We start from the raw sequence: 57671 nt of genomic DNA on the forward strand, positions 1-57671 counted from the left end.
CCGTGTGTGATCACCTTTCTTGAATTCAATAACGTCAGCAATTGATGTACCTTCACCACTTAACTCTGCGACAACTGCTGCGCCAACTAGATGGTGGAGGTGCATATCATTCTCTAAATACTTCGAAACATCTTCACCAGAGTAATTATTTAGGTAAGTTATGACTTTTTCCTTATGTTTTTCTAGATATTGATCAGCTTTAGCCCACTTCCCTTTATGTCCTTTATGCTTCATGAGGTCTTCTTTATTGACACCTAAGTTTTCCATCGTTGTTTCCCATGAGTTCGTTTCCTTGTAATCTGTTAATACTTCTTCGACTGATTTGTCGGCAGCTTTAGCGATATGCATCGCCTTCATGATTTCTTCTTTAGAGTAGCCTTCATCCGTCAATGCTTCGAATTTTTCTTTGTCGATATTTTTATGAAGAGCTTTACCGATTGTTCTTTTGGCATGGCGTTCTGGATCTAATCCAAATTGCTCAGCAGTTTCTTTCCAAGATTCTGAGCTTTTGTAATGAGCTAAGACGTCATCGATTTTTGTGTCAGTCGCATTTGCAATATGGGAGGCTTTAAGAATCTCTTTCTTCGAATAACCTTCATCTTGTAATGCTTGGAACTCATCCTTCATTAAATGCTTCTTGAAGTGGTGCCCCATTTTACCTTCTTCTTTTTGTTCAATCGCCATTGTAGGTGTTTCATCTGAAGTCGAAGCACCTACAAACTGAGGAAGCATCATCCCCATAGTTGCAAGGCCCAACGTCCCAATCCAAATCGCTTTTTTCTTAATCATGTAAAATTCACTCCTTCCATGTGTTAGTTATAGCTTATCCAGAGAGTATGAACAAATTATGAACGAACCATGATGAAACGATTAATAATTTAGGAATTCTTACAAATTCTCCAAAACCTTCAATATAACCGTTAAGATTAAAGAAAGAATAGACCAGATCAAAGGTGGTGGCAGGATGAACATTTTAGTAATTGAAGATAATGACAGTGTTTGTTCCATGCTTGAGATGTTTTTTGAGAAGGAAGGATTCAAAGGCGAATTCATACAAGACGGTTCAGAAGGATATGCGAGATATAAACAAAAGGAATGGGACTTGATTATCCTAGATTGGATGCTTCCGAGTATGGATGGCGTAAATATTTGTAAAAAGATAAGAACAGAGAGTAAGGTTCCTATTATTATGTTAACGGCAAAAGATAGTGAATCCGATCAAGTGCTAGGACTAGAACTTGGTGCAGATGATTATGTGACGAAACCCTTTAGTCCATTGACATTGATGGCAAGGATTAAAGCAGTAGCCCGCCGTTATCAGTTGAAGACGAGTCCTGATGATGACCATACGCTTTCGACTAATCTTTTGAAAATTAACATCCAATCGAGAGAAGTTTTCCTTAGCGGAGAAGCTGTTAAAGACCTCACTCCGAAAGAATTTGATCTGCTTCACTATTTTGCTCAACACCCTCGTCAAGTTTTATCAAGAGAGCAGCTTTTGGAAAGGGTATGGGGTTATCAATTTTATGGAGATGAAAGGACCGTAGATGTTCATGTGAAACGATTGAGAAAAAAAGTGGGTTTTCAAGAACGCTCATTGATCCACACTGTATGGGGCGTAGGATATAAATTTGATGAAACGGTAACGGCTAATGAAAGTTAAGTATTTTCATCAGCTCTTAGGGAGTCATATTAGTATATTAATCTTGTCCTTTCTATTGTTGAGCCTTCTATTTACGCGGGTCGTCGAAGGTTATGTGTTTCAAAACAAAGTGGATGAGTTGAAAAGTTACGGAAATCAAATATTGAATGAAAAATCCGCTTTTGAAAGGAAGCCAGGTTCGAAACCGACATTAGCGCACTACATTCAATTATTGCGAGCAAGAGATATCGATTTTGTAACTTTTGACAAGGAAGGTACGATTACATCTCCAATGAGAGGCATTTCAGGATTAAGACTTTCGGGTCCTGAGTGGGAGAAATTATCTAATGGAGAGACAATTTCTGTAAAGCAAGATGTAAAGCGTTTTGATCAAGAGGTTACACTCGTTGCTTTTCCAAAAATGAATGGGGATCAGCTATTAGGAGGCGTTATGTTAATATCACCTATTAGTGGTACGAGGGAGTTCATCCAACAGTTGAACAAATTCCTCATCTTCACGATGCTAGCTTCATTAGTGATCGCCTCCTTATTAAGCTGGTTTTTATCCAAATATCATGGTCGAAGAATTCTAAGGTTAAGAAATGCAGCATCCCAAATTGCATCTGGAAACTATGCTGTTCAACTGCCTTACAAGGATACGGATGAGATCGGTGAATTGACGAAAGATTTTAACGCAATGACGAAACAGTTGAAAGCATCAGCTGAAGAAATCGATCGGTTAGAAGCGAGGCGGAGAAAATTCATTAGCGATGTATCCCATGAAATGCGTACGCCATTGACGACAATCAGGGGAATAATTGAAGGAATACGAAATGACATGATTCCAGCACATGATAAAGAGAAATCAATGAATCTGGTTGAAAAAGAAACAAAACGGCTTATACGTCTCGTGAATGAAAACCTAGATTATGAGAAAATCCGATCCAATCAAATCAAGCTGGAAAAAGAGAACATATCGGTAATTGAACTATTTGAAGTCATTAAAGAGCAGCTGTCTCTACAAGCGGAAGAAAAGGAAAATAAAATTATAATCTCTGCTTCTGACAATCTGAGAGTAAATGCTGATTACGATCGACTCGTTCAAATTCTTCTCAATATTACTCAGAACAGTTTGCAGTTTACAACGAACGGACGTATTGAATTAAGAGGAGTAGATGGAAACGAAGAAACGGTTATCGAGATTGAGGATAACGGAATCGGGATTGATCCAGAAGATATCGAATCCATTTGGGATCGTTTTTATAAAGCAGATCTGTCTCGTAAAAATAACCCACTTGGGGAATTTGGACTTGGGTTATCTATCGTCAAACAACTCGTCGAATTTCATAAAGGGACGATTGAAGTTGAAAGCTCCAAAGGAAAAGGAACGAAATTTACGATTCGCCTTCCGAAAAAAGAATAGTGTAACAAGCCTCGGGCTGTCTGGATTAAGATCCAGGCAGCCCTCTTTGTATGTGGTACTGTCGGTGGTTCGGTCCGCGGTAGTGCGGAAAAGCAGAAACGGCGGATAGAAAGAGGGGCTTACTGTCCGCGGTAGATCGGAAAATCAGAAACGGCGGATAGAAAGAGGGGCTTACTGTCCGCGGTAGTGCGGAAAAGCAGAAACGGCGGATAGAAAGAGGGGCTTACTGTCCGCGGTAGAGTGGAAAAGCAGAAATGGCGGATAGAAAGAGAGGTTTACTGTCCGCGGTAGAGCGGAAAAGCAGAAACGGCGGATAGAAAGAGGTGTTTACTGTCCGCGGTAGAGTGGAAAAGCAGAAATGGCGGATAGAGAGAGGGGCTTACTGTCCGCGATAGTTCAGTGAGTCGAGAGAAGGGGGAAGTGGTTCGAATCCAGTGAGAAGTGGTTCGAATCCAGAGAGAAGTGCCCGCAAGGAGAAACAGACAAAGGACAAAGGATGGCTGTATATTGTAATTTGCATTGAACTTATACAAATGCACTTTACATTTGGAAAATTGTGGAGTAAAATAATGATTGATTAATCAATCAACTTTCATGAGGTGAGTAAAGTGACAAATAAACGTGAAGCTGCAAAGCAGGTTAAACGCAAAAGAATATTAGATGAATCCATTAAACTGTTTTCAACAAACGGATATACAGAAACAACGATACAAATGGTCGCAAATGCTGCGGGAATTAGTTTCGGTAGTGTGTTTACCTATTTTGAAACAAAAGAAACATTATTAGAAGCAACAGTAATGGAACCTTTAGAAGAAGTACGGGAGCAATTAATGATTATTAACTATGAAACGGAAGATGTGACCGAAGAACTAAAAAATTTAATCCAGAGAAATATCCGCTTGTTTTCAACGAGCAAAATTTATTTGCAATTAGTCCAACAAATCATTAGTAGACCTGACCGGCATCCAAAGCTATTGATGTCGCTTGATGCGTTTTTTACTGATTTTGTAAACCATCTAATACCGCTCATAGAGAAAGGTCAAAAAGAAGGAAAGCTGAAAATTCAAGACCCGGAATTAGTTGCAACTGCTTATTTTAGTTTTCTTAATGGCATTCGATTAACGATGGGATTGGAAGAGGATCATATTTGGTGGGAAAAATTTATTGACTCAGCCTATCTTTTATTCGGACCGATTGATTAGAGAGGGGTATTAAGTGATGAAATTCAAAGAGTTCCATCCGAATGTTCAAATTAGGATTGTTGTACAATTTCTGTCCGTTTTAGCTTCAACATCAATCATACCTTTTTTAGCGATTTATTTTGCGAAAACAATTGGAGAAACGTTAACAGGATTCTTTTATATACTTGTCATCTTATCAGGCGTCATAGGAGGCTTAATCGGTGGGCATTTGTCAGATAAGCTTGGAAGAAAGAAGTTAATGGTCCTCTCAGAATCAGTTGTACTGATTACCTACATGGCGATAACGCTCGTGAATTCACCTTGGATTATAAGTCCTTATACGACTATTACTCTATTTATGATCAACATGTTTTTTAGTGGAATCTTCCTACCTGCAGCTCAAGCTATGATGATTGATGTAAGTACACCTCAAAACCGAAAATACATATATGGCTTTTCTTATTGGGCGAACAATTTAGCTATGGCAATCGGTGGAATCGTTGGAGCGTTTTTATTTGCCTCCCATAAATTTGAACTTTTTATCTTCATCTCATCAGTCACATTCGTTTCATTGATGGCGACCATCCTTTTCATCCAAGAATCATACACACCTCCAAGTCATTCATCTAAAGAACCTCATCTTAGTAAAAAAACAACTATTTTTCATACATACACAGAAGTTTTTAAAGATAGAATTTTCCTCCTATATATTACTGCGAGTATATTAATCTTATCTATCGAGATGCATTTAACGAATTATATAGGCATTCGATTAGAACAGAATGTTGATCTCCAAACGCTATTCTCATTCCAAGAATGGAGTTTAGAAGTAGATGGCATTAGATTACTAGGTTTTCTCAAAACAGAGAACACATTATTCGTCGCCTTTTTAGCGGGGGCAGTCACTCTATTTATTAAGCGATTGAAGGATCGATGGAGTTATCAATGGGGCGCATTCCTTTTTGTATCTGGATTTACGGTACTAAGCTTCAGTTTGAATCCGTGGATCCTGTTTATTGCGATTGGTATAGCCTCTATCGGTGAGCTCATGTACATACCGGTCAAACAAGCCTATTTAGCAAACTTAGCACCCGATCATGCAAGGAGCTCATACATGGCAATTGATGGGTTTTCTTATTACTTTGCATCTATCGTCGGCGCATTGTTTATTACGTTAGGTACATTACTAAGTGCTCCGATCATGTCATTCATTATTTTTACTTCAGGACTACTAGGTATCTTTTGTTTTTCTAGGGTTATGACAAATATAGAAAGAAGGGAAGAAGGAATGAAAGAGAAGAAAGCGATGTAGAGAGGATAGAGAGGAACGAATTCAAAAAAGGACTCACAAAAGTCATATCGACTTGATCAGTCCTTTTACATGTTGCGGAAAGGTACGTATGGATTACCGATATATTGAATGTTGAGTGTTCCGTCTTCATATGTTGTAGGTCCAACGTTTCCGACAATGGTGATGGGATTGGAATGAGTATTAGAATTCGCATGTTCAAATATTGTGTTTTGCAGCACTATGACAAGTAACAAGAACAATATCAGTACAATGAGTATGGATGATTCCTTCATACAGATTCCCCCAAGAAATGTCTCTTGTCATTAAATATATGGGAACATTAGAGATTATGTGTGTTAAATTACTGACTTAATTCAATTATTTTGTTGCCATCAGATAAACGTAAATCGACATAATAACTCACTCCGCTATATGGATATACATTACTGTTCATTTTACTTACGTCGATATCCGCTTTAATATGATAGATTTTGCTTTCGTTTGGTCCTACTATTATCTTGAAAGGTCCACCTGCATTCATTAAGGAATCTCCTCTTGCTCCATGATATCTCCAATCCAAAAATTCAATTGATAGTTGAATGTGATCATTACTGTAATTCCTAAGTGGAATAAAGCACTCCCCGTGTAACAAACTATTATCCTCGTCTAATTGATACTCACATCTACTATACTCTTTTCCGTATGTAATTGCGTAAACGCCTGATGCAAAAGTATATTGGTACCCTTTCAGCAACATAGGAGGGATCGTAAATATAATGAGAATCGTCAGGAAGACACTCCTTAATTGATACTTTTGTAAAGAGTGAAAGAGACAGATGATTCCAGCGAGAAAAATCCCTAATAAGAGAAAGGAATGAAGGTTGAACCCGGATTGATTTTCGCTATTTGTCCATACCGATAACCCTAGTGCCTCAGCAATTTGTTCCCCTAACGGCTTTCCAGTAGGGTACGAAAAGCTTAAAAACAAACAAATGGATAACAAAACGATTGCACTGATGAAGAATCTTTTACTTCTGATCATGCTTAAATCCCCCTTAAAACCTCATGTACATTATATATGGGAATACGTGGAAAACCAATCCTTTTTAGACAGGATGTCTTGCAATTCATTCTCTTATGGTAAAGTAAAAGCAGAATGTTAGGCGAGGGGACGATCCATATGCTTCAAAAAGATTTTCAAATAAAAAATCAAATATTGGAAGCGATTATAGATAATGCATTTGAATGGGTAGTTGTCGTGGATCCTCAAGGTATCATTCGCTTCATGAATAAAACGTACTGCGAATTTCTTGAGGTTGATTCGAAAGAAGTAATCGGTAAGCACGTGACAGAAGTAATTGAGAATACGAGAATGCACATTGTTGCAGAAACAGGTGAAGAGGAAATTGCTGACCTGCAGTTTATTAAAGGAAACTATATGATTGCGAATCGTATACCGATCTTCGATGAGGGAGAGGTTGTGGCTGCGCTCGGTACCGTAATATTTCGAGATACAGAACAATGGAAGAAAATGAACAGTCATGTAAAGAGTTTGTTTTCTGAGCTTGAATTTTACCGGAATGAATGGACTGCTAATAATGGTGCGAAATACTCTCTTAATGATCTAGTTGGTACCTCGGAAGCCATTACAGAGCTTAAGCGTATGGTGAAAAAGATTTCTAGTGGAGATATCTCTGTTCTAATTCGTGGTGAAAGCGGCACAGGAAAAGAGTTGTTCGCTCATAGCATTCATCAGTTAAGCGAACGTAGTAATGCCCCGTTTGTTAAGCTAAACTGTGCGGCCATTCCTGATAACTTACTTGAGTCAGAGTTATTTGGCTATGTAGAAGGGGCTTTTACCGGTGCAAAAAAAGGCGGGAAAGTCGGAAAGTTTACCCTCGCAAATGGCGGAACACTGTTTCTTGATGAACTTGGGGACATGCCACTCCAAATGCAAGCCAAGTTATTAAGGGTTTTACAGGAAAAGGAGATCGAGAGAGTCGGTGCAAATGAGACTGAGAAAGTCAATGTACGGGTAATTGTCGCAACGAATCGACCACTAGAAAAAATGGTACAAGAAAAATTATTCAGAGAAGACCTTTTTTATAGAATTAACGGGTTCCAGCTACACATACCACCTTTACGAGAACGAAAGGAAGATATACAGCCGTTAATTGATCACTTTCTAGATAAAGTGACAAGGAGGACAGGGAAACGTATCCAAGGAATTTCTGAGGATGCGATGCGAATGTTACTTGATCATAATTGGCCAGGAAACATTCGAGAACTTGAAAATGTCGTTGAGGCAGCCGTCCATCTTTCTTATATGGAAACCATTGAACCAGAGGCATTACCAGATTATCTCATAGAACGGAATGAGACTCATGTTGGCTCTCAATCTTTGAAGGATCTCGTTGAGAATACGGAACGCAATGCGATTAAGAAAGCGCTAGATCAGCATCATGGTAATAAAATCGCAGCAGCCAAAGCTTTAGGGATTGGGAAATCAAGTCTGTATGAGAAACTAAACAAATATAAATTGATTTAAATTCATTCCAGATTTCCGGAAAACCGTCCGGGATTCTGGAATTTTTAATGATGACAAGCAATACATCAAGAAAACCATACACGTATTCCGACTTTTCGGAAAAATAAAAAGTTTTGATTATTGTAACAACCCATACGTTCAATAAATAGAAGTTGGCATGATACTTGCATTTATTAATTGTTGGAAAATCAATTTTTTGAAAGCGATTCCAAGTGAATGGGGTTAAGAGAAGGAGGAGCATATATGTTAAGTATGATTGGGTTAATTGGTGGACTCATATTATTGATCGTCTTAACGATGAGAGGCATGAACCTGTTAATCGTTGGACCATTATGTGCGTTGTTCGTTGCTGTATTAAGTGGTATTCCGCTTTTTCCACAGCTAGCTGGAGAAGGTGAAGCCAATTTAGTTGGGAACTACATGTCTGGATTTTCAAGCTTCGTAGCAGCATGGTTCCTTATGTTCTTATTAGGGGCTATCTTCGGAAAAGTAATGGAGGATAGCGGAGCTGCAGACAGTGTTTCAAAATGGGTTGTCGAAAAGCTCGGCATGAAACAAGCTGTACTAGCAATTGTTCTTGCATGTGCATTTTTAACGTATGGTGGGGTGAGCTTGTTCGTCGTAGCCTTTTCCGTTTACCCTATGGCGCTCAGCTTATTTAAGCAAGCGAATTTACCTCGTCGGTTTATCCCTGCTACATTGGCATTCGGTTCTGTTACTTTTACGATGACATCAGCAGGTTCACCGGAAATTCAAAACTGGATTCCTATTGAATATTTAGGAACGAGTCCATATGCAGGATGGGAAGTCAGCTTAATCGTTGCGCTCTTTATGGCCGGATTTGGCTATTGGTGGTTACGTAAAATGATTTCTAAAGCGGTTGCCAAAGGTGAGATATTCGAAGCACGGGAAGATGATCCGGAAGTTGCTGAAAAGGAGCTACCTCATCCAGTGGCAGGTATGATTCCGTTGCTCGTTGTTTTAGCCATTTCATTTATTTTCCACGATTCACTTGAACAGTCCGCATTAATCGTTGCGTTGACTGGAGGAATCATTGCAACCTACATTTTAAACAAAAAATATTTTACGGATTTCTGGGAAGCAATGTCTGGCGGAACACTTGGAGCCTTAATTGCAATTGGTAATACCGCTGCTGTAGTTGGGTTCGGTGGCGTCGCGAAAGGCGTACCGGCATTTGATATGGCGGTTAGTGCAATGACAAACATTCCAGGAAGTCCATTAATTGGAGGCGCAATTGCAGTCAGTGTCATAGCGGGTATGACAGGATCAGCATCAGGTGGTCAGGCAATAGCGTTACCTATTTTAGCACCACATTACGTAGATATGGGTGTGAATCCAGAAGCATTACACAGAACAGTGGCCATCTCTTCTGGTGCACTCGATTCTTTACCACACAATGGATACGTCGTTACGACAGTACGTGCGATTTGTGGAGAAACACACCAAGCAGCCTATGGCGCAGTAGGGGCATTGACGGTTATTGTTCCGTTGCTCGGGCTTGCATTAGCCGTAATCTTATTCAGCTTTGGAATTGGGATTTAATGTGTAAGGAGGATACATCATGGTTCAAAATAGAGTTGTTTATATAACAGGTGCAGCAAGTGGAATTGGATACGAAATTGCACAATCATTTGCTGAAGAGGGAGCGAAAGTCGTATTAACAGATATGAATGAGGAAGGGGTATTGAAAGCTTCCAAAGAACTTGTTGATGCTGGATATGAAGCACTTGGATTAAAATGCGATGTTACCAAAGAGGATGAAGTGAAGGTGACAATCGAACAAACCGTTTCGCATTTCGGCAGCTTGGACATTTTGATTAATAACGCTGGACTTCAGCACATATCTGCAGTTGAGGAATTTCCTACAGAGAAATTTGAGTTACTAACGAAGGTTATGCTCGTTGCTCCATTTATCGCTACTAAACATGCTTTACCGTATATGAAAAAGCAAAAGTTTGGGCGGATTTTTAATATGTCGTCGATTAACGGGCTGGTCGGGTTTGCTGGGAAAGCAGCGTATAATAGTGCGAAGCATGGAGTCATAGGATTGACGAAGGTCACTGCGCTTGAAGCAGCTGAATACGGCGTAACTGTCAATGCAATATGTCCGGGATATATTGACACACCCCTCGTTCAAAACCAACTCGAAGATCTAGCAGAAAATCGTGGGGTTACGAAAGAGCAAGTAATGGAAGAAGTCATCTACCCACTCGTACCACAAAAACGATTGCTATCTGTAAAAGAAATTGCAGATTACACGCTATTTCTAGCAAGCGAAAAGGCGAATGGGGTTACAGGACAAGCCGTCGTGATCGATGGAGGATATACAGCTCAATAATATGAAAGGGGACACTTCGAGAACGAAGTGTCTCTTTTTTTAAATGAACTTTGTAGGCGTATTTTATTATTTTCCCCAAGTCGAGGCAAAAGTTCCCCAATTCGAAGGGAAAGTTCCACAAGACGAGAGGAAAGTTCCACAAGTCGAGGCGAATGTTCCACAAGACATGAGAAAAGTTCCCCAAGTGAGAGAAAAAGCTCTAAAAAAGAAGCTAAAACTACCCGCTCTCTTTCAATCAAACCTACCTAATTTTGATAAAAATAAAAAGAAAAAATCCAATAATGAAAAAATGCCCTAGAACAAAGTCATTCAATGTCCTTAGGGCATCTTACTTTTACTAATCAATAATCATGTCGTTTTGCAATTTCAGTATTTGTGCCATGACGCGCTGAATCTCTTCTCGCTGTTGAGGTGTTGCGCTAGCTGATACCTTTTGCAGGTCGATGTATGTTTGCTGGAGCTGTTGTTGTGCACTAGAGTAGGCGGTTTCATCAACTTGTGGTTCTTGTTTGTTATACAGATCATTTTGTTCAGTTGCAAGATCGATTACTTGATGTGCTCGGTTCAGGAACATTTGTAATGATTCGTGTTCTGTCATATCAATGGTTTCCTCCTTATGAAGTCGTACATATAGTGTGGTAAAGTGTACTGAAATTTATGTGCCAAAAGCGTATAGTCATTCGCATAATTTTCTAGACCTCCATATTTGTCCCTATCATGGTTTTTTGTACATACATACAGTAATAGTGAATAGAAGAAAAGGAGGCTGAAAACATGAGCGATGGACACAAGAAAAAAGGCGGTAAAGGCTTTACTCTTATCGTTGTTCTATTCATCCTGTTAATTATCGTAGGAGCTTCTTATGCAGGTGGCGGCGCAGGATATGGCGGTTATGGCGGCGGATGTGGCTGTGACGGTTACGGATATGGCGGCGGTTACGGCTGGTAATCATTAATGGTTAGACAGATGGTGGTTCTCCGCCATCTGTTTTGCATTTATTCGTTAGAAGGCTAAGGTCTTACGCATGAAGCGTGCCCGCTGGTCATTTATGCTATAATATAACCATTTCAAAATCGGAATAAGGAGGCTATCCATGGACCTTGAAAAGGTAGAACGCTTAGGTGAATGGATTTTGGAGTCGACCCATACAGTTGTTTTCACAGGGGCAGGTATGTCAACGGAAAGTGGGATTCCCGATTTCCGGTCAAAAGAAGGCTGGTGGAATAAAATTGATCCTATGACAGTTTCTACGATAGACGCATTAGAAAATGAGTATGATTTGTTCCAAGCCTTTTACAGTTTAAGGTTAGGTGATCTGAAAACGTGTAGACCACATAAAGGTCATACCATCCTAGCTGATTTAGAACAACAGAAGCTTATTTCAGCTGTCATTACTCAAAATGTAGATGGTTTTCATCAAAATGCGGGAAATGAAAATGTTTATGAGTTACATGGTTCGTTACGGTCGATCTTTTGTTCAAAGTGTGGTCATGCTTCAAATGAAGATGCTTTCGTCCACACCAAACCGTGTATCAAATGTAAGGGTCACCTAAGACCTGACATAATTTTATTTGGTGAGCTATTGCCTCAGGAGGTATGGGGGGATGCAATGAAAGAAATTGAACAGTCAGATTTAGTGATTGTAATAGGATCAAGTCTCCAAGTTGCCCCTGCAAATGAGTTACCTTTTCTAACTTCAGGCAGGAAAGTCGTTATAAATAATGAAAGTACACTGTTACATAATCAATTCGATCTTCAAATAGAGGGGAATGCAGGAGACATCTTGCAAAACGTACACAAATACATATTGGAGGTAGGAAAATGACAGTTGTAAAAATACCTAAAGAAGAACGGGAACAATTGATACAGGGCATACAAGGTTATTTTTTGGATGAAAGAGAAGAAGAAATCGGTGAATTAGCAGCTGGATTTATGTTGGACTTTTTTCTCAAAGAAGCAGGTCCTTATTTATATAATCAAGGTGTAATGGATGCGAAGAAACTACTTCAACAGAAAGTATTGAATATGGAAGAAGACTTAGACGCATTACGGAGACCAATTAATCTTCATGAACGATACTAAAAAAATAGGTGATCAAAATGAGTTCGAAATCACAAATACAAGATAAAAATATGAAAAGCAGTCTTGTTTTTGTATACGGGACACTTCGTAAAGGTGAGTCAAATCATCACTTATTAGCTGGGACGAATTGTGTGAATGAGCGTGCTTGGATTAATGGAACGCTATACGATACGGGTCAAGGTTATCCCGCGCTATCTTTAACACCATTTGGCTCTGTTTATGGTGAAGTTTATGAAGTAGATGACAAACTAATAAGTAAACTAGATCAACTAGAAGGATATCAATTTGGGAGAGAGCGTAACTTGTATGAAAGAGAAATGAAAAAGATCATGACAAACGATGGCCTCGTTGAGACATACATTTATACCGTTGATCACAATCCTTCCTTATGTATAAAGCGAATTGAATGTGGAGATTGGGTAAATCGATCTTAGCGCTCTTCCATGATTCTAGATTTTGAATATATGTCTATTCTACGATTCCATTTCATAATTTGTGTTTCTCTTTCCATACCAATACGCTTTGCAACTGCAATAGAGGGCTTGTTATTTGGGTCAATGAGTGAGATCATCTTTGGGAATTCACATGTATGAAACCCATGTTGTAAGCATGCACGCGCGGCTTCAGTAGCAAAGCCCTTTCCCCAGTGATCTCTAATAAATGAATAGCCAATCTCCATAAGGATTTCATCATTCACCTTTTGAGGCACAATGCCACACTGCCCGAGAAAATGGCCATCTTCAGCGGATACTACGGCCCATAACCCCACCTTATATACGTGATAATTTCGATGGTTCCAAGCTATCCAATCTTGGGCCTCTTGGATGGACTTTGTACGCTCGTAATATTTCATTGCGATTGGGTCAGAGAAAATTTCCATAAGATGGTCTCGATCTGACTCCCTCAATGGCCTGAGTCTCAAACGATCTGTCACTAGTGAAATCACCCCTCCCATCTCTCCCTTCATACATTCATATTAACAAACTTTAATGTAAGTATATGAAAGATCATCCTCCTTCATCCAATCATTATCCCTTCTACTATTCAAGCTTAAAAACTCATTTTAGAAAAGAAAAAGCACTCATTTTCGGATAGTTTCTTCCATAAGTTATAGTATGGACCAGGACAAGGAGGGAATTGATTGAAGAACGAAGAGAAGAGGTTGCGAGATGTTCAAGCACTTGCCTATCATGTTACAGATGCCATTCACTTAAATCCTATGAGACGAAGTGAACAGGATTTAAAGACAGCTGTTGATCAGTTATCGAGAGCAGTAGGCATACTCTCTGATTCGAGTCGATGTATTTCATTAGATGAGGTTGAAGAGAAAGTGAACAAAGCTTATCAACTAATCGTGAAACGTAATCATTCAAATAAGAAGATGAAGATTAAATAATTAAGGCAGTCAGAAAAGGCGTGATGGACCACTCTTCATGCCTTTTTTCATTTACATGAAAGGCAAAAAAATTGGGACTAGCTATAATTAGCTAGTCCCGATGTAAGGGGAGGTAGGATAATGTTTTCAGGGGATCCACATTCTCATATGGAACCTCCTATTACTATAGACGAAATCATTTCAAAAAGGTTGCAGGGTTTTGGCAAAAAAGATCGAAATATCATATAGATCATAATGAGAACTTATGTTCTTTATTTGAGAATGAAAGGGATGATGTGATGAAGGATGCGTTAATCGTTATTGATGTACAGGAAGCTGTAATGGAAAACAGTTATCAAGAAAAAGAAACTATTGAACAGATTAATGAGTTGATTCTTCGTGCTCGGTCAAACCAAATTCCAATTATCTATGTTCAACATGAATATCCGATCGGTCCTATGAAACGTGGGGAACCAAATTGGCAGCTACATGAACACCTAGAAAAACCACTTGAATCAGATATCATCATCAATAAAACATTGCCAAATGCTTTTTCAGACACTTCATTGAAAGAAGTATTGAACCAAATGGATATTCGTCACGTTTATATTTGCGGGGCACAGACGGACTTTTGTGTTGACTCAACGTGTCGAGGTGCATTTGACAACCATTACGATGTCACATTAATTACGGATGCCCATACAACGACTGACAAAAGTCATATGACATCGGAACAAATTATTAATCACGTCCACCAAACGCTTGAGAACTTTTGGAGTCCAAAAGCAACACTAACATTACAGAAATCTGATGAGGTTAAGTGGATGGTCACACAAACTGAAGGAGGAATAAAATGAAGATTACAAAGAGCCCAATCAACCGAGTAGGAACACCGTTTATTCACGTGAAGGATTTACAAAAGACATCAACTTGGTATGCAGGTCTACTCGGAAAAGAAGTACCATCCGTAAATCCCGAACACCCTGTTCATTATTTTGAATTGGAAGGGGGAGGAGGCTTACTTCTGGATGATGACCGTAATAATGCACCTGGAACAGAAGCCTCAATCATGCTCCATACTGATAACATTGATGAAGCTTACGGATTCGTAAAAGAAAAAGGTGGAGAAATTGTACGTGAAATTGAGAGACATCCCGATGTTTCCTTTTTCAACTTTAAGGATCCAGACGGTAATGTACTCATGATTTGTGAACAACATGAGAACAGTAATAGAAGTTAAATGATTTATTGGGAATTGCTGACTTCAAGCAATTCCCTTTTTATATAGAAATATGATAGTATACGAACAGAATACATAGAAAGCAGGGATTTCCAATTAATAAGAAGCTAATCATGATTTTCGCAAGTGCCATTTTAGCGGGTATCCTTCTAATCGTTCTTATTTCTTTATTAATCAAAACGCCTGAAGAGGAAGCGAATGATTTTGTTGAAAGGTTAAAAAGTGGGACGGTCAACGAAAATGCTTTAAACGAGCAACAACTAACTGAACTGAACGCTTTTATCCAATTCCCAAATGACAAAGATCTAGACCAAACTAGGATGGTGATTTACTCAGCAGAAGATGTTGATAATGGTTACCAAGTTCGCGTTCGTTTCCAAGCATATGAATATAAAGATGAAGGATCTAAAGTCATAGAATCATACGACGGGGATTTATATATAATCATGCAAAAAGTTGGCTTTCGAAGCTGGAATATTATCGATGTTAAAATAAATGCTTATAAGTAGAGAGGGTGATGGCGGTGTTTATTTTTCCAATTGAAGATAACTTGTCTCTTAAATTATTAGAAAAAAAGGACATACCAGAGCTGTTTGCCCTTGTAGACCAATCCCGAAAGTATTTAAGGGAGTGGTTACCTTGGGTTGATAGCATGGAGAAAGAGGAAGATTACGAACCTGTCATTGAATTGTGGAGAAAGCAATTCTGTGACGAGAACGGTTTTCAAGCCGGTATACTGTATCAAGACAAATTGGTTGGGATGATCGGTTATCATTACATAGATTATGCTAGTAAGAAAACATCAATCGGTTATTGGCTTTCTGAGCATAACCAAGGTAAAGGAATTATGACGAAAGCAACTCAGACATTAGTAGATTATGCGTTCAATGTATTGCATTTGAATCGAATTGAAATCCAATGTGGGACAGGAAATAGAAAGAGTGCAGCTATTCCAGAACGATTAGGTTTTGTAAAAGAAGGAACCATTCGCGATGCTGAGTATTTGTATGATCACTTTCATGACTGCTATCTATATAGTTTGCTGAAAAGAGAATATGAAATAATGTAAAGAAGCTGACCGTTGGGTCAGCTTCTTTTATTTGAAAAATCCTAAGTCCTGATAAACATAGGGTGTATCTGGTTTCTTGATTTTATCAACCTCTTTCACTTCAATTAAAGGAATGCGGTTTTCCTCATAAGTTGTATGGGATATTGTTCCTGTCACTTTCACCCAACTATCGTCATCTATTTGATCTAAATCGCTTCCTGTAGCCATCATACCGATTACTGAGGTATCTGCTGAACAGCAGCTCATTAGGAAGCGAGCTACGACGAGCTGATTTTGCTCCATGCCATTTTCTCGATAGACGAAACCTTTAACTTCAATCTCTTTACCTTCGAACCGATCTAAGAAAATCGTGATGGAATCCACGAGGTCGGCATAATTGTCGTCAGTGATCTTGATCCTTTCCTTGTCCTCATACTTATCAGCGATTTCTAAATAATATTCATCGTAATCGAAATCCGACTCGGTATCTGGTGAGTCATCTGAATATTTCTCATCAAGCTCCTCCATATACTTTTCCGGATCTTCCAAATACGCATCTGCATTAGGGGTATCACTATCAGATTGAGTTTTTTCAAGAGGCTTGTCTGATTTTGAAGCAGAGGCCTTCATTCCGACCGTACCTGTAAGTGAAACACCTTTCTTCTCGGCCATAGCACTATCCAATACTTTATCTGGGAAGACAAAGCCTGTTAGTAATGGCAATAGAAATAAAAAATACACAGAAAATCGCATGAACGGTTTGCTCGTATCTGCATGATCATGACCACATAAACAATGTTCCTCTGAATCCTCGGATCTGAACATTTGGACGACTCCCAAAACAAAGAACGTACCTGCTGCAAAATAAATGAACTTCATCATTTGTGGGGCGATATAATATTGGATTTTCCCACTGTAGATGAATGAACATAAAAGAAATGCAAATCCAAACAGAATGATCGCTCGCAAATTGATATAAAATTGATTATTCAAAAGCTCAACCTCCGATCAATAGTTGAAAAATGAGAATAGCGATGAACACCGAACCAGTTATGACACCCATGAGCACGAGTACGAATTTCTTTTTGAAATAGGCAAGAAGCATCAAAGTGTTCTTGATATCAAGCATCGGTCCATACACGAGGAATGCGACGATCGATGCTGTACTGAAAGTTGATTGGAACGTTACGGCTACAAATGCATCTGCTTCAGAACAGAGTGAAACAAGATACGCGAATGCCATCATCACTAAGGTTGATGACCATACATCTGAACCGATCGCTGTAATGACATCACGGCTGACAAAAGCCTGGAATGAACTGGCCAACAAGGCTCCTAGCAAAAGAAATTTTCCTGTGTCGAAAAATTCATCCGTCATATGATACATCGTCAATTTCCACTTAGAAGTCGTTTGCTCGTGACTGTGAGTATGACTATGTTCATGGTCATGGTTTGTTCTTTTCAACATATCACCGTTTTTGAAGATAGCGTAGACGATTGCTCCTATTAATATTGCCAAAATGAAGCCCAAGCCCATTCTTGCAAACACGACCGTCAAATCTGAACGAAATGCATAATAGGTTGATAGAAATACGATCGGATTCAAGATTGGTGCACCGACAAGAAAGACGACACCGATATGTAGCGGCATCCCTTTTTTGATCAATCTACGAACGACTGGTATGATGGCACACTCACAAACTGGAAAAAGTGCAGCCATGATTGCAGCTGGAAGTAAAGCGATATATCCCTTTTTTGGTGTGAACCGCCTGATCGTCTCTTCTGAAACGAAAGATTGGATCAGAGCGGATACGAACACGCCTAATAATAGAAAAGGAAAGGCTTCCAGCACGATGCTCAAGAAAATGGTATTCAAGTCTACTAGTGTCGTAGGGAGAGCAGATGGTAGAGTTGAACCTTTAATATCTTCGAGAAAGAAAAACCCAAATAAGAATAAAAAGAACAAAAGAAATAGAATCATATTTTCACGCAAATTTTGTTGGGACACTTTATTTCACATCACTTGTATTTTAATGGCTTAAAGCTTTTTTTAAAGTAGATTGGTTTCGTTCCATCAAAGTAAAATAATCTTCCTTGTTCTCGATGTCTTCTTCTGTCAGAACCGATAGATTGTGAAGATAGAGTATATCCAGATTAAGGTGTTTTTTGATCGTTTCAGCAGGTTTTGTGCTGACATTTTGTTCAAATAAGATATATTGAATGTTGTACTCACGTGTCTCTTCAATAATTTCCTTCATTTGTTGCTGTGTTGGTTCATTGGTCGGAGACAGACCAGAGACACTAATTTGCTCAATACCGTATCGGTGCTCCCAATACCCATAAGCCGCATGTGATACTAATATTTCTTTTCTTTCCGCCTGCTCTACCATTTGTTGATAAGATCGATCAAGCTCTTCAAGTTTTTTCTTTAAATCAAGGAAGTTGCGCTCGAAATCATCCTTCGCTTCAGGTTTAGCTTGAATCAGTTCGGACTTGATATGGTCGGCCAGATCAATTGCTAAAATCGGGTCGAGCCAGACATGAGGGTCCACATCTCCATGATCGTCATGCTTTTCTTCAGCTTGTTGCGTTTCTTCCTCATCGTGGTCGTTGTGTTCATGGCCATGATTGGATTGGAAAACTTCAAAAGTTACACCTTCAGATGCTTCAATGAGTTCAACCTCACCGTCTTTCAACGTTTTAGCTGCAGATTCTGCAAATCCTTCCAAACCAGCTCCCATATATATGAAAAGATCGCTATCCGCTAGTTTGATCATCGTCTTTGGTGTAGGTTCGAAAGTATGAGCATCTGCTCCAGGTGGCAGGATACTTTCCACTTCAACGTGGGTGCCTCCGATTTTTTTAGTGAAATCTGCTAACGGATAAAGCGTGGTCATGACCTCCAATTTTTTAGTGGACTCATTAGCGTCCGTTGTTGAAGCATATTTATTTTGGCCGCAAGCTGCGACTAATAACAAACTTGAAAAAATAAATAGCATTTTTTTATACATTTTTTATCCCCCTAAAGAATCAATGCATAAATCAGTATATCGTAACGATTACGATTTGTGAATAGGAATAATTACGATTTAATAAATACAATAAACCATAAAAATGACTTTTAATTCATACAATTTTAGGGAATGGAATAGATATGACAACAAAAACGTGGAGGAGAAATGATGACAAAAACAGAAATTGCATTACGTTTTGTACGGTTCAGTCAATGGGTTCAGAGCCTTGATGCATTAAGTGATGATGAGTGGTTTCTCCCGGTTAGCCCCGGTAAATGGTCGGTTGCAGAAATCATTGCGCACCTTACTTATTGGGACCGTTATTTCCTTAAAGAAAGGTATCCGAAAATGAAGGCTGAAGCACGACTACCGAGGTCTATTGATGTAGATGTTATGAATCAGAAAGCATCCTTATATGCGAAGAGCGGCGTGAAGAAAGAAGAACTAATTAAAGAATTTCTCGAGACTAGAGATCTTATTGTGAAAGCAATCAACGCAAGGTCTGAAGAAGAAATGGACGTTATTTTCTACAACAGAGGGCATAAAGAAACATTGAGAGAATACTTAGTTAACCTTTGTGAGCATGACAGGCATCATAAGCATCAAATTGACGCTTCCCTCAACAATAAATTCGAAGTAGAAGGAATGAATTAAACAACATTTTTTAAAGTATGTGGTGATTGCCACATGCTTTTTTTATTGTCTCTTTTTCATGTTCATTAACGGATGTGAATGCGAGCGAAATACCTATAGTAGTGGAAAAGTCGAGATTTTTTATACACTCAAAAGCACAATCGACGCTCTTCCTATGGATAATATATACATTGTAATGTTAGACAATTCCGACTACACTTAGTGTAAGCGTTTTAATTCGGAACATATATTCCGTATATCGGAACGAAACATTATGGTAAGACTGAGGTGGATTTATGAAAGAAACAAATACAACTGTCATTAAGGCAATGGCGATCCTGGAACTATTTAAAGCGCACCGCTCATTATCTTTGAAAAAAGTGATCCATTTGACTGGTTCGCCTAAAACAACAGTTTACAGAATGATCCTTTCATTAGAAGAATCAGGCTTTCTTCGAAAAAATCAACATGGTGAATATGAACTTGGATTCGCCTTCTTAGAATTTGGACAATTAGTGAAATCTCGCTTAGATATACGGCAAGTAGCTCTTCCTGTCATGATGAAGTTGAAAGAAGAATTAGGTGAAGCAGTAAACTTAATTGTACGTGAAGGAAATGAAGCTATTTACGTCGAGAAGATTGAAACCGATAAGCCTGTAAGGGTCTATACCGGAATAGGTCGAACAGCCCCTTTATATGCAGGCGCATGTCCAAGAATTCTACTAGCTCACATGTCACAAGACGATCAAGAAAAATATTTGAATCAAGTTAATTTGAACCCAATAGCTTCAGGGACGATTACAGATAAGGTTAAATTGATTGAGGTTCTACAAGAATCAAAGCATAGCGGATACACAATTAGTCATTCAGAATTACATGACGATTCATCAGCAATTGCTGCGCCGATTATGAATTATGAGGGTGAAATATGTGCAGGCATCAGCGTAGTAGGTCCCGAAAATCGATTCAGAAACTCTGAAACACTTCCACATTTCATTCAACAAGTTACAAAAGCAGCTTATGAAATTTCTAACCTACTAGGTTGGGAATCTAACACATATTGAGGTGATATCTTGAAGTATGAACTTAGCCCTCTTGGAGACTCTGCTGTCATTGTACAGCTAGGACGAGTGATATCCGAAGAGACTCATCACGCAGTTCGCAACGTCACGGACTATCTCCAAGACAACCCGATAGACGGAATGGTAGATTATGTACCAGCATTTTCATCTGTAACAATCTTTTACATCCCAATGGAAGTGATTCAAGGTCATAGCTATTCTAAGATCGCTTCCCCATATGAAATAGTTTGTGAACAATTAAAAGAAAGATTCGATAATATCACATTTACGAAGCGAAAAGAATCAAGAACAGTAGAAATTCCAGTTTGCTATGAAGGTGAGTTTGGAGCGGACCTCCAAATTGTCGCAGACCACAATCAAATAAGTGTAGAAGAAGTTATTGATATCCATACGAGTGGAGAGTATTTGGTTTACATGCTTGGTTTTGCACCAGGGTTTCCATACTTAGGTGGCATGTCGGAGAAGATTGCGACGCCTCGTAAGGAGACGCCGAGAACTTCTATTCCCGCTGGTTCAGTTGGAATTGCAGGTTCTCAAACGGGCATCTATCCAATTGAAACACCTGGAGGTTGGCAACTCATTGGACAGACACCATCGATATTATTTGATATTGAAAAAGACCCCCCAACTTTATTAGAGCCTGGAGATACGATTCGCTTTTACTCAATATCCTTATCTGAATTCAAGAACATGAAGGAGGAACAAGGATGAAAATTATTAAACCAGGATTGCAGGTAACGATACAAGATACAGGTCGGTTTGGTTATCAACGTTATGGCGTCATCGTAAATGGGGTTATGGACCAACTTGCGCACAGAATTGGTAACATCCTTGTTGGGAACATAGGTGACGAAGCTTCATTGGAAATGACCATGAAGGGACCAGAAATTGAGTTCGAAGAAGATGCCCTTATCTCGCTAACGGGTGGAGACCTTTCGGCTACTTTAAACGGACAATCAGTCAAACGTTGGCGCCCCATTTACGTCAAGGCAGGAACCGTTTTGAAATATGGTGCATGTGCTTCTGGATGTAGAGGTTATTTAACTGTTGCAGGAGGAATAGATGTACCGGTCATTATGGGCAGTCGTTCCACATACTTGAGGGCTGAATTTGGAGGATATGAAGGTAGGGCGTTGAAATCAGGCGATCAACTGAAAATTGGTAAACGATCTGATCAATCCAAGAAAATCTTTGATCAATTGGCGCATACCGATCAACCGTTTGTAGAATCGGATTGGTTTTCTGCATCCGACTGGGGTTCTGAAAATACGGATCAGCATGTCATCCGCTTTATCCCAGGCCGTGAATGGTCTGATTTTACTGAGGAAAGTCAACGATTATTTACAGAAACAGAATTTCAATTAACACCTCAATCAGATCGTATGGGTTACAGGTTTAATGGAGAGCGTTTAGAACGATCGGAGCAGGTAGAAATGATTTCTGAAGCCGTTACATTCGGAACGGTTCAAGTACCATCTGAAGGAAATCCAATTATTTTACTAGCGGACAGACAAACTGCAGGGGGATATCCGAAAATTGCCCAAATTGCTTCCGTTGACTTCTCTAAAGTAGCTCAGCTGAAACCAGGAGAGAAAGTCCGTTTCAAAAAAATAACTCATCAAGAAGCTGAGCAACTGTTGCTTGAACAGGAACAAAATATTCAACAACTCGAACAAGGAATTTCGTTGAAATTAAGATAGGAGGATCAACTTTGAAAACGATAGATTTAAATTGTGATCTTGGGGAGAGCTTTGGTACCTATCAAAAAGGTAGAGACGAAGAAATTCTCGATTATGTGACATCTGCAAACATCGCGTGCGGTTTTCATGCAGGAGACCCTTCTGTCATGAGAAAGACCGTTAAACTAGCTTTAGAAAAAGGAGTAGGAATTGGTGCACATCCAGGTTTACCTGATCTCATTGGTTTTGGTAGACGACCTATGCAAATATCTCCAGATGAAGCCTATGATATGGTCATTTATCAAGTTGGTGCACTCTACGGATTTATTAAGTCAGAAGGGGGTGCCATGCAACATGTCAAACCCCATGGTGCCCTTTATAACATGGCAGCTAAAGATGAAGTCATAGCGAAGGCAATTGCTGAAGCTGTTTATAAGGTTAATCCTGAGTTGATTTTATTCGGTCTTTCAGGTAGTCAACTAGTGAAAGCCGGACGACAAACGGGTCTTAAGACAGCAAATGAAGTTTTTTCAGACCGAACTTATCAACAAGATGGATCACTCACACCGCGTACTGAAGAGAACGCATTAATTGTTGAGGAAGAGCAATCTGTATCTCAAGTTGTAAGAATGGCGAAAGAAGGTAAAGTCAATTGTTTACAAGGTATGGATATCCCAATAGAAGCAGATACGATTTGTATTCATGGGGATGGTGCTCATGCGCTTGAATTCGCTCAAACGATCCGCGCAGGCTTGACCGAATCAGAAATAACGATAGAACGAATTGAAAAATCATTAAAATAGGTGGGATAGGATGAAACAGTCGAATAGAAGTATTTTACTAGGTGCTGCGTTCCTGATGGCAACGTCAGCAATCGGACCAGGATTTCTTACTCAAACAACGTATTTTACAGAAGCACTCGTAGCAAGCTTTGGTTTTGTTATTTTAGTTTCCATCATTATTGATATAGGTGCTCAGTTAAATATTTGGAGGATTATAGCCGTTGCAGAGCGAAGAACACAAGATATAGCGAATATGGTCTTACCAGGACTCGGTTACTTTGTGGCCTTCCTGATTGTCATTGGTGGACTTGCCTTTAATATCGGAAACATAGCAGGGGCAGGCCTTGGTTCAAATGTGATTTTAGGCGTCTCTCCAGAAATAGGTGCATTATTAAGTGGACTTATTGCAATTGGTATTTTCCTTTTACGTGAAGCGAATAAAATTATGGACAGATTTACCCAAGTCCTCGGTTTTCTTATGATTGCTCTTACAGTCTTTGTCATGTTTTCTGCATCACCTCCAGTAGGTGAAGCTGTACAAAAGACGTTCATGCCAGACAAGATTGATCTCATTGCCATCATTACATTAGTAGGGGGTACAGTGGGTGGTTACATTACCTTCTCAGGCGGCCACAGACTTCTTGATGCAGGTGTTAAGGGAGTCGATTCCTTACCAGAAGTAACAAAGAGTTCGGTTTCAGCAATTGGAATTGCTTCTATTATGAGAATTTTCCTTTTCCTAGCAACATTGGGTGTTGTCGCTCAAGGGTTCACACTTGATCCGTCTAACCCTCCTGCATCTGTGTTCCAATTTGCTGCAGGTAATATTGGTTATAAAATGTTTGGCGTCATTATGTGGTCAGCTGCAATTACATCCGTAATCGGTGCAGCTTATACGTCGGTATCATTCATTCGAACAATGAATCCGAAACTAGAACAATATCATAAATATTTGATTATAGGATTTATCGCAATTTCTACACTCGTTTTTGTATCAATCGGAAAACCAGTTAATGTACTCATTCTTGTTGGTGCCTTAAACGGTCTAATTCTACCCATTTCACTCGGTGTTATGCTCATTGCAGCACACAAACCGAAGATTGTTGGATCCTATAAGCATCCAATTTGGTTGACCGTATTTGGAAGCATCATCGTCGTAGCGATGTCCTATATGGGAATCATCACAATGATGGATCAAATACCAAAACTTTTCTCATAATGGGACATGGGGACAGGTCCCTTGTCCCGATAGAATGAGGGTTGGAGAGGAGGACACACTGTGAAAGATGTTGCTATGTTAGAGCCTTCTGAAGCAAGAGCGATGTTTCGATCAAATCAATGGGAACGACCGACTTCAGGAATTTCAAACGGGTATACCCAAGCAAATTTGGTTGTTTTACCAAAAGAGCTCGCATTTGAATTTCTATTGTTCTGTCAAAGGAATCCAAAGCCTTGTCCAGTGCTTGATGTAACAGATCCGGGATCACCAATTCCTCAATTAGCAGCTCCTGAAGCGGATTTGCGTTCGGATCTCCCTAAATATCGTATATTCGAAAAAGGGGTTCTTACAGACGAAAGGACAGATATTTCCTCGCTTTGGACAGATGATATGGTTGCATTCCTACTCGGTTGTAGTTTCACATTTGAGAAAGCACTACTAGACAAAAGTATCCCTGTGAGGCATATAGAAGAGGAACGAAACGTACCGATGTTTGTTACGAACATCGACTGTGAAAAAGCGGGTCGTTTTGAAGGGAAAATGGTTGTAAGCATGAGACCTATTCCAGCTGAAGATATTGTCAAAACGGTACAAATTACGTCAAAATTCCCAGCTGTTCATGGTGCGCCGGTACAAATCGGGCATCCTGAACAAATCGGGATCAATGACTTAAATGACCCTGATTTCGGAGATGCTGTATCCATACGAGAAGGTGAAATTCCTGTCTTTTGGGCTTGTGGTGTAACACCTCAAGCGGTCGCAATGAATATCAAACCAGAGCTCATGATCACACATGCTCCAGGGCATATGTTCATAACGGATTGGACCGATGAGCAATTTGAGGTTGAATAATTGAACAATCTATTATCTTCAGTCCAATGGTTCATTTTAATTCTTGCCGGAAGTGTAGTTGCGCCATTAACGATTGGTTCAGCATTCGGTATGTCAATTGAAGAAATATCAAGCTTTGTTCAACGAACCTTTTTTGTCATTGGGATTGTATCGCTACTCCAAGTATTCTTTGGTCATAAGAAACCAATAGTAGAAGGCCCTGCCGTCTTGTGGTGGGGTGTCTTTCTACTTTTTGCTGGTTTGAACCCTACAATGTCTGGCGGAACACTGGATACACTGCGAAGTATTGAGATGGGAATTTTCATCAGCGGAATATTATTTATATTGATGAGCCTGTTTAACGTGATTGCTCAAGTGAAGAAAATTTTCACACCGATTGTAACTGGTACATATTTCATTTTACTCGTTGCTCAAATTAGTGGCCCTTTTATGAAAGGAATATTAGGTGTCGGCTATGTAACGGATAGTGTGAACGGAGCAGTTGCAACGCTTGCAGTCTCGACCGCGATCGTTACCATTTTATTTTCTAGAAGCAAATGGACCTTTTTCAGAAGTTATTCTGTTTTATTCGGAATAGCAGTTGGATGGATTTTATTTAGCATTTTTGATTTGACGAAACCCATTTCATTCCAGTCGGAACAGTGGATTTCATTTCCGGAAATTTGGGTGTGGGGAACGCCGATATTTGACCTCGGTATTGTTCTTACATCCGTGGTAGTCACGCTATTATTGTTAATTAATTTCGTCGCGAGTATTGATGTAGTAGGGACAGTATTAGGAGATAAAAGAGCGGAAGAATACAATCAGTCGGGCATTATGATGGGGCTTAGTCAGCTTTTTTCTAGCCTTTTTTCTACAGTTGGTATGGTGCCGCTGTCCTATACAGCAGGATTTCTACTTGCAACTCAATTAAAAGAAAAGCTACCATTCATTCTCGGCAGTTTGCTCATCTTAGTGTTAAGCTTCTTTCCAACGATAACGATGTTCTTTGCAGCAATTCCGGTTCCGGTTGGTTATGCAAGTATGCTCCTAGCCTTTTCAAATATGCTTGTCATTGGCATTCGTTCTTATATCGAGGCTGGGAATCATGAGCAACCACTTTTTATCATTAGTTTATCGTTAATGATTGGTATAGGTGTCATGTTCATTCCTCCAAGTGCATTAGCTGGGGTACATCCAGCCATCGCATCGGTCATGAACAATGGATTGATCATCGGCGTGATGATATGTATAGGGTTAGAACAATTATTGAAAGATAACAAGAAAGCAGCATCCTGATTATATCGGATGCTGCTTTTATTCGTGTGCAGATTTTGAAAACCGGTATATAAAGAAAAGAAGGAGGTACGATAGCGTAATAATCGATACTACCCATAACCATGCTAGTTTCATATTTCCGGTATCAAAAGCAATGTATATGGCGGTTGGAACGGTTTGAGTTTTACCTGGAATATTTCCAGCAAACATCAACGTTGCGCCGAATTCACCCAAAGCGCGAGTGAAACTTAGGACGAGACCTGTAATAATCGCTTGAGCAGCTAAAGGTATAGAGACCCTCAGAAAGACTTCGAGTGAAGTTGCGCCGTCAATTTTGGCAGCATCCTCAATTTCATAATCAACAGTCGCAAAACCCGTTTTTGCTGATTGGTACATAAGTGGGAAAGATACGACTACCGCAGCAAGTACGGCTGCCCACCAAGTGAAAATGATCGGCTGATCGAATAAGGACTCAATAACCTTTCCAATGGGGCTGTTGATTCCGAATAGGACGATTAGGATGAATCCTACGACCGTTGGAGGGAGTACGAGAGGAAGCATCATAAACGTTTCAATAACCGTTTTACCTCTGAATGAACGGCGAGCCATAAGCCGACCGGTCACTATTCCAATGACCCCAACGATGACCCCTGCTGTTAATGCAATTGTGAGTGATAAATAGATAGGTGACCAAAATGTATCTGTCATTGAATAACCTCAATTGACTGGCATAAAGCCGTAATTTGTATAAATTGCATTCGCATCTTTGCTGAATAGATAATTGTAGAAAAGCTTAGCTTCCTTTAGGTGCTGAGTTTGCTTCAAAATGCCAACAGGATAGTGGATGTTTGTATGTAAATTGGATTGAATCTTATGCAATGTCTTTACTTTGTTAGATTGTTTAGCGTCTGTTGCATATACAAAACCAATTTGAACATTTCCTGTTTCCACGTAGGATAATACTTGGCGTACATCTTTCGCATAAACAAACTTACTTTGTAGTCTAGACCATGAACCAGTTTCGAGGAGCGTTTCCTTTGCGTATTGACCAGCTGGGACCGATTCTGGTACACCGATTGAAATCCGTTCTATTTTGTTATTCTCGAGATCGTCTAGGTTGTTAATGGCAATTGAACGTTTTTTCCCAGTGATTACAACGAGTTCATTTTGAAGTAGATTCTTAGAATAGTTTGTATGTATTAGGCCGTTCTCGCCTAAGGATTTAAATTTAGTCTCTGATGCAGAAAGGAATAGATCAGCTGGTGCGCCTTGTTCAATTTGCCTTTGCAATGTCCCTGACGATGCAACGTTCAACACGATATCAATTGAGGGGTTCATCTTCTCAAAATTTCTCTCAACCTCTAACATCACATCGCTTAAACTTGAAGCTGCTTGCACATGCAGCTCTACTTGATCTTCTCGGTCATTATTCGAGGATCCACAACCACTAAGTATCAGTATCATGAAAATCAACATTAAACAACGAATCCAACCCAAAGCCATCACACCTAACCTCTCAAACTCTTACACCACAACTATACCAAAAATCTAAATGGTGGGCACCACGTTGTGTTGTTGTCCATAATACTATAACAAGTGAAGAAGATAACTAAACCCCCCGCTTGATAGCGAGGGGCTTGCTTTATTTTGAATTTACAAGTCGTATAGTTTCGTATATTTCTGTTCTAGGTAGTCTACTAAATATTTAGCATCCAGTTCTTCTCCGGTCACCTTTTTAATTAATTCTCCTGGTGTATAAAGCTTACCGTATTGATGCACGTGCTCACCGAGCCACTCACGGATCTTCATGAATTCTCCTTTTTCGATATGCTCATAAAAGTCAGGTAGATCGCTCAACACCTTGTTAAGCATTTGTGCACCATATAAATTTCCTAACGAATAAGAAGGGAAGTATCCAATACCTCCATGAGACCAATGCACATCTTGTAGCACACCTAATCGATTAGAAGGTGGTGTGATCCCTAAATAGTCTTTTACTTTATCATTCCATACTTCAGGCAAGTCTTTGACCTTTATATCGCCTGCTATAAGTCCCTTTTCAATTTCATACCTGAGCATAATATGAAGGTTATACGTAAGCTCATCAGCCTCTACACGGATTAACGATGGCTCAACCGCATTGATCGCTCGGTAAAATTCATCTAAAGAAATACCGTTTAATTCATTAGGGAAATGCGCCTTAAGGTCTTGGTAGAAAAATTTCCAAAACTCTTCTGTTCTACCAACGAAATTCTCTAAAAATCTAGATTGGGATTCGTGAATTCCGAATGATGCACCTCTACGAATGACACGACCTTCATAATCGGGATTAACTCCTTGTTCGTAAAGAGCATGACCCGTTTCATGAATGGTGCCGAAAATGGCCATTCTAGGATTATCTTGCTCATAGCGGGTCGTAATGCGAACATCGCCTGTGTTGATGCCCATCGCAAAAGGATGAGTCGTTTCATCCAAACGACCAGCATCTAGATCATAACCCAGTTTTTCTATAATAAATTGAGCAAACTCCTTCTGCTTCTCAACATCGAAGTTTTGGTCGAAAATCTTGCTGTTCGGTTTTCTTGAAGATTGTTGAATGCGATTCAACAGCTTAATGCTAGATTCCCTTAAATCAGCAAATAATGGATCCAATTTCTCAACTGTTAAGCCTGGCTCGTACTCATCTAACAGTGCATCATACGGATGTTTTTCATAACCGAAGTACTCTGCGAAACGCTTTTTCATCTCAACCATTTTTTCTAAATAAGGCTCGAAATATGAAAAGTCATCATTCTCTCGTGCTTGCTCCCAAGCATCATTCGCATTAGAAGCGAGGACTACATACTCATTATAAACATCTGTTGGAATTCGTTTAGACTTTTCGTAATCTTGCTTTCGTTCTCGTACACAAGACTGAGTTGGAAGGTCTAGTTGATGAAACACCTCAGGTTGGCATAGCGTGTCCAAACATTCACCCATTTCCTTTGAAATCGATAATTTGAATGTTTCCGTTGAAAGGGTACCTTTTGCTTTTGCAAAGATTGGCTTTCCTTTTTTCGGTGCGTATGTACGTGCATCCCAGCCTAAGAGCCCCAAAATATTTGTAAAGTGACAAATCTTCTCATCAAGTGCATTAAATTGATCGATGGCTTGTTGAACCTTTTGATCTAAAACTTGTTGGGTCATCAGCAATTCCCTCCTGAAATATATAGATTTTATTAATAAGGTATTCTCGATTTCTCCCTCAAATCCTTCGAGTTACGAAATATATTTTCATAAAAAAAAGATGACTCTTTAAGAACGAAGAGCCAATCCTTTTAGGGGTGATTCCGTTTACACATATTCCTTTAAACCATTTTCAAGAGATTCAATATTTTCAGTGCGGTATCCATGTAACGCTTCCTGTAGCGCGAATGTACCTGAATAAAATTGAGCTCTTGGTATCATGGATTCTAAACCTGGGTAAAATGGAGCCATTAAATCAACAAAGCTTTTCCCGTATTTCTTTAATAACCCGGCAAAATCAATGGCTGGATCGCCGATATGGGAACTACCAAAGTCTACGATACCACTAAGCTGTTTTTCTTTCTCATCAAATAATATATTAGACATTCCAAAGTCCCCATGAATGAGTTTCGGTGTGAATGTGAAATTCGATTGATCATTTAAATACTGTTCAAAATGTTGTTTAATTTCAGATTGCTTCTCAACTCGAATATACGTAAACAGTGATTGTGAAATATTCTCATACATAGTTGACCAAAATTGGCTAGAGCTATGACCTGAAATCACTTTTCCGGGTGCGTTAGAAGTAGGGATGGAATGTAATTCGTGTAAGAAAGTTGCCAAATCTTTTGCCAAGGACTCCTTGCTTGACGGAGTAAGTGATTGCACAGTTTCTGGGTATAAGGGTGTTCCTGGTATTAAAGGGTATCCGACAAACGATTGACCGAGAATGTTCGTGTCCGTGTTTTGGAATACAGGGACTGGAATCGGAAGGGAGATGTGTGGGTAAATATACCCGAGTTGCTCACACTCTGTTTGAAGTGTATGAGCGGCCTCATCATGTTTCGGAAAACGAAATACCCATTGATGATTTAGAAAAAGGATATCGTTGTTCTGACCGTAGTGATTCCATTGCACTGACTGGATTTCTAGTGAAGGATAGAAAGAATGAATGCAATTTAAATATTGTTCCAAATACATTGAAAATCCCTCCCACCATCAAGATTCGACTAAAAAGGCCACATATCCTCTTTCCATATAAAAGAAAATATACACTTGTATGCTGCGTTATATAGTTCAGAAGACTCAAATGATCACACGCTAGGAATAATGAACTTGTAAAGACAAATAGCCACCCGAAGGGGGAGGCTATTTGTTGATTTTCTTTTTGCTAGCACCAAGTCCGACGGATGGTTCTTTTCGTATGACTTTAATAATGGATAAGCACATAACGATCAATATGACTGTAAATGGGAGGGCGGCAATCAGTGATGCAGTTTGCAACCCTTGTAACCCACTGCTAATAATGAGTACGGCTGCTATTGCTGCCATCAAAATTCCCCATATAAATTTTACAATTCGACTTGGATTCAAGTCACCGTCTGAAGTCATAATGCCGAGAACGAATGTCGCAGAATCGGCAGACGTGATCAAAAATGTGAAAATCAATAAGATCGATAACATAGAGAACAGGAACGTAAATGGCAACTGTGCATAAGTAACGAAAAGGGCTGATGTTACGTCTTTATTAACAAGCTCAGCAATGTTCGTCCCTTGGGTCAAGTCGAAATTCAATGCGGTTCCTCCAAAAATAGCGATCCACAAAATCGCAATGAACGGAGGGACGATCAGCACGCCAAAGATGAATTCGCGTATGGTCCTTCCACGTGAAACACGAGCAACGAACGACCCGACGAATGGTGACCAGGCAATGACCCATGCCCAATAGAAAACAGTCCAGTCACGTACCCATGTACCACCTTTATAAGGAGTAAGACGGAAACTCATTTCGAAAAACTTAGAAATATAGTCTCCAATGCCTAATGTCATACTGTTAAGGATAAAGACAGTAGGTCCCATGATTAAAACGATGATCATTAATGCCAAAGCTAATCCAAGGTTTAGATTACTCAACCACTTAATTCCTTTATCCAGTCCTGTCATAGCAGAAGTTAAATAAAGAATGAGCAGGACACCGGTAATGATTAATTGCATCATCGCATTGTTAGGCAGGTCGAACACACTGTTTAAACCACCATTAATTTGTAAGATCCCAAACCCTAGTGATGTGGCAACCCCCGTTATAGTAGCGATAACAGCAAGGATGTCAATTGTTCTTCTGAGCGATGTTTTTCCCTTAGTTCCAATGATTGGATTAAACGTTGTACTGATCATCCCTTTTTCTTTTTTCCGATATTGGAAATAACCTAAAGCAAGTCCAACAACTGTGAAGACTGACCACTGATGTATACCCCAATGGAAAAAAGAGTAGCGCATGGAAACTCGAGCTGCTTCTTCAGACTGTCCCTCAATCCCCATAGGTGGTTCAAAATAGTGACTCATCGGTTCAGCAACACCCCAAAAAACGAGGCCAACTCCAAATCCAGCACTGAATAACATCCCAATCCATGTAAAGAAAGGATAATCTGGTCTTGAATCATCTCCACCGAGGCGAATTTTCCCATAACGACTAATGGCTAAAATGAGACAAAAGATCGTAAAGAAAAATACAGCAATCAGATAAAACCAACCGAATGCATATGTTGTAAAATCAAAGACGGATGCAGCGTTATCTCCTAGTGATTTTGGTGAAATGGCTCCCCAAATAACAAACAATAGAACAATGATTGACGAAACCCAGAATACGACATTCCAGTGAGGAGCCTTCTCTTGAACTTTGTCCAAATTCTGTTCCTCCTTCATAGCCGAAAAGATATTTTTAGTGCATTCGTATTTGTTATACCCTTATTTACACTCCAATAACAAACCAGGTGTTTGTGTCGTTTCCGGTGACTATAGACCATAATTTTATTATTTGAAAATTATTTCACTTCCGATATGTAGGTCATTTCGATTAGTTTTATTGAACAATAAATGTTTTAAGAAGATTTCGGGTGGTCATAATAATAGAAAAGTCGTACAATTAATTTAAGATTTTCGTCATTTTTTAAAAATTGCATTTTTTTTGAAACTTTATGGTGAGGAGTGCGTACAATATAGTAAGAAAGAAATTTTAAGATAAGAAATTTTAAGATAAGAATTTTATGGATAACATACATAGTGAGAGAAGGGTGATGGACTTGAGTTTAACTGCAAAAATCACAATTGATTTTTTAGTAGAGGGAAGTAAAGAGTATTATGTAGAGTTACTGGACATTCCTGAAGAAGTTTCGGCAGGGGAATTACAAGTGCTCGTAGAAAAACGTGTAGGAAAAGTGAAAGAGATGAAATGCGCGGAAATACTGAACTCATCTATCAAGATCGATCACATAAACCAAGTCCGTCATTAAAGGCATCTCTATCGATCTTTTTTCTTCATTTTACGATTGATTCCGAAAGTCAGCAAAGTAAACAAAAAAACGATAGAAGCCCATGAAATTGCACCAAATTGCTTAAAGACCTTAAACATTTTTATATCCCCCTATGATTGAATGTTCTACAAATTATATCACCAACTCCCTTAAAATGTAAGTGAGCCAATAACAAAAGAAGGGTGAATGACAAATTCACCCTTCAAAGTGTGAGCACTAGCCTGCAAGTGGAGAGTGAAGAACATCTTTACATCTGGACGGTTGTTCCAATGACGTTCCAATAAACTTAGGGGAGGTTCTCTCCACAAGAGGGTAGCCATGCAGCTTTTATATTTTAAATGGAAAGCGGTTTGTGCCGCTTGTATATACTATTCTTCGCTCTAACCTTTTTGGTGGGGGCTCTTTTTTTGTCTATTTTGTGTCAAAGATGAATCACAATACAACATATAGTGAGATATAAGCAATTATATTGCTAGATTAGGCTTTAAGCCCTATAATGTAAGAGAACGAACAACAAAATAAACACCATCTTCGGGGCAGGGTGAAATTCCCGACCGGCGGTAGATGAAGTCCCCTTCATAAGCCCGCGAGCTTTGTTCAGTTGTTTAATTGAACATGGCTGATCTGGTGAAAAGCCAGAGCCGACAGTATAGTCTGGATGGGAGAAGATGTTTGCACAGTTTCTTAGATTACGTTCAGTTAAGAAGCTCCATTTCTCATGGCCTAATAACCTGATAAATATGCAAATGACTCCCTAAAGCTTAACCAATGCTTTAGGGCTTTTATTTTGGTGATGAGAAAAGGAAATTGATCGACACAAGGACTGTGCGATGCATTGGAAGCAAGATGGCGTTTAGGAAAAAGGAGAGGTTTCCTATGCAACCAAAGGGGAAGTTATATCGAATGATTGCTGTCTCACTCATGAGCAGTATCGCGTATGTATTAATGCTTCTAGATTTTCCGTTTCCGGGGCTACCACCATTTCTAAAGATCGATCTCAGTGACGTGCCTGCACTTCTAAGTGGAATTGTATTTGGACCTGTAGCTGGAATTACGGTTGAAGCAATAAAAAATATTCTGCATTACGGTGTACAAGGTAGTATGACGGGTGTACCTGTTGGGCAGTTTGCGAACTTTATCGCAGGTAGTCTGTTTATTGTTCCTGCGGCAATATTGTTTCGAAAATATCGAAGCAAGAAAGGCTTAACGCTCGGCTTATTAACAGGAGCGTTGACGATGACTCTGATGATGGCACTACTCAATTATGTGCTGATTCTGCCTGCATACACATGGTTCTTGAACTATGATCCTATGACTTCAGAAATGATGACACAATTGATCATTACAGGGATCACACCTTTTAACTTGATTAAAAGTACAATCGTAGCAGGATTGTTTATCATGATTTACTACAAGTTGTCTCCGTACTTAAATCGCATGGAACAACGATCATCATAAAAAAGTGGATAAAAGAATGAGAGACTGGCTCAAAGGACAATCGTCCAACTTGAGTCAGTTTTTTTGTGAATTGATGAAAACTATATCCGTGGTCCCTAAATTAAGCTTATTTAAAGACTCCGTAAACTTTCTAAAGTTAGCCCAAATCTCGTTCCTATTACAAATGTCATTGTTTAAACTAGGTACTGATGAATGAACGAAATATGAGGAGGCAAAGCCATGCGGATTCTTGCAATCACTTTATCAGGATTTTTGTTAATTGGATTATTTTCAACAGTATTAGCGAATGACGATCCAAACTTATCGGAATCATTTAAACAGCTATCAAGAGACACTGAATGGAAGCAAGTAAAGCAGCTAGACTTGGATTTCAACATACATCATCCACAAGGGATGACGAAAATAGACGATCGATATTACATATCTTCCGTTGAAATTGTTGAAAAACCCGTGAAGGATGAATCATCAAAAAATGGATATGATCGTACACCTGGGAAAGGAGTCGGACATCTATTTGTTGTGAATGAAGAAGGGCAGATGATCAAGGATATAGAATTAGGTCGAGGAGATATGTACCATCCTGGTGGAATCGATTTTGATGGTAAGCACATTTGGATACCGGTTGCTGAGTATAGACCGGATAGTCAGTCCATCATTTATAAAATGAACCCTGATACATTGCAAGTCGACAAAGCGTTTGAGGTGGAGGATCACATCGGAGGAATCGTGAGCGATCATTCTACTAGAAAGCTTCACGGAGTAAGTTGGGGTTCGAGAACGTTTTACAAATGGAACCAAAAGGGGAAGCAACAGTCTGTTAACAAGAACCCAAGCCATTTCATTGATTATCAAGATTGTGAAAGTGTAGGAAACCGCAAGATGCTATGCAGTGGATTAGCTGAACTGCCTACAAGTAATGGAGATAAATCTGAATTAGGAGGACTATCTCTAATAGATCTCAAAACAAATAATATCGAACATGAAATACCCGTAACGAAGTTTAGTCCTGAGAAACATGTAATCACTCGAAACCCTGTTTTTCTAGAACAGAGCGAAAAAGGATTCAGGCTATTTTCAGTACCAGATGATAATCATACATCACTTTTTATTTATGAAAAACAATAGTAAATAAAGAAAAGAGGGTGAACCTGTGAAGAAACGCTTCAAAGTTCACCCTCTTATTTTTGCAGTAATGTTAAATTCCTTAACCCGCTTATCCTCACGAAAATGAATGTAAGGAAGTTAATGGCTCTTTTGTATCAGGTGTTGCTGCTAGCGGTAAGACGATTCGTATAGTCGTTCCTTTTCTATATTCAGATTCAATGGAGAGCTTTCCACCATGTTCTCTTACGATCTTCCTGCTCATCATTAATCCAAGACCAATTCCTTTTTCTTTTGTTGAATAAAAAGGTTCACCAATATATTTTAACCGGTCTTTTTCAATTCCTTTACCAGAATCGATAAATCTTAGTTCTACATAAGGATCTCGAGCTTCAATCTGTATTTTTAGCTCTCCCCCTTTTTCCATAGCCTCCATTGCATTTTTCATAATGTTTATGAAGACTCGCTTCAAGGCACTCTTCTGACAATTGAGGATGACTTGCTGTTCATTGATATAGTCAACATCAATACTGATCCCTTTCAAGAAAGCTGTACCTTCAAACAATCGCACACAACCATCTACAATATCGTGAAGGTCGCATTCGCTCAACGCAATCACATGAGGTTTAGCTAGGTCCATAAATTCATCCGCAATTCGTTCAATACTGTCTAATTCGCCGCCGATGATCTCTAGGTAATTTTTCAACATAGGATCCTCAACCTCTTCATTAATCATTCGGATAAACCCTTTCACACTTGTGAGAGGGTTTCGAAGCTCATGAGCAATTCCTGCAGCGAGTTGACCGACTGTAGACATCTTCTCTAATTGCATTGAAACGTGCTCATCTTCAAGACGCTTTGTAATGTCTCGTGCGATCAATAAGATAAGATCTTCTGAGTAACCGTTATACTCACTAGAAATGAGAGGGGTCAAAACAGCATCGAATGTATAGCTCTTACCGTCCTTTTCAAGTGTAAATGCAATCTGTTCAGCTTCTTTAGACTTGAATACACTTCTAATGATTTCATACATAAGACTGAAATCATCCTTTGCAACATAATCGGTTAGGAAGGTATTCATATTGGTAATCGTTGTATCATTCAACCAACTCTTTAAGGAAGGAGATACATAGTTTGCATCACCATTTTGATTAAAAGTAACGATAAAATCAGATGTCTTTTCAAGAATCAATCGATATTTCTCTTCGCTCTCTTGAAGTGCTTCCTCTGCATGTTTGCGATCCGTTATATCACGACCGACAATTACAAACTTTTCGTATGGTGCTTTCCCATCATATAGAGGAGAAGCAATGAGCTCAATCCAAATATAGCCTTTACTGGCGTGATTGTAACGTATTTCTGCCTTTGCAGAACAACCTGTGTTGGTCATTTGTTTAATTTGTTGAAATACATTTCTACGATCATCAGGGTGTATATATCTGAACACATTACGATTTAAATAGGATTCTGCTGAATAACCAGTAATGTCTAAATGAGAGGATGAAGCATATACGACTTTCCCAGAAAACTCAGCTATCGCAACAAGGTCCTTCATGTTTTCAGTAATGAGTTGAAAAGTGCCCTTCTGTTCTAAATATTTATCGTGGAAGAGAATTTGTTTCGATATATCAATGTATAACCTTGCGACAGCTGTCCGTTCTCTAAGGTGGTTATAGATGTTCATATAACAAATCGAAACATCCTTAATCGTTCCGTCCTTATGTATACGTTTCGTCTTCGGAATCAAATACACATCCTGCTGGCGCAGCTGTCGAACGATTTCTTCGTATTCCTTTTCATAGCCAGAAGGGAAGAGTGAAATTCTATTTCCAATTACTTCATAATCCTTCCAACCAAACATTTCCGTAAATGCTGGATTGATTTTGAAGACTTCACCATCCACACTTTGAATAAGTGTAGCGTTAGGCGAGGACATAAAAATAGATTCTACCATTCGATCATCGGTCATCATCTTGTCTGTTGCATACGGCGTATCCAAAATCATACCGCAATATTGGACTCCGCTTGTAGAGTCAATGGGTACGAATTTAACATATTCAAAAACAACATTAGGCTGGGTAATGGAGACATGCTCTAAAGTAATCGGTTCTCCCTCTAAAATAGCTTCCTTACAGGTTTTGACCATTCTTTTGGGATAAATAAACACATCTTCCAAGGTTTTTCCGATGCAATTCTTATTTAATTGTAATGCTTCTGTTGCAGCCTGATTCACATAGTTGATATGACCGAGGTGATCATTTTCCTTGGAAAAGACAACTAAGATGTAGGGCTCTGGATAACTATCAAGTAATGAATGTTCAAAAGGTTTCATGACATCACCCCCAAATCTTCGACAATTCTTTATTGTAATTGATTCTTCTCAACATGAGGACAATCCTTCTTTTTTATCATATCAATTGGAGAAATTCACTGATTGAGCAAATAGAAAAGAGGCTAAATATCTTTCAACCTTTGATGGCATCTGTTCATAACAGGAACCAAGTCAAAAGTGACAGTTAGCCTCTTTAATATCAGTTTAGAAATCAATTTTAACGTTTAAGAATCCTGCATTTACGAGTGATTTAATAATAATCACGATTGCAGGTCCAATAATTAATCCGACAACGCCTAACAACGCAAATCCAATGTATAAGCTTGCAAGAGCTGCTAACGCGCTAATTCCTAGACTCGATCCAAGAATCTTAGGTTCAATGATTCTTCTGAAAATCGTAATCAGGAAGAACAAAACGAGCAATCCAATTGCGAGTCGTTGATCGCCTGCATATAAGTTGTAAAGTGCCCAAGGAACAAGGAATGAACCTGTTCCGAGAATCGGGAGTATATCGACAATGACGATGAGCAACGAAAAGATTAACGCGTACTTCACGTCTAATATCAGTAAACCGATCCAAGCAATCAAGAATGTCAGAAAGCTTAGAATGAGTTGTGCTCGTAAAAATCCAACAAATGCAAACGAAAGCTGTTTTAAAACAAGCTGGACCTTCTCTTTTGCATTTTCAGAAAATAGATTTAAAAATCCCTTGTGGAGTCGAGGTAAATCAAGACTGAATAAAAATAGGCTGACTAGATATATAAGCAGTTGAATTAAAAGAAGTGGAACACCGGTAGCAAATCCTACGATGCCATTAGCGATCCCAGATAAGAAATCGATCGATAACTTCCGTAGATCTTCTAAAGCATCTTGGATTGTAGATAAATATTCCGGCGGTACTTCTTGATAATATTCCTCCAATTGGATAACGAATGCTTCCACATTTTCAAAAATATACTGAGCATACTCAGGGAGCTGTTCAGAAAACTCAATAACTTGAACAACAAGTGATGTAACGGCCCAATAACACCCGATTAACATTAATGCTAGAAATAGTGTGAAAGATATGACGACACTCCATATTCTTTTTATGGAAAAGGTGCGATTAAGTAATTTGACAAAAGGTTCTAACAAGACAGACGTCAATAATGCCAGTACTAATGGAATGCTATATGGAATTAGAAAAATAATGATGCCAACTAACAATACGAATGGGATGTATTTCTTAAGCTCCAACTTTTGGTCTCCTCCAGAATATAAATTATCCCTATTATACCGTTTCTGTCGAAAAAGGGCATCTATTCTGCTGACCGTTCTTATCTGTTCCTCGATAACTTTATAGTCATATAGTAATGGAGTCGTGTTGAATGATGTCAGAAATGATAGAAAAGGTCTGTAACAATAAAACTATTTATGCGAATTTAGTAGTTTATTGTAAACCTTTTCACTTAAAAAAGTAATATTTCTGTTATTCTATTAATATAGCAAGAAGGGGGGAGAATGTTGAACATTGGGTTCGATCGTTTTGCTCAGATTGACAGACAGACGCTAGATCGTCAAAACAAAACCTATATTCAATCATTCGAGGATTTATGTACGTTTGTAGACAAAGGGGAGACCGTATACTTCTCTACAGAAGATGTATATGGAACAATAGTAAGGAAAGAAGAAGCAAACTTTCTCATCACTGTTGCGTCAGATAAGAATGTTGACAGGATTGAAGGCAGTAAATTGAAGCTTCAAAATGTGTATTTTTATTTAAAGAAAGCGATGTTCTTATTATAGAAACAAACAATAATTTGCTAATAAGTATGAGGTGACTCGTTGAGGAGTCGCCTCTTTTTTCTACCAGTTCATATCTTTCTCATATCCAAGATCAATCAATAGTTCGCCAGTAACCTTTTTAAACTGGGCTTTTACTTCTTCATCAAACTCTTGCTTCCAATTACCGCTTTGGCCTTTCCGGTAAGTAGGCGATTGGTTCGGATCAACGTTTGATTGCATTCTACGTATTTGCCCTTCGATTTTTGATAGATTAGGCTCAATGTTGAAATATTTTAGTATTTTCCGTAGCTCAATTTTTTGTGATTCTGGAGAATGGACGAGATCTTCGTACTTTACAGCGAGGACATTTTCCTCATCCCTCCAAGGGAGGAAATTATGGTACCAATTATTTATATTTTGTCTCCTACCTTCTAAGCTCCCATTAATAATAAATAATAGTCGTTCCTTTAAATTTAGATTTTTTTCATTGAAATATTTTTTATACTGATGATCAGGAAATCGATCAAAAAAATGCACATATGACACGACAATATCTCGTGGATCTCTGTAAAGGAATAGTTGCTTGATGTTGAGTAACTTTAACAAGTTCTTATATTCCTGTGAGTAGAAGATATGTCCATTTGAAAAGTGATTATGGGACATTTCAGAAAGGATGCGTTTATGTTCTAATATCTGATCGGATCTACCTGGAAATAGAAAAGCGTGATGTTTGAGGTTTGGTATACCTTCTAATAAGGGTTTCATAAGGTGGGTACCACTTTTAGGAATCGAATTTACGAAAAATGGTTGAATCTTTTTAGCTGGTCTATTTGACATAAAAATTTCCAAACTCCTTACATTAGTTTACTTAATATTCATCTTATGTATTTTATTGGATTGAGATTGGACAAACCCGCATGAAATAAGGCCTAACTTTACATAAAATTCACGAAATAAGGTTGAAGCGTTTACATATTTCTGTGTTTAATAGAATGGTAAGGTTTTAAATTCAAACAAAAAAGAAATGGGGCATCGTAGAATGAAGAAGTTTTTGCAGATTACATTAATGACAGCGCTTACACTATCGTTTTTGAATCCAGTTTCCAATGTGAACAAAGTTGAAGCGGCATCTACTCTTGATGTTGTGATTAACGAAGTGGCTTGGATGGGTACGACTGCAAGTTACAATGACGAATGGATCGAGTTACATAATCCAACGTCCAGTAGCATATCAATTGAAGGTTGGACGTTGAATGCAACAGATGGAGACCCAGCGATTACCTTATCTGGAACGATCCCAGCAGGTGGTCATTACTTACTTGAACGAACAGATGACAGTACGGTACCAAATGTTTCTGCGAACCTTATTTACTCAGGTGCACTTAGTAATACGAGTGAAGTGCTGGAACTGAAGGATGGAACGGGAACTATAATTGACTCGGTAGATCAGTGGTACGCTGGAGATAATGACACGAAAGCGACTATGGAACGTGTCGATCCAAGTGTAAGTGGGACTAGTTCTTCTAATTGGAGCACTGCAACTGCTACATACGATGTTGGTCTAGGAACACCTAACCAAAGCTCAAGCGGAAGTAGCTCTTCATGTGATACGACCACAGAACAATTAAACCAAGTATCTGAGACAGAGGGCTCAATTAATGTTTATTTTAATAAATGTGCATTGTCTGGTTATGCAGATCCAGGGAATGAAGCAAATTATAACGTGAACTTAGAAGACCGTTTAATAAACCGAATCAATGCAGCGACAACAAGCATTGACTTCGCAACCTATGAAATCAACTTACCTGGTGTTGTTGATGCGTTAATCAACAAAGCTGCACAAGGTGTGGATGTTCGAGTAGTAGCTGACGCAAAGGATGCAACTGATCCACATTATGTAGAACGCTTTGAAACAATGCGATTGTACTTAGAAGAAATGGTCCGCGGACAAGATATGACCGTCGGAACAGCTGATGATATCACTGTATTTTCAGATTCACCGATGTATGCAGTTGAAGATCAAACGAAGCGAAGCAACCACGGATTACCTGCAAGTCCAGATGACTTCCCATACGAAACAAGGACGGTAGGATCTACAGGAACGACTGGATATTGGTTCGTTGAAGGTGAACAACAAACAGATGGAACCTATTATTCACCAGGTAACCAAATGCATAACAAATTCGCGGTTATTGATGACCGTTGGGTATTTACAGGAAGTTGGAATTTTACAGTAACAGGGCTTTATGGCTCTGATGAAAACATGGCTAACGGTGTCCTTGATGGTAACCAGCAGCATGTTGTTGAAACGAATTCACCTGATCTTGCAGCAATTTATGAAACGGAATTCAATGAAATGTGGGGAAGTGCAACGCTGACTCCTTCGCCACAGAATGCTAACCTTGGACCACGTAAAACGGACAACACACCTCATACCGTTAATATAGGAGGAAAAACCGTTGAGGTATATTTCTCTTCAGGCGATAACGCGATAGGTAAATTAGCTGAACTCGTAAAAAATGAAGCAGATTTGAATACGTATTTCACGATTTTCGCATGGTCTGACCAAGCATTGGTTGATGAGTTGAAGTATAAGTGGGAAGGTTCCTACAATGATTTAGAAGGAACGCTGACAGGATTTGATGTGAAAGGTGTTTACGATAGTAGTTTCTGGAATCAATGGTGGTCTGCAAGTATTGAGATGACAGGAAGAACGGCTTCACAAACGAGTGCAAATAACCCGAATATTCGTTGGGCAAATAGCGCACCTGTTTATGTGGATGCTGAATCCCGTAAACTTCATAGTAAGACGATGCTGATTGATGCAGATACAAATAGTGATCCAACTGTTGTCGTCGGATCAACGAACTGGAGCACCAATGGAAACGAAATTAATGATGAAAACATGTTAATTATTCACGATGATGCAATCACGAATCAGTTTGTACAAGAGTTTTACGCGCGCTATTCACAAGCAGGTGGAACAATACCACCCCAATAAGAGGTAAAAGAAAAGAAGGAAGTGGAGTATCTGCTCAGACCCCACATCCTTCTTTCTTTTTATTGTTGTATGATGCTAATCCACACATATTTGAGCAAAATTGGAAAAATGAGCTACACTATTTGACTGATTATCGATCAGAGCCGATGTGCTCTCGGACCTTAACGACTCGCTGATTTTCCATTTGAATAAATTGTACAACAGGTACATCTATATGCTGATTAGATTCAGCAAAGACTCCGTAATACCTGGAGAAAACGATAACGTGTTCTCCCGCATCTATGAAGCTTTTTGGAATAACCTCAAAAAATATGAACTTTTCCTCGAGCTTTTTAAATACTTTTGTCACATTTACTTTTCCATGGATATTGATATTTTTCTCTGGCCTCACCCATTCAATATTAGGTGCAAATGTTGATGTTACGCCACTTAAATTACCATCGGCATAATGATAATAAACGTTTTTAACGAGTTCAACATTGGACAGCTCCCATACCTCCCTTGAGATCGATATAACCCTTCTCAATGGCTATCCTATTAACGATTATGGTCAGAAAATGTCTGGTAAATATGACCAAAAGCGCTTTATGTTTTTACGGATTTCATTATAGATAAAATGATTTTTATATCACTGATAAATCCTTTGATTTCATCTGTGGTCGTTGTCACGCCTAAAGAAATTCGTATCAGCTCTCTCGCTTCGTCAGGACTGCGCCCAATACTGATCATCGTTTTCGATGGCGCTTGCTTTCCTGTTGAACAAGCTGATCCCGTCGAAATAGCGTATCCTTTCCCGTTCAACTCAAGCATCATATACTGCCCTTCAATTCCTTTTACACGAAGTCCGATGATTGAAGGTAAGCTGTGTGTAGGATGCCCTTCATACACAACCCAATTTTCCTCAACAAGTTCAGATAACAATTGTTTCCTTAATGAAAGGAAATGATTATTGTTCCTGTCGATGTTGTTCACCATTTCTTCAGCAGCTACTGTAAAGGCAGCTATTCCAGGAACGTTAACTGTTCCTTGCCGAAATCCGCTTTCATGGCTCGTTCCAGGAATACTCGGTTCCCAGCGTATATGTGGTGAAATGTAACAAGCGCCTACACCTTTTGGACCGTATAGCTTATGACTTGATATCGAAAGGCTATCTAAACCTAATTCCTTCACATTAATTGGTACTTTCCCAAATGTTTGAACACAATCACTATGAAAGAGAATGCCCTTCTCCTTAACGATGTTTCCAATCTGCGCAAGCGGTTGAATCGTACCAATTTCACTATTTGCATGACCGATACTAACAAGAATCGTTTCTTCGGTAATTGCTTCTTCCAGATCTTTAATACGAATCATTCCCGTTGAGTCTACTGGCAACCAGGTGACATGATAGCCCTCATTTTCAAGAAGGAGGAATGTATTTGTGACCGATGGATGTTCTGTTGAGGTTGTAATGAGATGCTTTCCTTTTACAGAATGTGCACGTATGAGTGATTGAAGCGCTAAATGATTACTTTCAGATCCACCACTTGTAAAATAAATCCCTTTGGATTCACCGTTTACAAATTGAGCGAACTGTCTCCTGCACGCTTCGAGCATTTCTTTTGCATGACTCCCGGCATCATGAAGGCTAGAAGCATTGCCATAAAAACGCTTGGAAGACTCTGTGAACACCCGCAAGGCAGAATCAGAAATCGGAGTTGACGCTGCATAATCTAAATAAACCATAGGATCCTCCTAAGAATAAGTACTAAAAGAAAACTTCTTGCTATCATTGTAGTTTTATGTAAATATAGGTGTCAAGACACATGTAAAATTACAGTTAACAAGTTTGATAGGAGGGGCACCTATGAAAACACAAAGTACGGATGTCCTCGTTATTGGGAGCGGGCTTGCTGGATTAATGACAGCGGAGCTTCTTTCTACGGATAAGAATGTGATGATTTTCACAAAGGGTAAATTAGAAGACAGTAATTCTTACCTTGCGCAAGGTGGAATTGCTTCTACCATTCACTCCGAAGATCGTTGGTATGACCATTTTATCGATACCCTCCAAGCAGGTTGTTTTCATAACAATCAAGACGCAACTGAAAGGTTAGTGAAGAATGGACCTCCCATGATCAGGATCCTTGAACACTTGGGCGTTGAATTTGATCGTAATGAAGATGGTACGTATCAATTTGGAAATGAAGGTGCTCATCATAGAGCACGGATTTTACACATAAATGGTGACTCCACAGGTAAGCATCTCATTCATACAATCAAGCAGAGAATTATGCAAAAGAATCTCGTCGTTGAAGGCGAAACAGCTGTTCAGCTGATCATGAAAGATCATAAATGCTTAGGTGTATGGACTGTTAATGCTGCAGGAGAAATGACGGCTACTTACGCACCAACTGTTATTTTAGCGACTGGTGGTATGTCAGGTATTTATCCTGTTAATTCGAATGCAACGACGATAACTGGCGATGGAATCGCGCTAGCCTATGAGGCGGGAGCAGCGTTATCGGATTTAGAATTTGTTCAATTTCACCCGACATTACTTGATATAGAAGGATTGAAAGCTGGACTTGTGACGGAAGCGGTTAGAGGTGCAGGGGGGAAGTTAATCGATCAAAACGGACTTCAATTAATGAAGCATGAGCACCCGCTAATGGACCTCGCTCCACGTGATATTGTTTCTCGCGTGCTTTATCGGTCGCGGCAACAAGGAAAGAAGACCTTTCTAGATATTCGACACATATCTGATTTTAAAGAGAAGTTCCCCACTGTTACGGAACTTTGTAAACGGAACCATGTTCATCTTGAAAAAGAATTGATCCCAGTCGCACCGGGCGCTCACTTTACGATGGGTGGCATTGACGTCGATGTTCATGGGAGGACGACGATACCGAACTTATATGCGGTTGGTGAGGTTGCCAATACGGGTGTGCATGGTGCTAACCGGCTTGCAAGCAACTCGTTACTCGAAGGAATCGTTTTTGCAAGAGAAATAGCATGTACTGTATTAACAGACCAGAATAGGAGTAATCATCCAACACATATACCTTGGAAAGGTGCATGCGTGTTGAAAAGTGCACCTGCTTTTGAAGAAATTCAGCAGGTCATGGATCAATATGTAGGCATTGAAAGGAACGGAATTGGTTTAACGAAAGCTGTTCAGTGGTTTCAAAATCATTTGGATCAGCAAGAATTTAAAGAAAATCCGAGTTTACAAGAAATACAAAGCCGTCATGCGATTTTAGTAGGTTCACTCATTGCGACATCAGCTCTCGCTCGAACCGAGAGCAGGGGAAGTCATTACAGAACAGATTATGCAGATTCAAAGATAAAGTGGCAGCAGAAACGTGTAAAGAGGAGGAAAGGCATCTATGAACAGGTTGAAAGTACGACAGGATCTTGAACGATTTTTTCTAGAAGATATTGCATCTTGTGATTTAACGAGTCAACTTTTGTTTAGTCAAGATCAGTTTGGTCATGGCAAAATTTTTATGAAAGAAAAAGGGGTATTTTCAGGTGAATCCGTCATCGTCGAAGGTTTCCGGCTCATATCGGATACGATTCATGTCGACATGATGGTCCATGACGGCCAACAGTTGAACAAAGGGGATACGATTGCCATTCTTTCTGGACCAGTTGGTAAAATTTTAGAAGGTGAACGTGTCGTTTTGAACTTAATTCAGCGAATGAGCGGAATTGCAACGCAAACATTTAGGGCTAAAAATTTGCTAGAGGGTGATTCGATCAAAGTATGTGACACACGCAAGACGACACCAGGACTGCGTATGTTTGAAAAATATGCGGTGCGATGTGGTGGAGGTGTAAATCATCGTTTAACCCTAGACGGTGGTGTCATGATCAAAGATAATCATATCGCGATGTATGGAAATATTAATGTAGCTGTTGCTCAAGTCCGAAAAGCACTCGGTCCAATGACGAAGATAGAGGTCGAGACTGAAACAGTAGACCAGGTAAGAGAAGCGGTTGAGGCAAAAGCGGACATTATTATGTTTGATAATAGAACCCCTGAAGAAATTAGAGAGCTTGTAGAACTTGTTCCGGGACATATAGTGACAGAAGCTTCAGGTGGCATTACGTTAAATAACCTGGCATCTTACAAAAACTGTGGCGTAGATTTTATTTCACTTGGCGCACTGACCCATTCTGTTAAAAGCTTAGATATCAGTCTAGAATTGGAGGTTGAATAGCATGGGTGTATTGGATTTGCTACAACAACAAAATGGATTACCTGACAAATACCGTACCTTATCGGAAGAAGTAATGATCAATAGGATTCATCAAATTAAACAAGAGTTAGGTTCAAAGCTTTATATACCAGGGCATCACTACCAAAAAGATGAAGTGATCCAATTTGCAGATGACACAGGGGATTCTTTGAAACTTGCTCAGCTCTCAGCTGAAAACGAACAGGCAAAATATATTGTGTTTTGTGGGGTTCATTTTATGGCAGAAACGGCTGATATTTTATCAAGCGACGATCAAGTGGTGGTTTTGCCGGATATGAGAGCAGGCTGCTCAATGGCAGATATGGCTGATATTCATCAAACTGAAATGGCTTGGGATCAACTACAAGATACTTTTGGAGATACAATATTACCGTTAACGTACGTGAATTCAACCGCCAGTATTAAGAGTTTCGTCGGAAAACACGGTGGGGCAACTGTAACGTCATCCAATGCAACTGCGATGGTTGAATGGGCTTTAGAACAAAAGCAACGGATCCTCTTCTTACCTGACCAGCATTTAGGAAGGAATACAGCATACGATTTAGGCATTCCTCTTGAGCAAATGGCTGTGTGGGATCCGATTAACAATAAACTAGAATACGAAGGTCATTATGATGATGTACGGGTGATTTTATGGAAGGGGCATTGCTCTGTACATGAGAAATTCACAATGGAAAACATTGCACAGGTTCGTGCAGATATGCCTGGAGTAAAAGTCCTTGTACACCCAGAATGTACATTTGAGGTTGTTCAAGCATCAGATGAGAATGGATCTACGAAAAAAATTATTGATACGATTGAGGATGCACTGGTCGGCTCCTCATGGGCGATCGGTACTGAAATGAATTTAGTGAATCGATTAATCCAAACGTATTCGGACAAAAATATTGTCTCGTTGAATCCAAATATGTGCCCATGTTTAACGATGAATCGAATTGATTTACCACATCTCTTATGGGCATTGGAATCAATTATTGATGGAGAGGTTATCAATCAGATTAAAGTAGACGAAGAAACGTCTCATTTTGCTAAAATTGCCCTAGAACGCATGTTGAAAAAATCCATATAATATAGCAAGAGGTTGGCTCTTTAATAAAGGCGAATCCGAACATACAACATTTGCTCATTAATCCATTTAATCTTACTTATGTTGTGTGGAACCGGAAGCGCTCAGAGCTGGCCTTTTAATTTTTGTGTGAAAGAGAAGCGTACCCTATTTTAGAAAGGTGTACGCCAATTTTATGCTCTGATAAGCGCTAATCAACATGGCAGATAAGGACTTGAGCTTCTGCGTACCCTGAAAAAGAGGGATTACCAATTTGAGTACCCGCGTGCGAAGTTCTTGAAAATGGTATAAGCGAATTTAAACGTTTCATCCTTTATGGAGCGCTATCTTTTAGAGCGATTCCTATTTTAGGTTAAAATGAAGTTATTAACATCTTAGAAAGGAGTGGACCTATGACGAGAACGATTGAAAACGTTAGTTTTTATCTGATTGGTCTTTTCATTATGACCCTCGGAATTAGTGCAACCATTGTTTCAGGTCTTGGCGCATCACCGTTTGATGCACTAAATGTCGGATTAACCAACCACTTTGGGTTAACGGTTGGGAGCTGGGAATTCATAGTTGGGATCATTCTCGTATTCTTAAATGCTTGGGTGCAAAAAGATAAACCCTCCTATTTCAGCATCGTTACAGCATTAATTACTGGCATTGGAATTGACTTTTGGCTATTTACTGTATGGAGTGTTTGGGAGCCTGCTGGATTCGCGCTAGGTTCAATAGTACTTATATCAGGACTTATTTTACTAGGACTCGGAATATCGATTTATCTTCATTCGAATATTGCATTGATTCCAGTGGATGGTTTAATGATTGCGCTTCACAAGCGTTTTGGTTTCAGGTTAGCGATTGCGAAAACTATCGCTGGTTCTTTCATTCTCATTTTCGCATTAATTGCTGGAGGACCAGTCGGCATTGGGACATTAATTGTAGTCCTCTGTATAGGCCCAGTGATCGGATTTTTCCATAAATACATTGAGCAAATAAAAGTAAAGATTGACCGGAAAATTTACTCGCATTAAAAAAGTTAATCCTTTCTTAAGATTTTCGTTAGAGTTTCCTAAGGAATGTTTTCTATGATGAATACAATCCAAGAAAAAGATGAGGTGAAAGGGAATGAAGAAAATCATAGCAGGGGTAATCATTGTAGGCCTTTTAGGAGTCGGATGGTGGCTAGGATCACCACTTTTCCTAGACAAAGAGGTTAATGAGGATGCACCTATGTCTAGTGAAGAAATGATGAGTGATGAAAACATGAAGAACGAAGAAATGATGGACGATCAAAGCGATGAGATGGACGGGAAAATGAAAGAAATGATGATGTACAGCGGTACTTTTAAGGATGCAGATGAGAAGCATAAGGCGAGCGGAATGGTGAAAACGGTTGACGGTGAAGACGGCTTGTATCTTAGGTTTGAAGGTTTTGAAGTAACGAATGGACCTGACTTGTATGTGTACCTTACAAAAGAGGGACAACAAACAAAAGAAGGAATAGAGCTTGGTAAATTGAAAGGAAATAAAGGAAATCAAAACTATAAGATCCCTGAAGGTACAGATTTGGAGATGTACAACCAAGTCGTCGTATGGTGTAAGTCATTTGATGAAGACTTTGGTTACGCCATGATGGTGGCAAACTAAGTAGGGACTGAAAGGAAGTACTTAAGTTGAAAATCCTGGTCGTTGACGATGAAAAGAACATACTGGATGTATCCAAGCGTTATTTAGAAAGAGAAGGCTATACCGTTGAAACAGCGATCAATGGAAAAGAGGCGCTTCATAAATGGAAGTCAGAACAGCCGGATCTTATCGTCCTCGATCTGATGATGCCAGAAAAAGATGGCTGGAAAGTTTGTGAAGAGATTCGATTAGAGGATGATGTGCCGATCATCATGCTAACAGCCCGTGGAGAGGAAATGGATCGAATTCTTGGTTTAACGATCGGTGCGGATGATTACATGACAAAGCCATTTAGCCCAAAGGAACTCGTGCTAAGAATCAAATCCATTTTCCATCGAATGAGAATCGGTGAAAGTCGTGTTACACAAGAACAGAGTGAGAAGCTAACATACGGAAAACTTGAAATCGATCCAGTCACACGGCTCGTTCACGTGGGCCAGAATGAAATGAAATTGACTGTAAAAGAATTTGAGCTGCTCTGGTTACTAGCTAGCCACCCTAACCAAGCATTTTCGAGAACCCAATTGTTGAACAAAATTTGGGACATCGATTTTTACGGGGATACGACGACGGTTACCGTCCACATTAGGAGAATTCGTGAAAAGATTGAACCGAACCCATCTGAGCCTTTTTATATCCAAACCGTTTGGGGAATCGGATATAAATTTGAAGGAACTGAAAAACGATGAAGTTAAAGACCCAGCTGTTGTTTGTAAGTAGTATCAGTATCGGCGTTATTTTAGTTTTCTTGATTATTAGTTACATGAGGATGTTTCTTTCAAACGAAGCTGTGTATATTCTCACAATCGTTACAGCTGCTGCTGGGGTCATTTCGATCTTTGCGCACGCTTTGCTCACCCGTCCGATTGAAAAGGCTCTACATAAGATTACAGCGAAAACGAAGGACATCGCTAAGGGTGATTTTACCGGAAGGGTGCCTGAGGAAGGTCCGATTGAATTTCGTCAACTCGCTAAAAATATTAATGAAATGAATAAGCAATTAGAAGAAAGTTTTTCGCAAATTAAAAGGTCTGAAGCCTCTAGACGGGAATTAGTGGCGAACATTTCTCATGATTTAAGGACACCACTTGCTTCGATTCAGTCTTTTGTTGAAGCCCTTCAAGACGGTATTGTAGACGATCCGAAGACGTATGATCGGTACTTGGAGACAATCAAACTGGAATCAAACCGGATCAGTTATTTGATTAATGATTTGTTTCAGCTATCTGAATTAGATTCTGGGCAAGAAAATTTTGAACCTGACGCTTATCACTTAGATAGTTTAATCGTAGAAACCCTCCAGCACCTCGCCATACAGTTAGAAGAGAAGCAAATTGATGTTGAGGTTTTGATGTCTGATCATCTACCAGCCGTTTCTGTTATGCCAGAGAAAATGAAAAGAGTGTTTGTGAATATCCTCGAAAATGCAATTCGTTTTTCCGATAAAAATAGCAAAATCGTGATCCAAACAAGCCGTGAGAACGATACCTTTTTAAAGGTGAATATATCCGATCAAGGCCAGGGAATTAGTGACGAGAACCAGAAACATGTTTTTGAACGGTTTTACCGTGTTGAGAAGTCAAGAAATCCTTCACATGGTGGAGCGGGTCTAGGTCTTTCCATTGCAAAAACAATTGTGGAACGACATGGTGGTGAGATTGGAATAGAGAGTCGTCTAAATGAAGGAAGTACCTTTTGGATCACGTTGCCAATATATCGAAACGATGAAGGATAGAGGTGAAGAGAATGTGGAAGAAGTTGAAATCGCTACACACTTATAACGGTTGGATCATCACCTTCTTAATGATTAGTGGCATTCTATTGTTTCTTCCGTCTTTACGAGGTTTTCTTTCCCCCGTTCGTGTTGGATTGAAACAACTTCACATTGGAGTAGGCATCGCCTCGATTATTGTGCTGTTATTATATTTACCATACTTGAAGAAGCATTTTAAAAGTCGAAAGCAAACAGGAAAGCGGATCAATCTCATTACAATCCTATCGTTCATTGTGATTTGGTCTATTAGTGGTTTAGTGTTAACTTTCGAAAAATTAGTCTCCGAAACCGCGGTTACGGTGTCGTTATTTTTACATGACTTATTTACGTGGATCGGATTGCCGATTATCCTTTATCACTCGATTACTCGCTTACGGTGGGTGCAAAAACAACGTGCGCCGCTAGTCAAAAGCGAAGGGGAAGATGGAAAACCGAAAATTCCTTTATCACGACGAGGTTTCATTCAAATGGTTGCCGGAACAGCTTTCGTTGTGTTCATCGGACCGTCTTTTTTCAAATGGCTAAAGCAAGTGATGGATGATGGGGGACAGTCCCTTAAAAGTGTGATCGCGAATGATCGCAACCAGATGTCGCCACCTCCAACCCCTTTACCTGCTTCAAGCCCACCTCAGGGCGGAGGTTACGATGGAAAATTTAGAGTTTACACTGTTACAGAAATCCCGAAATTCACGAATGACAACTGGTCATTCACCGTGGATGGAATGGTAGATCATCCAGTTACATATAGGTGGGACGATTTCGTAAAATTAAAGCGAAAAGTACAGGTCAGTGATTTTCACTGTGTAACCGGTTGGTCTGTTCGTAAGGTTACATATGAAGGCATACCCCTTAAAAAGTTCCTGGAAAAAGTGGGTGTGAAAAGTTCCGCCAAATATGTGAAATTCTATTCAGGGGATGGCGTTTATACGGATGCATTATCGCTCGATCAAGCACGCATGGACGATGTGATGGTAGCGGTACTCATGGATGGTGAGCTGATTCCATCGGATTACGGAGGACCAGTGCGTCTGATTGTCCCGAGAATGTATGCGTACAAGGCTGTGAAATGGCTCGTTCGGATTGAGTTGATCGACACGCCTCATCTCGGCTACTGGCAAGTAAGAGGCTATGATACAGATGCATGGGTGCGAAAATAAATATATTTGAGAGAGCGCGACTGTTTCATGCAGTTGTGTTTTTTTACGAGTAGAGATTGGTAGTAATAAGGTACCGAGTTCCACAAGAGCAAGCAGAAGTTCCACAAGAGGTAGCGGAAGTTCCACAAGAGAGAGCTGAAGTTCCACAAGAGGTAGCAGAAGTTCCACAAGAGAGAGCAGAAATTCCCCAAGAAGGAGCATAACCTCCATCAACCAGTGCGTTCACCTTATTCATTTTCCGCAATCCCCTAGAATCTTCTTAACTATCATTACTTCTCTACTAATTCAGCGCGCTGGAGCAGGAGTATACTGCTTTATCCCGAATTTAAGAAGCAGAACAAATTCTCGTTTGGACTGAGGAGGACGCTATGAAACGTTTAAGTGACCAATCATTTAAGGATGCTCGGGATTTCTTAATGAAAAATGGACGTGATTTGGAAAAATCACTATTCCGCTACTATTTCGAAGATGGATCGAAAGAGGACGTGCTTCAAGCTTCGAAAGTTTACCAAAATGAAGATGGTGGATTTGGGAACAAGATAGAACCAGACTTCCAACTTGAAATTTCATCTCCAATGGCGACTTCAAATGCTTTTCAAATTTTCAAAGAGTTAGAACTGTCTGATGACCACCCGATGATTCGAGAAGCTATGACCTATTTATTAACCTCGTATGATGATGAGAAGGGTCGTTGGCACGCGGTTCCAGCTGAAGTGAACGATGTCCCTCATGCACCCTGGTGGCACTATGATCATGAGAAAGAACAAGTGATGGTCGAGGCAGCTTGGGGAAATCCAAATGCGGAGTTAACAGGTTATCTTCTCCGTTATAAGCAACTTTCTCCTGAAGAGATGACTGAAAACCTGAAGGAGCGTAGCCTTACTCATTTTCAAGCGTTAGATGCAATAGATATGCATGAAACGCTTTGCTATTTGAGACTTGCAGATGAACTGAGTAATTTTGACAGGAAGATGATTATTGATAAAGTACTCGAACATCTACCAGAACTCGTTGATACAAAGCCAGAACAGTGGTCACATTATGGCATGCAGCCCGTTCAAGTGGCACATAACCCAAGCTCACCTTTTTATGAACCATTAAAGTACAGTGTTGAGGAAAATCTTGATTATATCATTGATCAACAGGATGGGGATGGGGCGTGGCATCCGAATTGGGAATGGGGTCAATACGAGTATGACTGGCCAAAAGCGAAGGCAGATTGGAAGGGTATTCTCACCTTAAAGAATTTGAAGCTACTTAAATCATTCGATCGAATTGAATCTTATACTGTGAAATCATAACCACGAAAGACATACCGTCAGTGGCGTTAAGCTACTGACGGACTATCATACATACACGTACTCGCACCATAGATTAAATCCTATTTTATTGGAGGTGCAAGGTGAATTGAACATTTTAGTGATAGGTGGAACCAAATTTGTTGGTAGGCATATTGTAGAAGCTGCTTTATTACATGGACATCGTGTAACGTTATTTAACAGAGGCACAAATCGAGAAGTCTTTCCAGAGCTTGAACTCATACAAGGGGATCGTGTGAAGGATGCTAACAAGATTGGTGGGCGTAAATGGGATGCTGTCATTGACACGTGTGGTTACCATCCTAAAACTGTTAGAAAGACGGTTAAAGCGATCAAAGATTATACAGACATCTATACGTTTATATCAACAGCGTCCGTTTACAAGAACTTTGCCTGCGAAGACATGATCGATGAGGATGCTGAAGTGCTCACACTGACCGATGAGGAGATCGATGGCATTAGTGAAACAGCAGAACGAACGCCAGAAACCTATGGTCCACTTAAGTATTATTGTGAGCAAGTCGTTTATGATGAAATGGAAGGTCGAGGACTTGTGATACGACCTGGTCTCATCGTCGGTCCGCATGATCCAACGGATCGTTTTACTTATTGGGCAAATCGCTTAGCGGAAGATCGTGAAATCCTTGCACCAGGAAGACCGGAAAGGAAAATACAATTCATAGATGCACGTGACTTAGCAGAGTGGACTATCCAAATGGTGGAACGACAAGTTGTAGGCACTTACAATGCCGCTGGACCAGCACTGAAGCTAATGATGGCGACTTTTCTTGAAAAGGGAAAAATGCTATTTAATAATCCAGCGGATATCACATGGGTATCCGAGTCCTTCCTAAAAAAGAATCATGTTGGACCGTGGATGGAGCTTCCCCTATGGATTCCTGAAACGTATGCCTTGTCTGAAGAGCGCCCACCGGCGAACGGTGACATAGGGCTCGATAATTTTAAAGCGATGAAAGAAGGATTACGGTTCCGTCCGTATGAAGAAACCTTGAAAGATACACATGATTGGTTCCGTCAAGAAAACCGTGCGCTTTCAGATGTTTGCTTAAACGCAACTAAAGAGCAAACAGTACTGAAAAAATGGATGCAAGCAGCGAGCGTTTAATGAATTGAAGGCAGTATAATAGTTTCTGAAACGAGTAAGAGCTGATACAGCGTACCGGATCAACGGTGACTGTATCAGCTCTATTAATTTCCAAAGTATCTTTTTCATTAGGTTTGTCAGCCTAACTTTGATACAATGATTCAGTTAATGAATTTGACAGTTGAGGTGGACAGGATGAACAAACCACAACGATACATACAGTCACGATTTTCATTTTTTTACGGTTGGATTATTGTATTTTTAGGAGGGCTTGGACTCTTTTTCTCTGGTCCAGGACAAACGTATGGCATTTCCGTATTTATAGATTCTTATATTGAAGAATTTGACTGGAGTCGGTCACTGGTTTCTGGAATCTATTCTGGTGCAACACTCTTATCGGGCTCCCTTTTATTCTTGATGGGAAGAGCAGTTGATAAATTTGGTCAACGGAAGATGTCTCTTTTCATAGGGGTTTCACTTGCGATTGCTTGTTTCTGGAACAGTTTTGTAGCAACGCCTGCAATGCTGTTCATCGGATTCTTCTTGCTCCGCTTTTTTGGACAAGGTTCCATGACCCTTGTTCCGAACACGCTCGTGCCACAATGGTTCATCGTAAAACGAGGAAGAGCACTCAGCTTCATGGCGATTGGTGGGTTTTTGAGTTCTGCTTTAATTCCACCTGTTAATGCCTGGTTGATCGACACATTCACGTGGGAAATCGCATTTAGAATTCTAGGTTTTTCAATCTTAATGATATTTGTTCCGCTGGTATATTTCTTCATGAAAAATAAACCCGAAGACATGGGGGTGAAGCCAGATAACGCCGTTCAAAAACTTCGAGAAGACGGAACTGAAATAGTGGAAGAGCATGAGAATGACGTGTCATGGACGTTAAAAGAAGCGATGCGGACGAGGCAATTTTGGCTCATTCTATTTTGTGTGAGTATTCCTGCGCTTGTTAACACAGGCATTACCTTTCACCTCGTTTCGATATTTGAAGAAGGTGATTTAGGTCGTGGTATGGCGGCGGTAATTCTTAGTTTAATGGCGATTGTAGGATTTCCAATCACAATGGTGTCAGGCTTTATACTCGAACGGGTAAAAGTGAATGTGGTCTTATCGCTAAGCTTTTTAGGACAACTCGCCTTCGTCATCCTTCTTATTTTCACAGAATCATATTGGATGGCCATTTTGTTCGGGGTTGTATGGGGTGTCGTTAATGGACTTGAACGAATAACCTTGTCGATTATTTGGCCAGACTATTTCGGAAGAAAACACTTAGGAAGTATTAAAGGACTTGCAATGACGACGATGGTTATTGGTTCTGCTTTCGGTCCACTACCCTATGGGTTTGCATTTGATCTATTTGGTGGGTATACCGAGATTCTGTTATTAACGATGATCTTTCCTATCCTCGGTTTCATATTTGCGCTTATATCACCAAAACCATTGAAAGCATAATGAAAGACGGGAGGCCATGAGCCATCCCGTCTTTTTACTAGCGTCGTCCCGATAAGGTTCCTTCATCATGCTTAATTTCCGTTTCCCAAAGCGCTGTGTATGGTTCAAAAAGGTTTTTCATTTTGTCTTGGATCGATAGACTTAATAAACCGTTACCGACGCCACGCTTAGTGTAACCGAGTGGAATCGTTCTTTTAATTAATTGTGAGTATATCTCAGCTTCAGATAGTTTCCGGTTAAATTCGTTTTGAGTAATATTGAGAAGTAATGCGAGTGCGCCAGAAACATGGGGAGTAGCCATAGATGTGCCTGAAAGTTTAGCGTATCGATTATCTGGAAAAGTAGAGAGGATATCGACACCAGGCGCAACCAGGTCAATCTCATCATTCGTATTTGTGAAACGAGCCATTTTTCGCTTGAAGTCCATCGCACCTACTTGAATGACCTCATTATAAGCACCAGGATAAGAAAATTCGTCTGTGTCTTCATTATTATCACCCTCATTCCCTGCTGCACAAACGACGGACACATCATTTTCGACGGCATACTTGACTGCCTCATGAAGTTGAGGTGTGCTTTGTGGTCCCCCTAAAGACATGGAGATCACGCGTACCTTTTCTCCATTTGGACCTTCCCAATCTACTGCGTACCGAATCGCATCAATGATCCAAGTCATTCTTCCGCTTCCTTGTCCCGTTAGTACTTTTAAGATCAATAAATCTGCTAAAGGTGCAACCCCTGAGATTCCATCTGTTGTTCCCGTCGCAGCGACTGTACCTGCAACGTGCGTTCCGTGTCCATTATTATCAAGATAGTTATTTGGGTCTTTATTATAATCAGTCGTGAAATTCCGACCGCCGATGATTCGATCTTTTAAATCTGGGTGAGATGTTTGACACCCGGTGTCGATCACTGCCACAACATTTCCGTTACCTTTATCCGCTTGATTCCAAACGTTTGGAGCATCAATCA

General features: G+C 39.6%; 61 protein-coding genes and 1 riboswitch (2 of these 62 running past the window's edge). Of the genes, 42 read left to right on the plus strand and 19 right to left on the minus strand.

Features of this window, described 5'->3' with window-relative positions; translation table 11 throughout:
• Positions 1-789 carry the 5' portion of a hypothetical protein gene (locus L2716_RS01230; RefSeq protein ID WP_236330839.1) on the minus strand. 96 nt of this gene lie to the left of the window's left edge, so 789 of the gene's 885 nt are visible here — the first part of the coding sequence; its start codon is at positions 787-789; its stop codon lies off the left edge, out of view.
• A 175-nt stretch (positions 790-964) separates the two neighbouring features.
• Here L2716_RS01230 and L2716_RS01235 point away from each other — a divergent pair, with 175 nt between their 5' ends.
• From L2716_RS01235 to L2716_RS01250, 4 genes are all read left to right on the plus strand, one after another.
• Positions 965-1663 (plus strand): response regulator transcription factor, encoded by a 699-nt coding sequence (locus L2716_RS01235; RefSeq protein WP_236330842.1) that lies wholly within the window; start codon positions 965-967, stop codon positions 1661-1663.
• Complete coding sequence (locus L2716_RS01240) at positions 1653-3065, plus strand: sensor histidine kinase (RefSeq protein WP_236330845.1); 1413 nt, start codon at positions 1653-1655, stop codon at positions 3063-3065. The genes L2716_RS01235 and L2716_RS01240 overlap by 11 nt, the downstream gene beginning before the upstream one ends.
• A 608-nt stretch (positions 3066-3673) precedes the next feature.
• Entirely contained in the window at positions 3674-4267 is a 594-nt protein-coding gene (locus tag L2716_RS01245) for a TetR/AcrR family transcriptional regulator (RefSeq protein ID WP_236330849.1), read from the plus strand.
• A 16-nt stretch (positions 4268-4283) separates the two neighbouring features.
• The gene (locus L2716_RS01250; RefSeq protein WP_236330852.1) at positions 4284-5558 is read left to right on the plus strand and encodes an MFS transporter; all 1275 of its coding nucleotides are present in this window, start codon (positions 4284-4286) and stop codon (positions 5556-5558) included.
• 65 nt (positions 5559-5623) lie between these two features.
• Here L2716_RS01250 and L2716_RS01255 read toward each other — a convergent pair whose 3' ends face one another.
• Positions 5624-5830, minus strand: coding sequence for a hypothetical protein (locus L2716_RS01255; RefSeq protein WP_236330855.1), 207 nt, complete (start codon positions 5828-5830; stop codon positions 5624-5626).
• 68 nt (positions 5831-5898) lie between these two features.
• Positions 5899-6579: a hypothetical protein gene (locus tag L2716_RS01260; protein ID WP_236330858.1), complete on the minus strand. Its 681-nt coding sequence runs from the start codon at positions 6577-6579 to the stop codon at positions 5899-5901.
• Positions 6580-6717: 138 nt separating this feature from the next.
• Between L2716_RS01260 and L2716_RS01265 the strand changes: the two genes are divergently transcribed.
• From L2716_RS01265 to L2716_RS01280, 4 genes are all read left to right on the plus strand, one after another.
• Positions 6718-8085 carry a sigma-54 interaction domain-containing protein gene (locus tag L2716_RS01265; protein ID WP_236330860.1) on the plus strand — a complete coding sequence of 456 codons (1368 nt, stop codon included), beginning with the start codon at positions 6718-6720 and terminating at the stop codon, positions 8083-8085.
• Between the two features lie 243 nt (positions 8086-8328).
• Positions 8329-9648 carry a GntP family permease gene (locus tag L2716_RS01270; RefSeq protein WP_236330863.1) on the plus strand — a complete coding sequence of 440 codons (1320 nt, stop codon included), beginning with the start codon at positions 8329-8331 and terminating at the stop codon, positions 9646-9648.
• A gap of 19 nt (positions 9649-9667) precedes the next feature.
• Entirely contained in the window at positions 9668-10444 is a 777-nt protein-coding gene (locus tag L2716_RS01275) for a 3-hydroxybutyrate dehydrogenase (RefSeq protein ID WP_236330866.1), read from the plus strand.
• Positions 10445-10487: 43 nt separating this feature from the next.
• Complete coding sequence (locus tag L2716_RS01280; RefSeq protein WP_236330869.1) at positions 10488-10742, plus strand: hypothetical protein; 255 nt, start codon at positions 10488-10490, stop codon at positions 10740-10742.
• Between the two features lie 39 nt (positions 10743-10781).
• Here L2716_RS01280 and L2716_RS01285 read toward each other — a convergent pair whose 3' ends face one another.
• On the minus strand, positions 10782-11042 hold the full coding sequence (locus tag L2716_RS01285) for a DUF2524 family protein (protein WP_236330873.1): 261 nt from the start codon (positions 11040-11042) through the stop codon (positions 10782-10784).
• A gap of 176 nt (positions 11043-11218) precedes the next feature.
• Here L2716_RS01285 and L2716_RS01290 point away from each other — a divergent pair, with 176 nt between their 5' ends.
• The 4 genes from L2716_RS01290 (at position 11219) to L2716_RS01305 (ending at position 12960) form a co-directional block, all read left to right on the plus strand.
• Positions 11219-11392, plus strand: a complete 174-nt coding sequence (locus L2716_RS01290) for a YjcZ family sporulation protein (RefSeq protein WP_236330876.1) — start codon at positions 11219-11221, stop codon at positions 11390-11392.
• Positions 11393-11537: 145 nt separating this feature from the next.
• Entirely contained in the window at positions 11538-12269 is a 732-nt protein-coding gene (locus tag L2716_RS01295; protein ID WP_236330878.1) for an SIR2 family NAD-dependent protein deacylase, read from the plus strand.
• Positions 12266-12526, plus strand: coding sequence for a DUF2164 domain-containing protein (locus L2716_RS01300; protein ID WP_236330881.1), 261 nt, complete (start codon positions 12266-12268; stop codon positions 12524-12526). Before L2716_RS01295 ends, L2716_RS01300 begins: the two co-directional genes overlap by 4 nt.
• A gap of 17 nt (positions 12527-12543) precedes the next feature.
• Entirely contained in the window at positions 12544-12960 is a 417-nt protein-coding gene (locus L2716_RS01305; protein WP_236330884.1) for a gamma-glutamylcyclotransferase family protein, read from the plus strand.
• Here L2716_RS01305 and L2716_RS01310 read toward each other — a convergent pair.
• On the minus strand, positions 12957-13460 hold the full coding sequence (locus L2716_RS01310) for a GNAT family N-acetyltransferase (RefSeq protein WP_236330887.1): 504 nt from the start codon (positions 13458-13460) through the stop codon (positions 12957-12959). The two genes, L2716_RS01305 and L2716_RS01310, sit on opposite strands and share 4 nt — an antisense overlap.
• Before the next feature lie 207 nt (positions 13461-13667).
• Here L2716_RS01310 and L2716_RS01315 point away from each other — a divergent pair, with 207 nt between their 5' ends.
• The 5 genes from L2716_RS01315 to L2716_RS01335 all read left to right on the plus strand — a co-directional run bounded on the left by L2716_RS01315 (position 13668) and on the right by L2716_RS01335 (position 16210).
• The gene (locus L2716_RS01315) at positions 13668-13922 is read left to right on the plus strand and encodes a hypothetical protein (RefSeq protein ID WP_236330889.1); all 255 of its coding nucleotides are present in this window, start codon (positions 13668-13670) and stop codon (positions 13920-13922) included.
• Between the two features lie 278 nt (positions 13923-14200).
• A complete protein-coding gene (locus L2716_RS01320; RefSeq protein ID WP_236330892.1) occupies positions 14201-14758 on the plus strand; it encodes a cysteine hydrolase family protein in 558 nt (185 codons plus the stop codon).
• Positions 14755-15141, plus strand: coding sequence for a VOC family protein (locus L2716_RS01325; protein ID WP_236330895.1), 387 nt, complete (start codon positions 14755-14757; stop codon positions 15139-15141). Before L2716_RS01320 ends, L2716_RS01325 begins: the two co-directional genes overlap by 4 nt.
• A gap of 113 nt (positions 15142-15254) precedes the next feature.
• Positions 15255-15650: a hypothetical protein gene (locus tag L2716_RS01330; RefSeq protein ID WP_236330897.1), complete on the plus strand. Its 396-nt coding sequence runs from the start codon at positions 15255-15257 to the stop codon at positions 15648-15650.
• Between the two features lie 41 nt (positions 15651-15691).
• The gene (locus L2716_RS01335) at positions 15692-16210 is read left to right on the plus strand and encodes a GNAT family N-acetyltransferase (RefSeq protein WP_408005281.1); all 519 of its coding nucleotides are present in this window, start codon (positions 15692-15694) and stop codon (positions 16208-16210) included.
• Between the two features lie 27 nt (positions 16211-16237).
• Here L2716_RS01335 and L2716_RS01340 read toward each other — a convergent pair whose 3' ends face one another.
• The 3 genes from L2716_RS01340 to L2716_RS01350 are packed head-to-tail and all read right to left on the minus strand — an operon-like array spanning position 16238 to position 19200.
• Positions 16238-17182, minus strand: coding sequence for a TIGR03943 family putative permease subunit (locus L2716_RS01340; protein ID WP_236330900.1), 945 nt, complete (start codon positions 17180-17182; stop codon positions 16238-16240).
• A 4-nt stretch (positions 17183-17186) separates the two neighbouring features.
• Positions 17187-18170 (minus strand): permease, encoded by a 984-nt coding sequence (locus tag L2716_RS01345; protein ID WP_236330903.1) that lies wholly within the window; start codon positions 18168-18170, stop codon positions 17187-17189.
• A gap of 49 nt (positions 18171-18219) precedes the next feature.
• Complete coding sequence (locus L2716_RS01350; RefSeq protein ID WP_236330906.1) at positions 18220-19200, minus strand: metal ABC transporter solute-binding protein, Zn/Mn family; 981 nt, start codon at positions 19198-19200, stop codon at positions 18220-18222.
• Between the two features lie 171 nt (positions 19201-19371).
• On the opposite strand from L2716_RS01350, the gene L2716_RS01355 reads away from it, so the two are divergent.
• The 8 genes from L2716_RS01355 to L2716_RS01390 all read left to right on the plus strand — a co-directional run bounded on the left by L2716_RS01355 (position 19372) and on the right by L2716_RS01390 (position 26728).
• Positions 19372-19857 carry a DinB family protein gene (locus L2716_RS01355; RefSeq protein WP_236330910.1) on the plus strand — a complete coding sequence of 162 codons (486 nt, stop codon included), beginning with the start codon at positions 19372-19374 and terminating at the stop codon, positions 19855-19857.
• 275 nt (positions 19858-20132) lie between these two features.
• Positions 20133-20900, plus strand: a complete 768-nt coding sequence (locus L2716_RS01360) for an IclR family transcriptional regulator (protein ID WP_236330913.1) — start codon at positions 20133-20135, stop codon at positions 20898-20900.
• A gap of 9 nt (positions 20901-20909) precedes the next feature.
• Positions 20910-21629 (plus strand): 5-oxoprolinase subunit PxpB, encoded by a 720-nt coding sequence (gene pxpB / locus L2716_RS01365; RefSeq protein WP_236330916.1) that lies wholly within the window; start codon positions 20910-20912, stop codon positions 21627-21629.
• The gene (locus L2716_RS01370) at positions 21626-22618 is read left to right on the plus strand and encodes a 5-oxoprolinase subunit C family protein (RefSeq protein ID WP_236330919.1); all 993 of its coding nucleotides are present in this window, start codon (positions 21626-21628) and stop codon (positions 22616-22618) included. The genes pxpB and L2716_RS01370 overlap by 4 nt, the downstream gene beginning before the upstream one ends.
• A gap of 11 nt (positions 22619-22629) precedes the next feature.
• Positions 22630-23400, plus strand: coding sequence for a LamB/YcsF family protein (locus L2716_RS01375; RefSeq protein WP_236330922.1), 771 nt, complete (start codon positions 22630-22632; stop codon positions 23398-23400).
• Between the two features lie 10 nt (positions 23401-23410).
• Complete coding sequence (locus tag L2716_RS01380) at positions 23411-24598, plus strand: NRAMP family divalent metal transporter (RefSeq protein WP_236330924.1); 1188 nt, start codon at positions 23411-23413, stop codon at positions 24596-24598.
• Between the two features lie 75 nt (positions 24599-24673).
• On the plus strand, positions 24674-25450 hold the full coding sequence (locus L2716_RS01385; RefSeq protein ID WP_236337764.1) for a putative hydro-lyase: 777 nt from the start codon (positions 24674-24676) through the stop codon (positions 25448-25450).
• Complete coding sequence (locus tag L2716_RS01390; protein ID WP_236330927.1) at positions 25451-26728, plus strand: purine/pyrimidine permease; 1278 nt, start codon at positions 25451-25453, stop codon at positions 26726-26728.
• Between the two features lie 18 nt (positions 26729-26746).
• Here L2716_RS01390 and modB read toward each other — a convergent pair whose 3' ends face one another.
• The 5 genes from modB to L2716_RS01415 all read right to left on the minus strand — a co-directional run bounded on the left by modB (position 26747) and on the right by L2716_RS01415 (position 32617).
• A complete protein-coding gene (gene modB / locus L2716_RS01395) occupies positions 26747-27415 on the minus strand; it encodes a molybdate ABC transporter permease subunit (RefSeq protein ID WP_236330930.1) in 669 nt (222 codons plus the stop codon).
• A 9-nt stretch (positions 27416-27424) separates the two neighbouring features.
• Positions 27425-28210 carry a molybdate ABC transporter substrate-binding protein gene (gene modA, locus L2716_RS01400; protein ID WP_236330932.1) on the minus strand — a complete coding sequence of 262 codons (786 nt, stop codon included), beginning with the start codon at positions 28208-28210 and terminating at the stop codon, positions 27425-27427.
• A 150-nt stretch (positions 28211-28360) separates the two neighbouring features.
• The gene (locus L2716_RS01405) at positions 28361-29893 is read right to left on the minus strand and encodes a carboxypeptidase M32 (RefSeq protein ID WP_236330935.1); all 1533 of its coding nucleotides are present in this window, start codon (positions 29891-29893) and stop codon (positions 28361-28363) included.
• 147 nt (positions 29894-30040) lie between these two features.
• Positions 30041-30913 carry a phosphotransferase family protein gene (locus L2716_RS01410; protein WP_236330938.1) on the minus strand — a complete coding sequence of 291 codons (873 nt, stop codon included), beginning with the start codon at positions 30911-30913 and terminating at the stop codon, positions 30041-30043.
• Between the two features lie 168 nt (positions 30914-31081).
• Positions 31082-32617 (minus strand): glycine betaine uptake BCCT transporter, encoded by a 1536-nt coding sequence (locus L2716_RS01415; protein WP_236330941.1) that lies wholly within the window; start codon positions 32615-32617, stop codon positions 31082-31084.
• Between the two features lie 359 nt (positions 32618-32976).
• Here L2716_RS01415 and L2716_RS01420 point away from each other — a divergent pair, with 359 nt between their 5' ends.
• From L2716_RS01420 to L2716_RS01430, 3 genes are all read left to right on the plus strand, one after another.
• On the plus strand, positions 32977-33222 hold the full coding sequence (locus tag L2716_RS01420; RefSeq protein ID WP_236330944.1) for a hypothetical protein: 246 nt from the start codon (positions 32977-32979) through the stop codon (positions 33220-33222).
• 544 nt (positions 33223-33766) lie between these two features.
• Positions 33767-33917, plus strand: a riboswitch (FMN riboswitch).
• Positions 33918-34119: 202 nt separating this feature from the next.
• A complete protein-coding gene (locus tag L2716_RS01425; RefSeq protein ID WP_236330947.1) occupies positions 34120-34701 on the plus strand; it encodes an ECF transporter S component in 582 nt (193 codons plus the stop codon).
• A 219-nt stretch (positions 34702-34920) separates the two neighbouring features.
• Positions 34921-35826 (plus strand): DUF6454 family protein, encoded by a 906-nt coding sequence (locus L2716_RS01430; RefSeq protein ID WP_236330949.1) that lies wholly within the window; start codon positions 34921-34923, stop codon positions 35824-35826.
• A gap of 94 nt (positions 35827-35920) precedes the next feature.
• Here the strand turns inward: L2716_RS01430 and L2716_RS01435 are convergent, their stop codons facing one another.
• Positions 35921-38134, minus strand: coding sequence for a PAS domain S-box protein (locus tag L2716_RS01435; protein WP_236330952.1), 2214 nt, complete (start codon positions 38132-38134; stop codon positions 35921-35923).
• Between the two features lie 204 nt (positions 38135-38338).
• Positions 38339-39370: a sporulation integral membrane protein YtvI gene (gene ytvI / locus L2716_RS01440; protein ID WP_236330955.1), complete on the minus strand. Its 1032-nt coding sequence runs from the start codon at positions 39368-39370 to the stop codon at positions 38339-38341.
• A gap of 267 nt (positions 39371-39637) precedes the next feature.
• On the opposite strand from ytvI, the gene L2716_RS01445 reads away from it, so the two are divergent.
• Entirely contained in the window at positions 39638-39919 is a 282-nt protein-coding gene (locus L2716_RS01445; RefSeq protein ID WP_236330958.1) for a hypothetical protein, read from the plus strand.
• Between the two features lie 60 nt (positions 39920-39979).
• Here the strand turns inward: L2716_RS01445 and L2716_RS01450 are convergent, their stop codons facing one another.
• Positions 39980-40735, minus strand: coding sequence for a sulfotransferase domain-containing protein (locus tag L2716_RS01450; RefSeq protein ID WP_236330961.1), 756 nt, complete (start codon positions 40733-40735; stop codon positions 39980-39982).
• 202 nt (positions 40736-40937) lie between these two features.
• Here L2716_RS01450 and L2716_RS01455 point away from each other — a divergent pair, with 202 nt between their 5' ends.
• Positions 40938-42899 (plus strand): phospholipase D-like domain-containing protein, encoded by a 1962-nt coding sequence (locus tag L2716_RS01455; RefSeq protein WP_236330964.1) that lies wholly within the window; start codon positions 40938-40940, stop codon positions 42897-42899.
• A 130-nt stretch (positions 42900-43029) separates the two neighbouring features.
• Here the strand turns inward: L2716_RS01455 and L2716_RS01460 are convergent, their stop codons facing one another.
• Positions 43030-43425 (minus strand): nuclear transport factor 2 family protein, encoded by a 396-nt coding sequence (locus tag L2716_RS01460; RefSeq protein WP_236330966.1) that lies wholly within the window; start codon positions 43423-43425, stop codon positions 43030-43032.
• Between the two features lie 59 nt (positions 43426-43484).
• Positions 43485-44624: an IscS subfamily cysteine desulfurase gene (locus tag L2716_RS01465; protein ID WP_236330969.1), complete on the minus strand. Its 1140-nt coding sequence runs from the start codon at positions 44622-44624 to the stop codon at positions 43485-43487.
• 121 nt (positions 44625-44745) lie between these two features.
• Between L2716_RS01465 and nadB the strand changes: the two genes are divergently transcribed.
• From nadB to L2716_RS01525, 12 genes are all read left to right on the plus strand, one after another.
• Positions 44746-46299 carry an L-aspartate oxidase gene (gene nadB / locus L2716_RS01470; protein ID WP_236330972.1) on the plus strand — a complete coding sequence of 518 codons (1554 nt, stop codon included), beginning with the start codon at positions 44746-44748 and terminating at the stop codon, positions 46297-46299.
• Positions 46268-47104, plus strand: coding sequence for a carboxylating nicotinate-nucleotide diphosphorylase (gene nadC / locus L2716_RS01475; protein WP_236330975.1), 837 nt, complete (start codon positions 46268-46270; stop codon positions 47102-47104). Before nadB ends, nadC begins: the two co-directional genes overlap by 32 nt.
• Before the next feature lies 1 nt (position 47105).
• Entirely contained in the window at positions 47106-48212 is a 1107-nt protein-coding gene (gene nadA, locus L2716_RS01480) for a quinolinate synthase NadA (RefSeq protein ID WP_236330979.1), read from the plus strand.
• A gap of 389 nt (positions 48213-48601) precedes the next feature.
• Positions 48602-49228 (plus strand): YczE/YyaS/YitT family protein, encoded by a 627-nt coding sequence (locus tag L2716_RS01485; RefSeq protein ID WP_236330982.1) that lies wholly within the window; start codon positions 48602-48604, stop codon positions 49226-49228.
• A gap of 94 nt (positions 49229-49322) precedes the next feature.
• Complete coding sequence (locus L2716_RS01490) at positions 49323-49844, plus strand: DM13 domain-containing protein (RefSeq protein ID WP_236330984.1); 522 nt, start codon at positions 49323-49325, stop codon at positions 49842-49844.
• Between the two features lie 26 nt (positions 49845-49870).
• Entirely contained in the window at positions 49871-50572 is a 702-nt protein-coding gene (locus L2716_RS01495) for a response regulator transcription factor (RefSeq protein ID WP_236330988.1), read from the plus strand.
• Positions 50569-51618, plus strand: coding sequence for a sensor histidine kinase (locus tag L2716_RS01500; RefSeq protein WP_236330991.1), 1050 nt, complete (start codon positions 50569-50571; stop codon positions 51616-51618). Before L2716_RS01495 ends, L2716_RS01500 begins: the two co-directional genes overlap by 4 nt.
• Before the next feature lie 11 nt (positions 51619-51629).
• Positions 51630-52814 carry a molybdopterin-dependent oxidoreductase gene (locus L2716_RS01505; RefSeq protein ID WP_236330994.1) on the plus strand — a complete coding sequence of 395 codons (1185 nt, stop codon included), beginning with the start codon at positions 51630-51632 and terminating at the stop codon, positions 52812-52814.
• A 56-nt stretch (positions 52815-52870) separates the two neighbouring features.
• Positions 52871-53017: a hypothetical protein gene (locus L2716_RS01510; RefSeq protein WP_236330996.1), complete on the plus strand. Its 147-nt coding sequence runs from the start codon at positions 52871-52873 to the stop codon at positions 53015-53017.
• A gap of 165 nt (positions 53018-53182) precedes the next feature.
• On the plus strand, positions 53183-54115 hold the full coding sequence (locus L2716_RS01515) for a hypothetical protein (protein ID WP_236330999.1): 933 nt from the start codon (positions 53183-53185) through the stop codon (positions 54113-54115).
• 106 nt (positions 54116-54221) lie between these two features.
• Positions 54222-55259, plus strand: coding sequence for an NAD-dependent epimerase/dehydratase family protein (locus L2716_RS01520; protein ID WP_236331003.1), 1038 nt, complete (start codon positions 54222-54224; stop codon positions 55257-55259).
• A 174-nt stretch (positions 55260-55433) separates the two neighbouring features.
• Positions 55434-56699 carry an MFS transporter gene (locus L2716_RS01525; protein ID WP_236331007.1) on the plus strand — a complete coding sequence of 422 codons (1266 nt, stop codon included), beginning with the start codon at positions 55434-55436 and terminating at the stop codon, positions 56697-56699.
• 37 nt (positions 56700-56736) lie between these two features.
• Here the strand turns inward: L2716_RS01525 and L2716_RS01530 are convergent, their stop codons facing one another.
• Positions 56737-57671, minus strand: partial view of a S8 family peptidase gene (locus tag L2716_RS01530; RefSeq protein ID WP_236331008.1) — the 3' portion only. The gene runs 79 nt beyond the window's last position; only the last 935 of its 1014 coding nucleotides appear in the window; its start codon lies off the right edge, out of view; its stop codon occupies positions 56737-56739.

Source organism: Pseudalkalibacillus berkeleyi (genome assembly GCF_021608225.1).
Taxonomy (GTDB): Bacteria; Bacillota; Bacilli; order Bacillales; family Fictibacillaceae; genus Pseudalkalibacillus; species Pseudalkalibacillus berkeleyi.

Bases quoted from the DNA above. Each gene is read 5' to 3' on its own strand.
- modB (WP_236330930.1), bottom strand. From the start codon at position 27,415: ATGACAGATACATTTTGGTCACCTATCTATTTATCACTCACAATTGCA.
- L2716_RS01275 (WP_236330866.1), top strand. From the start codon at position 9,668: ATGGTTCAAAATAGAGTTGTTTATATAACAGGTGCAGCAAGTGGAATT.
- L2716_RS01455 (WP_236330964.1), top strand. From the start codon at position 40,938: ATGAAGAAGTTTTTGCAGATTACATTAATGACAGCGCTTACACTATCG.
- L2716_RS01320 (WP_236330892.1), top strand. From the start codon at position 14,201: ATGAAGGATGCGTTAATCGTTATTGATGTACAGGAAGCTGTAATGGAA.
- L2716_RS01430 (WP_236330949.1), top strand. From the start codon at position 34,921: ATGCGGATTCTTGCAATCACTTTATCAGGATTTTTGTTAATTGGATTA.
- nadA (WP_236330979.1), top strand. From the start codon at position 47,106: ATGGGTGTATTGGATTTGCTACAACAACAAAATGGATTACCTGACAAA.
- L2716_RS01305 (WP_236330884.1), top strand. From the start codon at position 12,544: ATGAGTTCGAAATCACAAATACAAGATAAAAATATGAAAAGCAGTCTT.
- L2716_RS01515 (WP_236330999.1), top strand. From the start codon at position 53,183: ATGAAACGTTTAAGTGACCAATCATTTAAGGATGCTCGGGATTTCTTA.
- L2716_RS01330 (WP_236330897.1), top strand. From the start codon at position 15,255: ATGATTTTCGCAAGTGCCATTTTAGCGGGTATCCTTCTAATCGTTCTT.
- L2716_RS01295 (WP_236330878.1), top strand. From the start codon at position 11,538: ATGGACCTTGAAAAGGTAGAACGCTTAGGTGAATGGATTTTGGAGTCG.
- L2716_RS01235 (WP_236330842.1), top strand. From the start codon at position 965: ATGAACATTTTAGTAATTGAAGATAATGACAGTGTTTGTTCCATGCTT.
- L2716_RS01300 (WP_236330881.1), top strand. From the start codon at position 12,266: ATGACAGTTGTAAAAATACCTAAAGAAGAACGGGAACAATTGATACAG.
- L2716_RS01385 (WP_236337764.1), top strand. From the start codon at position 24,674: ATGTTAGAGCCTTCTGAAGCAAGAGCGATGTTTCGATCAAATCAATGG.
- nadB (WP_236330972.1), top strand. From the start codon at position 44,746: ATGAAAACACAAAGTACGGATGTCCTCGTTATTGGGAGCGGGCTTGCT.
- L2716_RS01410 (WP_236330938.1), bottom strand. From the start codon at position 30,913: ATGTATTTGGAACAATATTTAAATTGCATTCATTCTTTCTATCCTTCA.
- L2716_RS01370 (WP_236330919.1), top strand. From the start codon at position 21,626: ATGAAAATTATTAAACCAGGATTGCAGGTAACGATACAAGATACAGGT.
- L2716_RS01345 (WP_236330903.1), bottom strand. From the start codon at position 18,170: ATGATTCTATTTCTTTTGTTCTTTTTATTCTTATTTGGGTTTTTCTTT.
- L2716_RS01405 (WP_236330935.1), bottom strand. From the start codon at position 29,893: ATGACCCAACAAGTTTTAGATCAAAAGGTTCAACAAGCCATCGATCAA.
- L2716_RS01325 (WP_236330895.1), top strand. From the start codon at position 14,755: ATGAAGATTACAAAGAGCCCAATCAACCGAGTAGGAACACCGTTTATT.
- L2716_RS01265 (WP_236330860.1), top strand. From the start codon at position 6,718: ATGCTTCAAAAAGATTTTCAAATAAAAAATCAAATATTGGAAGCGATT.
- L2716_RS01485 (WP_236330982.1), top strand. From the start codon at position 48,602: ATGACGAGAACGATTGAAAACGTTAGTTTTTATCTGATTGGTCTTTTC.
- L2716_RS01435 (WP_236330952.1), bottom strand. From the start codon at position 38,134: ATGAAACCTTTTGAACATTCATTACTTGATAGTTATCCAGAGCCCTAC.
- L2716_RS01525 (WP_236331007.1), top strand. From the start codon at position 55,434: ATGAACAAACCACAACGATACATACAGTCACGATTTTCATTTTTTTAC.
- nadC (WP_236330975.1), top strand. From the start codon at position 46,268: ATGAACAGGTTGAAAGTACGACAGGATCTTGAACGATTTTTTCTAGAA.
- L2716_RS01250 (WP_236330852.1), top strand. From the start codon at position 4,284: ATGAAATTCAAAGAGTTCCATCCGAATGTTCAAATTAGGATTGTTGTA.
- L2716_RS01450 (WP_236330961.1), bottom strand. From the start codon at position 40,735: ATGTCAAATAGACCAGCTAAAAAGATTCAACCATTTTTCGTAAATTCG.
- L2716_RS01355 (WP_236330910.1), top strand. From the start codon at position 19,372: ATGACAAAAACAGAAATTGCATTACGTTTTGTACGGTTCAGTCAATGG.
- L2716_RS01350 (WP_236330906.1), bottom strand. From the start codon at position 19,200: ATGTATAAAAAAATGCTATTTATTTTTTCAAGTTTGTTATTAGTCGCA.
- L2716_RS01240 (WP_236330845.1), top strand. From the start codon at position 1,653: ATGAAAGTTAAGTATTTTCATCAGCTCTTAGGGAGTCATATTAGTATA.
- L2716_RS01465 (WP_236330969.1), bottom strand. From the start codon at position 44,624: ATGGTTTATTTAGATTATGCAGCGTCAACTCCGATTTCTGATTCTGCC.
- L2716_RS01505 (WP_236330994.1), top strand. From the start codon at position 51,630: ATGTGGAAGAAGTTGAAATCGCTACACACTTATAACGGTTGGATCATC.
- L2716_RS01490 (WP_236330984.1), top strand. From the start codon at position 49,323: ATGAAGAAAATCATAGCAGGGGTAATCATTGTAGGCCTTTTAGGAGTC.
- modA (WP_236330932.1), bottom strand. From the start codon at position 28,210: ATGGCTTTGGGTTGGATTCGTTGTTTAATGTTGATTTTCATGATACTG.
- L2716_RS01260 (WP_236330858.1), bottom strand. From the start codon at position 6,579: ATGATCAGAAGTAAAAGATTCTTCATCAGTGCAATCGTTTTGTTATCC.
- L2716_RS01280 (WP_236330869.1), top strand. From the start codon at position 10,488: ATGAACTTTGTAGGCGTATTTTATTATTTTCCCCAAGTCGAGGCAAAA.
- L2716_RS01255 (WP_236330855.1), bottom strand. From the start codon at position 5,830: ATGAAGGAATCATCCATACTCATTGTACTGATATTGTTCTTGTTACTT.
- L2716_RS01425 (WP_236330947.1), top strand. From the start codon at position 34,120: ATGCAACCAAAGGGGAAGTTATATCGAATGATTGCTGTCTCACTCATG.
- L2716_RS01285 (WP_236330873.1), bottom strand. From the start codon at position 11,042: ATGACAGAACACGAATCATTACAAATGTTCCTGAACCGAGCACATCAA.
- L2716_RS01290 (WP_236330876.1), top strand. From the start codon at position 11,219: ATGAGCGATGGACACAAGAAAAAAGGCGGTAAAGGCTTTACTCTTATC.
- L2716_RS01270 (WP_236330863.1), top strand. From the start codon at position 8,329: ATGTTAAGTATGATTGGGTTAATTGGTGGACTCATATTATTGATCGTC.
- L2716_RS01380 (WP_236330924.1), top strand. From the start codon at position 23,411: ATGAAACAGTCGAATAGAAGTATTTTACTAGGTGCTGCGTTCCTGATG.
- L2716_RS01420 (WP_236330944.1), top strand. From the start codon at position 32,977: ATGGATAACATACATAGTGAGAGAAGGGTGATGGACTTGAGTTTAACT.
- L2716_RS01360 (WP_236330913.1), top strand. From the start codon at position 20,133: ATGAAAGAAACAAATACAACTGTCATTAAGGCAATGGCGATCCTGGAA.
- L2716_RS01500 (WP_236330991.1), top strand. From the start codon at position 50,569: ATGAAGTTAAAGACCCAGCTGTTGTTTGTAAGTAGTATCAGTATCGGC.